General features: G+C 61.2%; 49 protein-coding genes (1 of these 49 running past the window's edge). 26 read left to right on the forward strand and 23 right to left on the reverse strand.

Going from position 1 to position 51470, the window contains the following annotated elements:
* Positions 1 to 1097: the start of a two-component regulator propeller domain-containing protein gene (locus P5540_04425; protein HRT64051.1), read on the reverse strand. 1309 nt of this gene lie to the left of the window's left edge; 1097 of the gene's 2406 nt are visible here — the first part of the coding sequence; it begins with the start codon at positions 1095 to 1097; the stop codon falls past the left edge of the window.
* A 115-nt stretch (positions 1098 to 1212) separates the two neighbouring features.
* Positions 1213 to 2637 carry a hypothetical protein gene (locus P5540_04430; protein HRT64052.1) on the reverse strand — a complete coding sequence of 475 codons (1425 nt, stop codon included), beginning with the start codon at positions 2635 to 2637 and terminating at the stop codon, positions 1213 to 1215.
* 181 nt (positions 2638 to 2818) lie between these two features.
* Here P5540_04430 and P5540_04435 point away from each other — a divergent pair, with 181 nt between their 5' ends.
* From P5540_04435 to P5540_04475, 9 genes are all read left to right on the forward strand, one after another.
* Positions 2819 to 3184 (forward strand): (2Fe-2S) ferredoxin domain-containing protein, encoded by a 366-nt coding sequence (locus P5540_04435; protein ID HRT64053.1) that lies wholly within the window; start codon positions 2819 to 2821, stop codon positions 3182 to 3184.
* Between the two features lie 209 nt (positions 3185 to 3393).
* Positions 3394 to 4044, forward strand: a complete 651-nt coding sequence (gene eda, locus P5540_04440) for a bifunctional 4-hydroxy-2-oxoglutarate aldolase/2-dehydro-3-deoxy-phosphogluconate aldolase (protein HRT64054.1) — start codon at positions 3394 to 3396, stop codon at positions 4042 to 4044.
* Positions 4045 to 4099: 55 nt separating this feature from the next.
* Positions 4100 to 4528 carry a hypothetical protein gene (locus P5540_04445; GenBank protein ID HRT64055.1) on the forward strand — a complete coding sequence of 143 codons (429 nt, stop codon included), beginning with the start codon at positions 4100 to 4102 and terminating at the stop codon, positions 4526 to 4528.
* 87 nt (positions 4529 to 4615) lie between these two features.
* Positions 4616 to 5374 (forward strand): hypothetical protein, encoded by a 759-nt coding sequence (locus P5540_04450; GenBank protein HRT64056.1) that lies wholly within the window; start codon positions 4616 to 4618, stop codon positions 5372 to 5374.
* 45 nt (positions 5375 to 5419) lie between these two features.
* Entirely contained in the window at positions 5420 to 6832 is a 1413-nt protein-coding gene (locus P5540_04455; GenBank protein HRT64057.1) for a hypothetical protein, read from the forward strand.
* A 16-nt stretch (positions 6833 to 6848) separates the two neighbouring features.
* Positions 6849 to 8258 (forward strand): hypothetical protein, encoded by a 1410-nt coding sequence (locus P5540_04460; protein HRT64058.1) that lies wholly within the window; start codon positions 6849 to 6851, stop codon positions 8256 to 8258.
* A gap of 103 nt (positions 8259 to 8361) precedes the next feature.
* Positions 8362 to 9954 (forward strand): DUF4038 domain-containing protein, encoded by a 1593-nt coding sequence (locus P5540_04465; GenBank protein ID HRT64059.1) that lies wholly within the window; start codon positions 8362 to 8364, stop codon positions 9952 to 9954.
* A 260-nt stretch (positions 9955 to 10214) separates the two neighbouring features.
* A complete protein-coding gene (locus P5540_04470) occupies positions 10215 to 10640 on the forward strand; it encodes a hypothetical protein (protein ID HRT64060.1) in 426 nt (141 codons plus the stop codon).
* Between the two features lie 29 nt (positions 10641 to 10669).
* Complete coding sequence (locus P5540_04475) at positions 10670 to 11935, forward strand: sulfatase (protein ID HRT64061.1); 1266 nt, start codon at positions 10670 to 10672, stop codon at positions 11933 to 11935.
* Here P5540_04475 and P5540_04480 read toward each other — a convergent pair.
* The 8 genes from P5540_04480 to fliQ all read right to left on the reverse strand — a co-directional run bounded on the left by P5540_04480 (position 11909) and on the right by fliQ (position 19792).
* Entirely contained in the window at positions 11909 to 12787 is an 879-nt protein-coding gene (locus P5540_04480; GenBank protein HRT64062.1) for a peptidoglycan DD-metalloendopeptidase family protein, read from the reverse strand. The two genes, P5540_04475 and P5540_04480, sit on opposite strands and share 27 nt — an antisense overlap.
* A gap of 278 nt (positions 12788 to 13065) precedes the next feature.
* Positions 13066 to 13230, reverse strand: a complete 165-nt coding sequence (locus P5540_04485) for a hypothetical protein (protein HRT64063.1) — start codon at positions 13228 to 13230, stop codon at positions 13066 to 13068.
* A 98-nt stretch (positions 13231 to 13328) separates the two neighbouring features.
* A complete protein-coding gene (locus P5540_04490; protein HRT64064.1) occupies positions 13329 to 14189 on the reverse strand; it encodes a MinD/ParA family protein in 861 nt (286 codons plus the stop codon).
* Positions 14164 to 15423 (reverse strand): flagellar biosynthesis protein FlhF, encoded by a 1260-nt coding sequence (gene flhF / locus P5540_04495; protein HRT64065.1) that lies wholly within the window; start codon positions 15421 to 15423, stop codon positions 14164 to 14166. The genes P5540_04490 and flhF overlap by 26 nt, the downstream gene beginning before the upstream one ends.
* A 1-nt stretch (position 15424) precedes the next feature.
* Positions 15425 to 17503: a flagellar biosynthesis protein FlhA gene (gene flhA / locus P5540_04500; protein HRT64066.1), complete on the reverse strand. Its 2079-nt coding sequence runs from the start codon at positions 17501 to 17503 to the stop codon at positions 15425 to 15427.
* 56 nt (positions 17504 to 17559) lie between these two features.
* Complete coding sequence (gene flhB / locus P5540_04505; protein ID HRT64067.1) at positions 17560 to 18669, reverse strand: flagellar biosynthesis protein FlhB; 1110 nt, start codon at positions 18667 to 18669, stop codon at positions 17560 to 17562.
* A 3-nt stretch (positions 18670 to 18672) separates the two neighbouring features.
* A complete protein-coding gene (gene fliR, locus P5540_04510) occupies positions 18673 to 19449 on the reverse strand; it encodes a flagellar biosynthetic protein FliR (protein ID HRT64068.1) in 777 nt (258 codons plus the stop codon).
* A 73-nt stretch (positions 19450 to 19522) separates the two neighbouring features.
* Positions 19523 to 19792 carry a flagellar biosynthesis protein FliQ gene (gene fliQ / locus P5540_04515; protein HRT64069.1) on the reverse strand — a complete coding sequence of 90 codons (270 nt, stop codon included), beginning with the start codon at positions 19790 to 19792 and terminating at the stop codon, positions 19523 to 19525.
* A gap of 334 nt (positions 19793 to 20126) precedes the next feature.
* Here fliQ and P5540_04520 point away from each other — a divergent pair, with 334 nt between their 5' ends.
* Complete coding sequence (locus P5540_04520) at positions 20127 to 21455, forward strand: hemolysin family protein (protein ID HRT64070.1); 1329 nt, start codon at positions 20127 to 20129, stop codon at positions 21453 to 21455.
* Here the strand turns inward: P5540_04520 and P5540_04525 are convergent.
* From P5540_04525 to P5540_04535, 3 genes are all read right to left on the reverse strand, one after another.
* Complete coding sequence (locus tag P5540_04525) at positions 21450 to 22715, reverse strand: ribonuclease H-like domain-containing protein (protein ID HRT64071.1); 1266 nt, start codon at positions 22713 to 22715, stop codon at positions 21450 to 21452. The genes P5540_04520 and P5540_04525 overlap by 6 nt on opposite strands.
* Positions 22716 to 22735: 20 nt before the next feature.
* On the reverse strand, positions 22736 to 23491 hold the full coding sequence (locus P5540_04530; protein ID HRT64072.1) for a GntR family transcriptional regulator: 756 nt from the start codon (positions 23489 to 23491) through the stop codon (positions 22736 to 22738).
* Between the two features lie 91 nt (positions 23492 to 23582).
* The gene (locus P5540_04535) at positions 23583 to 24788 is read right to left on the reverse strand and encodes a DEAD/DEAH box helicase (GenBank protein ID HRT64073.1); all 1206 of its coding nucleotides are present in this window, start codon (positions 24786 to 24788) and stop codon (positions 23583 to 23585) included.
* A 340-nt stretch (positions 24789 to 25128) separates the two neighbouring features.
* Between P5540_04535 and P5540_04540 the strand changes: the two genes are divergently transcribed.
* The 3 genes from P5540_04540 (at position 25129) to dapB (ending at position 27937) form a co-directional block, all read left to right on the forward strand.
* The gene (locus P5540_04540; GenBank protein HRT64074.1) at positions 25129 to 26166 is read left to right on the forward strand and encodes an agmatine deiminase family protein; all 1038 of its coding nucleotides are present in this window, start codon (positions 25129 to 25131) and stop codon (positions 26164 to 26166) included.
* Positions 26163 to 27056 (forward strand): carbon-nitrogen hydrolase, encoded by an 894-nt coding sequence (locus P5540_04545; GenBank protein HRT64075.1) that lies wholly within the window; start codon positions 26163 to 26165, stop codon positions 27054 to 27056. The genes P5540_04540 and P5540_04545 overlap by 4 nt, the downstream gene beginning before the upstream one ends.
* An 83-nt stretch (positions 27057 to 27139) precedes the next feature.
* Positions 27140 to 27937 carry a 4-hydroxy-tetrahydrodipicolinate reductase gene (dapB, locus tag P5540_04550; protein ID HRT64076.1) on the forward strand — a complete coding sequence of 266 codons (798 nt, stop codon included), beginning with the start codon at positions 27140 to 27142 and terminating at the stop codon, positions 27935 to 27937.
* A gap of 3 nt (positions 27938 to 27940) precedes the next feature.
* Here dapB and P5540_04555 read toward each other — a convergent pair whose 3' ends face one another.
* Positions 27941 to 29332, reverse strand: coding sequence for a sulfatase-like hydrolase/transferase (locus P5540_04555; protein ID HRT64077.1), 1392 nt, complete (start codon positions 29330 to 29332; stop codon positions 27941 to 27943).
* A 160-nt stretch (positions 29333 to 29492) separates the two neighbouring features.
* Between P5540_04555 and P5540_04560 the strand changes: the two genes are divergently transcribed.
* Complete coding sequence (locus P5540_04560; protein ID HRT64078.1) at positions 29493 to 29678, forward strand: hypothetical protein; 186 nt, start codon at positions 29493 to 29495, stop codon at positions 29676 to 29678.
* A gap of 32 nt (positions 29679 to 29710) precedes the next feature.
* Complete coding sequence (locus P5540_04565) at positions 29711 to 29911, forward strand: hypothetical protein (protein HRT64079.1); 201 nt, start codon at positions 29711 to 29713, stop codon at positions 29909 to 29911.
* Positions 29912 to 29915: 4 nt separating this feature from the next.
* Here the strand turns inward: P5540_04565 and P5540_04570 are convergent, their stop codons facing one another.
* The 5 genes from P5540_04570 to P5540_04590 all read right to left on the reverse strand — a co-directional run bounded on the left by P5540_04570 (position 29916) and on the right by P5540_04590 (position 34434).
* Entirely contained in the window at positions 29916 to 30773 is an 858-nt protein-coding gene (locus tag P5540_04570) for a serine/threonine-protein kinase (protein ID HRT64080.1), read from the reverse strand.
* Positions 30774 to 30821: 48 nt separating this feature from the next.
* Positions 30822 to 31211, reverse strand: coding sequence for a ribosome silencing factor (gene rsfS, locus P5540_04575; protein ID HRT64081.1), 390 nt, complete (start codon positions 31209 to 31211; stop codon positions 30822 to 30824).
* 83 nt (positions 31212 to 31294) lie between these two features.
* A complete protein-coding gene (gatB, locus tag P5540_04580; protein HRT64082.1) occupies positions 31295 to 32743 on the reverse strand; it encodes an Asp-tRNA(Asn)/Glu-tRNA(Gln) amidotransferase subunit GatB in 1449 nt (482 codons plus the stop codon).
* 102 nt (positions 32744 to 32845) lie between these two features.
* The gene (gene gatC, locus P5540_04585) at positions 32846 to 33142 is read right to left on the reverse strand and encodes an Asp-tRNA(Asn)/Glu-tRNA(Gln) amidotransferase subunit GatC (protein HRT64083.1); all 297 of its coding nucleotides are present in this window, start codon (positions 33140 to 33142) and stop codon (positions 32846 to 32848) included.
* Between the two features lie 62 nt (positions 33143 to 33204).
* A complete protein-coding gene (locus P5540_04590) occupies positions 33205 to 34434 on the reverse strand; it encodes a hypothetical protein (protein HRT64084.1) in 1230 nt (409 codons plus the stop codon).
* 142 nt (positions 34435 to 34576) lie between these two features.
* On the opposite strand from P5540_04590, the gene P5540_04595 reads away from it, so the two are divergent.
* From P5540_04595 to P5540_04605, 3 genes are all read left to right on the forward strand, one after another.
* On the forward strand, positions 34577 to 35026 hold the full coding sequence (locus P5540_04595; protein ID HRT64085.1) for a YhcH/YjgK/YiaL family protein: 450 nt from the start codon (positions 34577 to 34579) through the stop codon (positions 35024 to 35026).
* 73 nt (positions 35027 to 35099) lie between these two features.
* Positions 35100 to 35624: an NYN domain-containing protein gene (locus tag P5540_04600; GenBank protein HRT64086.1), complete on the forward strand. Its 525-nt coding sequence runs from the start codon at positions 35100 to 35102 to the stop codon at positions 35622 to 35624.
* A gap of 395 nt (positions 35625 to 36019) precedes the next feature.
* Positions 36020 to 37855, forward strand: a complete 1836-nt coding sequence (locus tag P5540_04605) for a helicase-associated domain-containing protein (GenBank protein HRT64087.1) — start codon at positions 36020 to 36022, stop codon at positions 37853 to 37855.
* Between the two features lie 19 nt (positions 37856 to 37874).
* On the opposite strand, the gene P5540_04610 is transcribed toward P5540_04605, so the two are convergent.
* Entirely contained in the window at positions 37875 to 38762 is an 888-nt protein-coding gene (locus tag P5540_04610) for a polyprenyl synthetase family protein (GenBank protein HRT64088.1), read from the reverse strand.
* A 206-nt stretch (positions 38763 to 38968) separates the two neighbouring features.
* Between P5540_04610 and P5540_04615 the strand changes: the two genes are divergently transcribed.
* Positions 38969 to 40840 carry a glycoside hydrolase family 127 protein gene (locus P5540_04615; protein HRT64089.1) on the forward strand — a complete coding sequence of 624 codons (1872 nt, stop codon included), beginning with the start codon at positions 38969 to 38971 and terminating at the stop codon, positions 40838 to 40840.
* A gap of 11 nt (positions 40841 to 40851) precedes the next feature.
* Here P5540_04615 and P5540_04620 read toward each other — a convergent pair whose 3' ends face one another.
* Genes P5540_04620 through P5540_04630 form a run of 3 tightly spaced genes read right to left on the reverse strand, consistent with a single transcriptional unit; the run spans position 40852 to position 42741 of the window.
* Positions 40852 to 41937: a sialidase family protein gene (locus P5540_04620; GenBank protein ID HRT64090.1), complete on the reverse strand. Its 1086-nt coding sequence runs from the start codon at positions 41935 to 41937 to the stop codon at positions 40852 to 40854.
* Positions 41919 to 42308, reverse strand: a complete 390-nt coding sequence (locus P5540_04625; protein ID HRT64091.1) for an SdpI family protein — start codon at positions 42306 to 42308, stop codon at positions 41919 to 41921. The genes P5540_04620 and P5540_04625 overlap by 19 nt, the downstream gene beginning before the upstream one ends.
* 46 nt (positions 42309 to 42354) lie before the next feature.
* Positions 42355 to 42741, reverse strand: coding sequence for a hypothetical protein (locus P5540_04630; GenBank protein HRT64092.1), 387 nt, complete (start codon positions 42739 to 42741; stop codon positions 42355 to 42357).
* 353 nt (positions 42742 to 43094) lie between these two features.
* On the opposite strand from P5540_04630, the gene P5540_04635 reads away from it, so the two are divergent.
* The 7 genes from P5540_04635 (at position 43095) to nuoH (ending at position 51349) form a co-directional block, all read left to right on the forward strand.
* Complete coding sequence (locus P5540_04635) at positions 43095 to 43469, forward strand: NADH-quinone oxidoreductase subunit A (protein ID HRT64093.1); 375 nt, start codon at positions 43095 to 43097, stop codon at positions 43467 to 43469.
* Positions 43466 to 44083 carry an NADH-quinone oxidoreductase subunit NuoB gene (nuoB, locus tag P5540_04640; protein ID HRT64094.1) on the forward strand — a complete coding sequence of 206 codons (618 nt, stop codon included), beginning with the start codon at positions 43466 to 43468 and terminating at the stop codon, positions 44081 to 44083. Before P5540_04635 ends, nuoB begins: the two co-directional genes overlap by 4 nt.
* 12 nt (positions 44084 to 44095) lie before the next feature.
* On the forward strand, positions 44096 to 45823 hold the full coding sequence (gene nuoC, locus P5540_04645) for an NADH-quinone oxidoreductase subunit C/D (protein ID HRT64095.1): 1728 nt from the start codon (positions 44096 to 44098) through the stop codon (positions 45821 to 45823).
* The gene (gene nuoE, locus P5540_04650; protein HRT64096.1) at positions 45820 to 46272 is read left to right on the forward strand and encodes an NADH-quinone oxidoreductase subunit NuoE; all 453 of its coding nucleotides are present in this window, start codon (positions 45820 to 45822) and stop codon (positions 46270 to 46272) included. The genes nuoC and nuoE overlap by 4 nt, the downstream gene beginning before the upstream one ends.
* Before the next feature lie 12 nt (positions 46273 to 46284).
* The gene (gene nuoF / locus P5540_04655) at positions 46285 to 47580 is read left to right on the forward strand and encodes an NADH-quinone oxidoreductase subunit NuoF (GenBank protein ID HRT64097.1); all 1296 of its coding nucleotides are present in this window, start codon (positions 46285 to 46287) and stop codon (positions 47578 to 47580) included.
* Between the two features lie 137 nt (positions 47581 to 47717).
* Positions 47718 to 50387, forward strand: coding sequence for an NADH-quinone oxidoreductase subunit NuoG (gene nuoG, locus P5540_04660; protein HRT64098.1), 2670 nt, complete (start codon positions 47718 to 47720; stop codon positions 50385 to 50387).
* Positions 50387 to 51349 carry an NADH-quinone oxidoreductase subunit NuoH gene (gene nuoH, locus P5540_04665; GenBank protein ID HRT64099.1) on the forward strand — a complete coding sequence of 321 codons (963 nt, stop codon included), beginning with the start codon at positions 50387 to 50389 and terminating at the stop codon, positions 51347 to 51349. The genes nuoG and nuoH overlap by 1 nt, the downstream gene beginning before the upstream one ends.
* Positions 51350 to 51470 lie beyond the last annotated feature (121 nt).

The raw sequence follows: 51470 nt of genomic DNA on the forward strand, positions 1-51470 counted from the left end.
TATTCGGTGCGTCGGTGGTATTTGTCTATTTCGTCCTCGTAGAACGCGGCTTTTTCGCGGAGGGTCATGGGTTTGCGCTGGATGCGGCCGACGCCGTTGCGCGTGGCGAACCATGCGCCGCCGTCCGGATCGGGGCATATTCCGTACACGTGATCGGCGGGCAGCCACCGCCGGCCTTGCCGGTATTCCCACGATTTCCCGTCGAAACGGATGGCGCCTTTCGTCGTCGCGAACCACACGCTCCGCTCGCCGGTTTGCGCCGAGGCCACGAAGGTAAAATCGTTGTACGGCAAGCCGTCCTCCGGCGTGTACAGGTTCCATTGTCCCTCGCGGGAGAGGCACCCAACCCCGTGCGGACTCGCGAACCAGAGCCCGCCCGCGCTGTCCCACGCGATGCCGCGCACGTCCACCGCCGTCCAACTCCGCGCGCCTTCTTGTGGAAACAGGCGCCTCCATGAACCCATCTCCCGCAAAAACAGTCCGCTCGACGCCGCCACGGCGACACCCTCGCCGGCGTCGGCGTTTTTGCGCGCCTTCACGGCGGCAATGCGGGTTCCCTCGCGTAGCAGCGCGTTCAGTTCTTCAACGGGCGAGAACGAGTCGCCGGACCACACGCACAGTCCCTGTTCCGTTCCGAGCCACACATGATGTTCCGAAGGTTCGATGCACGTGATCTTTGCGTCCGGCGGAAGCGGCATCTGCCGCGTTTCCCCATCCGGGCCAAGGCAATGAACGGCATCGCGATCAACCGCGAACACGTGATTTCCGTGCACGGCGATGTGCGTAATGCCCGTTTCGGGAAGCCCCTCGACTTTTCGCCAGCGCGCACCGTCGAACGACGCCACGCCCCCGGCGGTCAGCGCATGGCGGACGGGGGATGCGCCCCCGCCCGGTTCCGTTGCGTCGAACCCCGCCACGGCGTGAATTTTTTCGTCTGGAAGCCCGCTTGTTTCATCGTAAAAGACCGCGATTTCCTGCGCGAAACTTTTGATGCGCAAAGGCGGTTTCGACGCCTTGGCCGTTTCCTCGGCGAGACCCGGCCACGCCGTCCCCGCCAATGCACACGCCGCCAACGCCGTTGCCACCGTTTGTCGCATGACGAACCTCCAATACATGATATGCGCACTCCAAAATCGGATTGTAAGAGACGCCGGCCGGAAAGCACAAGACCCTGAAGAGGCGCTCAGGAGGCGATCCTGGCGCGCCGGAACGTCAAAGGCCCAGCGCCGCACGCGCCATGGAGGCGAGAAAGGCCGCCAGCGGAGCGGACGCGGAATCCGATGCGCCGTCCTGTTTTTCAGGTTGTCGGATGGCTTTCACATAACCGCGTCCGTGGATCGCGAACGACGAGAGCGCTTCCGCCTGCAATTGTTCGAGCCGGGTTACCGCGTCCGCGCCATGGGCGGATTCGATCAGTTCCACAATCTGATACCGGACGGGCAGATTGCCGAGTTCGATGAGCGGATCGTTCACGAAATGCGCGGGCATGTATTGGACAATGGCCTTGTCCATTTTGAGGTTCATGTCGTGCGAGGCCTTGGCTATCCGCGCGCGGGGAACCGAATCGGCATAGGCCGGGACGGTTCTCGGCTGCAACAGCGCGGCGAGCATGGGCTGCTGCGTGTCGTTCCGCCGCAGGGCGTCTTCCATGACGATCCCCTCGAAGGTCTCCAGCGCCACGTGGCGGTTCGAGGAGAGTTGGACGGCATGGTCCTTGGGCGTGGACCATCCGAGCATGTCCAGCAAATTGATGAACAGCATCCGCAATGTGCTATATCCCGGCAGCGCCGTCGTGTGATACGGCATGGATAAATCGCCTAGGTAATGGAGGCCCCATCCCATGAACCGCCAGCCCCAATAGTCATGGCCGCGATCGAAAGCGAATTTTGACAGCGACTTGAACAGGTGGATTCGGTATTCCGGATAGGATTCTTTCAAAAAAGAAGCGAACAGGAACACAAGGGGCGATTCATGATAGAACCCCATGTGAAAGGGGGCCTGTGAACCGTAATCAAGCCCCGGATTGCCGAACGGCTGCACGCCGAACCCGTAATAGAGGCCGAATTCCGTGCCGTTGTCTTCAAAAAGCCCGATGTCCATGCCATAGTCCGGTTCGTTGCTCGCCGTTGCGACAACGTCCGCCGCGCCGGCCGGTTCGCCCGGATCCAGGGCGACGAAATCGAAAATGGACAAGTTCGAGGTGTCCCGAAGAATGGAAACCTCGCCCGGATCGAGCCGGCGTTTGGAGGCGGTCGAAACGCCCGCCAGCGGACTCAGGTAGAGCGGCGTGCGGATGTTGGGGTTCACGCGGATGGCCTTGAAAAAGCGATCGCGAATGTCGCCGGCATTTCCCGTGGCCGCAAACGCCAGCGCATCCGGACGCGGCTTGTAGGAGGCCAGGTTTGTTCGCGCCCATGTTTCCTCCGCCTCCAACAGTCCGGCCAGATCCGCTTCCACATCCATCAGAAAAGTTTCCAGGGGTGTGGCCGGCGCGGGGGCGGCTTCCGTAACCTCGGACAGGGTTGACAGGATGGGTTTGGTCAACAGGGGGTGATGCTCCCACGCCGTGGCGGCCCACGGCGCGAACAGGATCGTGAATTGAACCCACAACAAACATTGGATGCTTCGATTTCGCATGGCGCTTCGTTCCTTCTCTTGGTCCTTTCCTTGACGGTTGAATGCCGAACCACGGGAATCCCGTAAAAAACGGAACGGGAATCCCCATACAAATCCAAAGCGCGATTTTACCTGTGGGGGTTCGTGTCGTTCAACCGGGATCGTTGAAAAAAATTGGGCGAGAAGGAGTCTTTTTGAGATAATGAGACCTGAACAACCAAAATGCGCGTTGGCCGCCGTGCGGCAAAAGGCCGAACAGATGGGCGACAAAAAGAAAAAAACGAAGTGGGTGATTACTGTTTGCCGGGAATCCAAGTGCAAGGACAAGGGGGCCAAAAAGGTGGCGGAACGCCTCAAGGAACTGGTCGAGGAACAGGGGATCGAGGCGACGGTCAAGATAAAGAAGGCGGATTGCTTCGGCAAATGCAAAGAGGGCCCGATCGTCGAATGCGCCGCGATACCGCTTCGTTTCACGAACGTGTCGCCGGAGGACGCCGAGGTCATCATCGCCCGGTGCTTGGCGGGAAACGCCGAAAAGAAGTCCCGCGGCCCTTCCAAACGGGATTGATCGAAAACGCCGGGTCGAACGCATCTAATTGTGCTGGAAATCCAAATGCCTGTTCTAGCCGTATGTGCGCCACATCGTGCAATGCCCCATTCGGGAAAACGCGATGACGCATACGGCGAGGGCGGGAAATGCCCATTGCACTATGGACGGCGGCCTTGATTCGACGGGCGGCCCTGTGTTGAAATGGGCGTTCGACGGAGGATTCAATCATGGAAAAACACGCGGCGGTCCAATACATTTTGGACCAGTGCATCATTGCGGTGGTGCGGGCGGATTCGGGCGGCGACGATTTGGTGCGGGTGGTCGAGGCGATTGCGGCGGGGGGCGTCCATTGCATCGAAGTCACCATGACGACGCCGGGCGCGTTGAAGTGTATCGAGGCGGCGGCAACCAAACTGGCCGGCGCCGATGTGTTATTGGGGGTGGGCACGGTGCTCGATGCCGAAACCTGCCGGATGGCCATCCTGGCCGGCGCGGAATACGTCGTTTCCCCGACCCTGTCGGCGGAAACGATTCGGATGGCCCGGCGGTACGGTGTTCCGATGATTGCCGGCGCGTACACGCCGACCGAGATCCTCGCGGCGTGGGAACAGGGCGCCGATTTCGTGAAAGTGTTTCCGGCGAGCATCGGCGGCCCGGATTACATCAAGGCCGTCAAGGCGCCGCTGCCGCAGATTCCCTTGGTGCCGACGGGCGGTGTCGAACTCGAAAACATCGGCGCATTCCTCAAGGCAGGCGCGTCGGCCCTTGCGGTCGGCGGCAATCTGGTGACGAAAAAGATGCTGGCCAATCGTGATTTCGCGGGCATGACGGAAAACGCGAAAAAGTTCGCCGGGGCCGTGCTTGCGGCCCGCGGGTGACGCCCCGTGACCTTGCCCGTTTTTTTTGTTCCATAGTGTCGTTGGAGTATCGCGCATGCAGATTGAAACGGTCGAACAACGCTGCCTGACCTACCTTCAGCAGGTATCGAATCCCATCGTTCCGCTTTCACGCCTGCTCGCGTATCTGCGGCAATTTCCCGACTGTCGAGACGTGGATGAGGGCGATTTGACCGATTTTCTGGCCAAACACGAACTTTTTCGCGTGTTCAATCCATTGCCGGTGGACCCCCATCAGGCGCGCGCGCTGGGCATTTCGACGGATCGCCGCGTCATATTGACGACGCGGGTGCCGACGCGCGCCGAAGCCCGCGCATCCATGAACGAAATGCTCGATTCCCTGGGACGGGCGCTCGGAACGGCCCTTCGCGAGGCCAATGAACGAGACGATGACGAACTCCGCCGCAAGGCCGAACACCTGATGCGCCGCATCGAAAAAATCCGGGCGGATCTCGCGGTGCAATAGCAAAGCCCGCACGGCGCGCCGCCGTAGGTATAAACGCCATGACGAAAAACATCGCACGACGGCGTGTGTCTCTGCTACGATATTTTCATGAAACGGATACTGGCATTTTGCGGGCGTGACTGGCGGGATCCGAAAGCCGGCGATCCCGAACGGTATATGCACGAGGTGTTGCGGCGCATCGCCGCGCAGGGGCATTACATCGTGTGGGTTTGCCCCAGTTACCGGACCGGTCTGGGGTGGAGCCGCCGCCCGGCGTCGCTCGAGGTGCTGGACGGCATCCAGGTGGCGCGCTTGGGCGCGCGGTTTCTGTACCGGACGATGGCAGGCATGTTTCTGTCGCGATTGCGCGAGCGATCGCAAACTGCGGCGCCCTTCGACGCCATTCTGGATTGCGTGATCCGGCGTCCGCTCGATTTGACGGACAAGACGGACACGCCGATCATTCCCGTGGTATTCGGCCTGTCGCCGCGCCTGCGCGCGGACACCCAGCCGCCCGGTCCCGTCATTGCGGCGTCGCATGAGGCGCGCGAAGCCTTGCGGCGATCAGGGCTTCCGGAAAAATTCATTGTGACGGCGCCGTTTGGTTCGGAGGCGTGTATGGGCGACCTCAAGGACACCGCTGGTGTGTGGGCCGCGGATCCTTCCCGGCCGACCGCCGGAATGACCGGCGCCATTCGCCGCCTGTTTACGTACGGCCGTTTGCGAAAGAAACAGGCGGTGGATCGCGGCCACACGAGCACGCAGACGTGGGACGCCACGGCCGGTCTTGTGTTGGCCACGATAGAAAACCTGGAGGCGCCGGTTGCGAAAGAGCCGCGCCGCCGGCAATTGATGCCGGTGCCGTAACGAGGAAAGACACGGGCGGGACAATCCGCCGAAAGGGAGCGCATCATGCACTATTGGCTGGCGTTGGGAGTGATGGGCATGGCCGTGTCGGCGGCTTCCGCGGGAGTTGCGGCAGAAATCGCGAAGGATCGCATGCTGGTGGTGGACGGGAAACGGACCTTTGTGCTCGGCATTTACGAAAACCCGGCCGACGACGCGATCATGCGTCAGATTGCCGACGCGGGATTCAACCTGATTCAAACGCCCGCCAAAGCAGAGGCTCTCGATCGGGCCGCGTCCTTTGGCCTGCATGCGTGGATCAACACCGGCGCCAGCATTGATTTCAGCGTGGACCGCAAGGCGCGTGAAAAGGCGCTGGAAGGGCTTGTCGCGGACTACGCGGGACATCCGGCGCTGCTGGCATGGGAAGTCCCCGACGAGGCGCTGTGGAATTGCTGGTACGGCGCGATGCAGTGGCGGCACGATCAGGAACCGGCCCAGCAGCGGGCACGGATTGATGCGCTGCAGGATACCGCTCTAAAGGAACGGCTGCGCGGCATGCAGGCCGATTCGAAACGGCTTTTCTCCAGGGGCGCGATTGCCGCCTCGGAACGGATGGCCGACGAAATCTGGCGCATGCTGGGCGTCGAACCGCCAAATCCCGAACTCAATATTTCCAACGCCCAGGAACGTTCCGAAATGATGTGCAAAGGCATGATCGAAGGCTACCATCGCCTGAAAGGGCTGGACGCGAAACACCCGGTATGGATGAATCATGCGCCGCGCAACAGCATCGAACAACTTGCGGCGTTCAACCGGGGCGCGGATATCGTGGGCTGCGATATCTACCCGGTTCCGGCCTACCGCACCGGCCATTCGGACCTGATGGAACGATCGATCGCGGCCGTCGGCGCCTACACGGATCGCATGCAGGATGCGGCGCCGGGCAAGCCTGTCTGGATGGTGCTGCAGGGGTTTGCGTGGTCCGACCTGGAGAAAAATCCCACGCCGAAATCCATCGAGGAGATGCGCGTTCCGACGTTCGCCGAGTCGCGCTTCATGGCATACGATGCAATCGTCCACGGCGCGCGGGGAATCCTCTATTGGGGCACGGCCTATACGAAACGCGACGGGACGCTCTGGGCGGACCTCTTGAAGCTCGTGCGCGAACTGGCCGATTTGCAGCCCGTGCTTTCGGCGCCGGACGGGCGGATGCGGCTTCGCGTCGAACGGGCGCCCACATGGGGTTCGGGGGACCGCACGGTCCGGGTGCTGCCCAAGGCCGCCGGACGCGAAGTATGGCTGATCGTGGTCAACGAATCGCTGGAACCCATGACCTATACCGTGTCCGGCCTTAGCGGCCTCGACGGCACGCGATACCACGATCCGCAGGACGATCGCGAGGCGGTGGTGAAAAACGGTTCCCTTTCGTTGGACATTTCCCCGCAAAGCGTGCAGGTGCTGCGGCCCGAAGCGTGAACGTTCGGAGGCGCCCATGGAAACGATGAGCGTATTTTGGGATCTTTTGAACAAATGGCTCGAATGGCCGATTCTGTGGGTATGCTATTGGCTTGATTGGCCGATGCCGTCCAAAGAATGGCTTACGGCCTACAAACTGGGACTCGCCGGTCTTTTTGTTCTGATTCTCGCGGCCCTTTTTCTGGAATTGCGCCACCGATGGATTCATCGCACATGGAAGCGTAGTTTTTCGGCCGACGACCGCATCGAAAAACCGGAGAAAATCCCCGCGCATATCGCGGCGCTCGAAGCCGCGCACGATGTCGAACGCGTGGTTGAACCGCTCAAGAAAGCCAAGGCCTACGACCGGGTCGCCGAAGTGTACGCGTCCGTGAACCAGCCGCGCGAGGCGGCGGCATGGTACGAGAAGGCGGGCGACCGGCGTGCGGCCGCGCAACAATGGGCCTTGGCGGGCGAAACGCAAAAGGCGGCCGCGATTTTGCTGAAGGAGGGGGATTACGCGACGGCGGCGCGCTTCTTCGAGGAATTGCGGCAGTATGCCGACGCGGCGTCCGCGTATGAAAAGGCGGGCGACATGGCCCGCGCGGCCGGCGCCCATGCACGCGCGGGCAAGACTGATCGCGCGGCTCAATTGTTCGAGCAATGTTTCAAGTCGTCCACGCCGGACATGCCGACAGTGGAAGCCTGTTATGCATGGCTGCAATCCGAGACGACCCTGAATGCCTTGGATGCGGACCGGCGCAACGGCCTGATGGCGGCGCTGGCGCCGTGTTTCGAATCGGCAGGACGCAACGAAACCGCCGCCCAACTGTACCGGGCCGCGGGACAATCCGCCAAGGCGGGCGAACTTTTCGCGCAAGCCGGCCTTTTCCAGGAAGCGGCGCGCTGCCTTCAGGACGCGGGCTGCCTACCCGAAGCGCGCCGGATGCTTGCGCGACATTACGAAACCATCGGGCGATGGGAAGACGCGGCCAAGGCCTATGCGGCCCTTGGCGAACACCACGCCGCCGCCGCTGCGTTTGCAAAGGCCGGCAACAAGGCGGCCGCCGCCGCTTCCCATGAAAAAGCGGGCGAATTCTATCCGGCCGCCGTCGCGTATGCCGCCGTCGGCGACTGGCCGGCAACCGCGCGCGCGGCCGCCAAGGTCGGCGGCGACGATCCCAAGTCGGATGCGGCGCGGGCGCTGCTCGGACAGGCCTTGTTTGAATTGAAAGATTATGCGCGATCGGCCCAGGTGCTTGAAGAACTGCTGACGGGCAAATGGATTGACGCCGACAACGTGGCGCTGATGTACGCGCTGGGCGTCGCGTGGGAATCCGCCGGCCATCTTGAAAAAGCCCGCGAGGCGTATCGGAAAGTCGGCATGTTCAACCCGATGTACAAGGACATCGCCGAGCGTCTCAAACGAAGCGACAAACCGGAGTAAGGCGGGTTCCGCCTGAACGGCAAGAACCCGGTTCGACAAGATGACTTTACTGGCCTTTTCCATATGGCTCGTTGGCCTTGGATTCAGCGGGGAGGAAGTTTCGATGCAACTGTTCGCAACGGCCAATCAGGTGTGCGAGATAACGTTCACAAGCAGCGCCCGGTACGACGATCCCTACAATGAAATTGAAATGGAGGGCGTGTTCCACCACCCGGACGGGCGGACTTTCAAGATTCCCGCGTTTTGGCGCGGGGGAGGCCGTTGGGCGATTCGTTTCAGTCCGCCGGATGTTGGCGAGTATACATTCGAGACGAAATGCTCACGTGCTGCCGATCGCGGCCTGCACGGCGTTTCGGGGAAATTGGCCGTTGGCGCGTACACCGGCGAAAACCCGTTGTACCGTCACGGGCGGCTGCGCGTCGCCGCCGACAAACGCCATTTCGAACACGCCGACGGTACGCCGTTCTTCTGGATGGGCGACACGTGGTGGATGGGACTGTCGCAACGGCTCGACTGGCCGAACGGATTTCAGATGCTGGCCGCCGACCGCGTCGCAAAAGGTTTCAACGTCGTCCAGATCATCGCGGGACCTTATCCCGACATGGACGCGTGGGACGCGCGCGGGCGAAACGAGGCGGGGTTTCCGTTCGCCGCCGATTTCGCGCGCGTGAATCCGGCCTACTTCGACATGGCCGATCTCAAAATCGCCCATCTGGCCGACACCGGCCTCATGCCGTGCATCGTCGGAATGTGGGGTTACTACATGCCCCGGATCGGCGAGGAACGGATCAAACGCTACTGGCGCTATCTTGTGGCGCGATATGGCGCGTATCCCGTCGCGTGGTGCATCTGCGGCGAAGGGACAATGGCCTACTACCTATCGAAAACGCCCAAGGAAGACGCCGCCGCGCAGAAAACCGGATGGACGCATGTGATGGCCTATGTCCGCGAAATTGACGGCCACCATAATCTCATTTCGATTCATCCGACCCAGTATGGACGCGAACAAGTCGAGGACCCGGCCTTGATGGATTTCGAGATGTTGCAGACCGGCCACGGCGATCTCGACAGCGTCGCCCCGACCGCCGAAACGGTCATTGCCGCCATGGGGCGGACGCCCGCGATGCCCGTGGTCAATTCCGAGGTTAATTACGAAGGCATTCTGGGCCGCTGCTGGCAGAACGTCCAGCGCCTGTGCTTTTACGTGTCCGCGCTCAACGGCGTCGCGGGCTACACCTACGGCGCGAACGGCATCTGGCAGATGAGCACGCGCGAGAACCCGTACGGGCCGTCGCCGCACGGGCGCTGTTGGGGCAACACGCCGTGGCGGGATGCGATGCTCCTTCCCGGCGGGAAACAGGCGGCGTGGGGCGCATCCTTCATGCGCCGTTTTCCGTGGTGGGAAATGGAACGTCGTCCCGAATGGGTCGAGCCGGCATGGAAACGCGAGAACCCCTACACCTGCACCGCCGCCGGCATTCCCGGAAAACTCCGCGTCATCTACACCCCGATGGCATGGGATCCGCCACTCGTCAAGGGGCTTGAACCCGGCGTGGCTTATCGGGCCTACTACGCCGACCCCTGCACCGGCACGGATCATCCCATCGGCGACGTCACACCCGACGCGGAAGGCAACTGGCGCCCGCCCATCCCGCCGGAAGTGCATGATTGGCTATTGGTTCTCACCGCCACGTAAACCGTTGGCGATTAAAACGTCCATGGGAAAAGGACACAAAGAACGTCAAGGACATTTATCCGGCGGGTGAAGTCCTTTTTGGCGTTGAGTGTCTTGTCCCGGATTCAGCCCTTCCGGCAACTCCCGATTCTATCCTCGACGGGGAGTAAATCGGCGTTGCGCTTCTTTGGAAGGCATGGGAAGTTGACAGACACGAGGGGCGTGGGATAGGCTGGCAACCAAGGCGGGCCTGTGGACGTTCCGCCGGGAGAAAACAATACATGGCATCGGCAAAATATTTGTTGGTCGTGGCGCTGGCGGCCTTATGCTGCGGCTGTTCCACGGTCGGCCGTTATCCCCAATTGCTCGAACCGGCGATGACCCCCCCGGAACTCAAGGCGGGCGAGACGGCCGTGATTACCGTGCGCGTTTCGGACCGGCACAACATCATTCACCGCGTCGAAGGCGTGGTACGCGAGGATCCCGCGGTGAAACTGAAACTGCGTGACGACGGCAAGGCGCCCGATGAAAAGGCGGGCGACGGCGTTTGGTCGCTTCAGGTGGATGCGCCGTTTCAGGCGCCTGCGGGCCAGTACCATGTTGATCTGACCGCTTACCGACAGGACGGTTCACCGGTTCCCATGCGCAAGGATGGACAAAAACAGCCGTTGACCGCAACCATCCCGGTCGCCATTCTCAATCCCTGAACCAACGAACGGAGCGCATTGACCCATCCATGAACACGATTGGCTTTCTTGCCGTTCTTGCCGGCGCCTTTGCGGCGCCGAACGTGGTGCTGTTGTCCGTGGACACGTTGCGCGCGGATTACTTGGGTTGCTACGGGTATCCGCATCCCTCGTCGCCAGTCTTGGACGCCTTTGCAACAGAAGGGTTGCTGTTCGAGGACTGCGTGTGCGAGGTGCCGCTGACGCTTCCCTCGTTCGGCTGCATGTTTTCCGGCTTGTATCCCCGGACGACCGGCACAACCAAAAACGGCTTGCGAATGCCCGAAACGAAACCGCTTATCACCGAAGTATTCAAAAAGGCGGGCTATCAGACGTTTTGCGTTCAAAGCAATTGGCCCCTGAAAGGCCGCCTGTCGGGTCTCGATCGCGGTTTCGACGTCTACAACGACGAGTTCGAGCAGAAACGCTGGGGATTCATGCTCGGCGAACGCAACGCCGAACAGGTCACCGCAGCCGGCCTGGAGATACTCGGCCAGCGCGATCCGGCCAAGCCCTTTTTCCTGTGGATCCACTATTCGGATCCGCACGCGCCCTATGAAATGCACAAGAAATTCAACGTGCTGGGCCAATCGCCCGGCAGTCTCGAACCGCGCGAGCGTGTACGCGCGAAGTATGCCTCGGAAGTGGCCTTTACCGATTACCACATCGGACGTTTCCTTGCCGCGCTGCCCGGCGAGAACACCTTCGTCATGTTTGTGGCGGATCACGGCGAGAGCCTATTCGAGCACAACTATCTTGGCCATGGACGGCGCATCTTTCAGACCAACCTGCACGTGCCGTTTATTTTGCGCGGCCCCGGCATCGCGCCGGGCCGGTCGAAATCGCCGGTCTGCGTGCTCGACGTCGCGCCGACGCTGCTGGGTATGGGAGGATTTTCGCCCCTGCCCGGCATGGAAGGCCGGAACGTGCTCCTTGATCCCCCCGGTCCCTCCACGGTTCGCCATGTCGAAACCTACGGCGGCGCGGTACCCCGGCTGCCGTTGCTAAGGGCGTTGTTGCGCAACCGTGGTCCCCAGAAACGCGGCATCATCCACGAAGGCTGGAAGTTGATTATCGGCGGCGGCGCCCATTTGTTCTATCTGCCCGAAGACCCGAAAGAGTCAAGCAACCTGGCCCGCAAACACCCCGAACGTGTGGCCGCCCTTCGCAAAATGATCGATCAATGGGACAAGGCGCATCCCCGCGGCAAAGCCTGCGAATCCAAACTCTCCGCCGAGGACGTGGAAGCCCTACGGGGCCTTGGCTATTTGTATTGACGCGGCGGACAAGTACGTCTCCGGATTCACCGCGACGCCTTCCCGGCGAACCTCGAAGTGGACATGCGGGCCCGTGGCCCGTCCCGTGCTGCCCACCTTCGCAATGCGGGTCGTTTCCGTAACCCGGTCGCCTTTGCGCACGAGATTTTTCTGATTGTGCGCATAAAGCGTCTGCACGCCGTCCGCATGCTGCACGATGACCGTGTTGCCGTACCCGGCCTGCCAACCGCTGAAGACAACCCGGCCCGGTTCAGCCGGATGAATTGCCGTACCCGCCTGGGCCGTCAAATCAATGCCCGCGTGCCATTCGCGTGCGCCCGTGAACGGATCGGAGCGCATTCCGTAACCGGATGAAACCTGCAAAGGCCCGTCCAGAATCGCCTTTACGGATCGGATCGGCGCGGAGGCCGTCCGGCGCTCTACCAGCGATTGGATCAACGCGGTCAATTCGTCGCTCGGCGGCGCTTGTACTTTCGCGGGTGCGGCCCGCACGGCCACCGGCAAAGGCGGCGCCGCATTCAGCGGCGACAGATCGAGTTTCTGGCCGATGGCTATGCGGTTTGCATCGGCAAGGCGATTGGCATGGGCCACTTTACGGACCGCCTCGCCTATGTCCTGTTGGGACGGATTCATGCCTTGTTGCCGCAATGCCCTGCTGCAAATGGCCGACAAGGTGTCGCCCGCCCTGACCGTGTATTCGCCAAGGGGGGGCTTGTTCGAGGAATCCGGCGCCTGCATGCGATCCAAAAGGTCTTGGAATGTCGTCGAGGAGGAACGCAGGGCCGTTGCGGGCGAAAACGCCGTTACCGGACGCCGGTAGTCCGTCCCGATGGCCGACACGTGTGCCGTCATTTGCCCATGGCCCTCCCGATGCAATTGCCCGGAAAGCGCAACCGGCGTGCCACTGGGAAAAGGCAACTCTAACACATTGAAATAAAAAGGCTTGTCTCTCTACCCGTATTCGCGATATCGCGACAAGGTAGGAAGAAACTGCCGCAACGCGGACGATATAGACTTTATGGACGTGGAAAGTTATTCGCCTTTCGGGAGAAGTCCACGGGATCCACAACGCCCACCTTGTCCACAGCGAAAGATACGCGCTCGACCGCCAATGGGCCGGTGCGAAAGGTTTATTCGGTGTCCGGCGCCGCAGTTGCCTTGTTGCGTGGCCAAAGCGCCACAACCGACAGGAATATCATCACGAATCCCCACAGTTCCTGATACAGTTTTTCCGGCGTCTGAGCCGAATACGAAGGAACCGGACGCCCCGGCTTGGTCACCATACCAATATGCATAAGACGTTCCTCCAATTCCGCGATAATTCAACCAAGCGCATTATAGCAGCATCCTGAAAAGTCTACAACACACACACGCGGCGGATGGAGTTTCCGCGTCAGGCGTTGCTGGCGAGACCGAGGGTCTGGGCGAAACGGCGGAAGAAACCGCTGCGGGCGCGGTCGGCTTCGGCGCGTTGGCGGACCATCTTTCCAGCGAGGTCCTGAACGCATTTTGCCGCAGGCGACGCCGGAAACGCGATGGTGAAGGGGGTGCTCTGCATGACGCTCTGGGTGACATGCGGATCGCGCAGGATATGGCCGAGGTACGACAACGTAAGGCCGAGGTATTGCCTTGCGACACGGGTTAGGTTCGTCATGACGGCGAGGGCCTGCTGTGGACTTGCGGCCATGTTGACGATAAGCCGGAACGAAGCATCCTCGCGGATGCCGGCAATCGTTTTGATCGTGGCGTAGGCGTCCACGATGGCGGAAGGTTCCGGCGTTGTCACGAGCAGGATTTCGTCCGCGGCGGCGGCGAACCGCACGGCGTTCTGGCCAATGCCCGCCATCGTGTCAATGATGACGAAATCGGCCATCTCCTGAAGATCATGGAGTCCGTCCAGCACGTTTTGCCGCGCGCGCGCGTTGAGATCGGCCAGTTTGGCGAGGCCGGAAGTGCCGGGGACTATCAGGATGTCCGCCGGGCCTTTCATAAGGATGTCGCGCATGGGTTTCTCGCCGTCAATCACGTGCTGGAGGTTGTGGAACGAATTGAGGCCCATCAACACTTCGACGTTGGCAAGGCCGAGATCGGCGTCGAGCACGATGACCCGTTTGGCTTGCCGGGCGATGGCGATGGCGAGATTGACGCTCACCGTCGTCTTGCCAACGCCGCCCTTGCCGCTGGTCACGGCGAGTACGCGGGCCATGTTCTGGTGTTTTCGGACGAATTCACGCAGATTGTGCGCTTGATCCACGGCAGGAATCTCCTTCTTCGAGCAGCAGCCGCGCCACCTTGCCGGGCGTGGCGATCTCGATGTCGTCGGGCACGTTTTGTCCCGTGCTGAAATAACTCAGGGGCAGGCCGCTTTCGGCCGCCAAGTCGAACAGGGCGCCGAAGCGTCCCGTTTCGTCGAGCTTTGAAAAGAGCAGCGAGGAAGGCCGCAGGCAATTGAACCGCGCGGCGATGGCGCGCAGGTCGTCCGCGCAGGTTCCGGCGCTGAGCACGAGCATGACGTCGTCGGGCGGCGCGGCGTCGAATTCCGATTTCAACTCGCGGATCTGTTCCTCGTTGAACGGGCTGCTGCCGGCCGTGTCCACAAACACGAAATCATAGTCCGCGAAAGCTTCGAGCGCGATCAGGTATTCGCTGGCGTCGTTGGCGATGCGCATGGGCAATCCGGCAATGGTCGCGTACACGCGCAACTGTTCCGGCGCGGCGACGCGGTAGGTGTCGAGCGTGACGATGGCGACGCGCGCGCGGTCGCGGATGGCGAACAGTGCGGCGAGTTTCGCGAGGTTCGTCGTCTTTCCGACGCCTGTGGGGCCGATCAGCGCGACGACGCGCCGGGCCGCCCCCGCGCGCGCCAGGCCGTGTGTCACCAGCACGCGTTTTTGAATTTCCATGCGGAGCCGTTCGGTGAAGACGCGCGGATTGCGCAGGATCGATCGGTCGGCATTGCCCACGACCGCGTCCATCAGGGATGCCGCCAGCGTGCGTCCCATGCCGCTATCCACAAGCCGGCGGTAGTGCGGAATGAAATCGGACGGAAACTCCGTACAGGGTGTCTCGGCGACCAGCACCTGCAGCAGACGGCGCATCTCCTCGACTTCGCGCCGCAGATCCGGCGGGGCTTGCTCCTTTTTGCCCGGCGGCCCGGCCGCGGTTTCCTGACGGGGCGTGGCGGCGGCGGCTCGTTGTTGCGCAAGCCGGCGGAAGAACGCGACGGTTTCGCGCATGGCCTCGTCGGAACCGGCGGCCGTTTGGTGCGCGGAGTACTTTTTTTCGGCCAGACTCTTCGGGCGTGCGAGGGGCTTGGCGGGCGGCGAGGCGGTCAGTTGAATCGCCTTGCGTCCGAACAGGCCGAACAGACCGCCCTCCCTTACTTCGGCCGTGTTCAGGACGATCGCGTCCTCGCCGAGTTGGCGGACCATCTGCCGGTAGGCGTCGTCGAAAGTGCCGGCGGTAAACGTGTGCAGTTTGCGTTCCATGTTATGCACTCACTTGTCCCTCGCTCTGTACCTGCACTTCGGGATCGATTTCATTGTATGAAAGCACGACGATTTTCGGGATGCGCCGTTCGACCATGCGCCGGAAATACCGCCGCACCGGCGCGGATGTCAGCACCACCGGCTCATGTCCCACCAGCGTCAGCGGCTGCACGGCCTGCGCGGCATTGCGCGCTATGAGATCCGCGCGATTCGGCGCGATGGGCACGTATTCCCCGGTTTCGCCCTGCCGCACCGCGTCGAGGATCTCGCGCTCGACGGCGGGATCGAGCGTCACGACGTGCAACACGCGTCCTTCGTCGGCGTACTGTGCGGAAATTTCGCGGGCGAGCCGGTGCCGGCAATACTCGGTCAGGATGTCGAGATCCTTCGTGCGCGGGGCGTAATCGGCCAGCGTTTCCAGGATGGCTTCAAGATTTCGGATGGACACGCGCTCGCGCAGGAGGTTGTGCAGTATTTTCTGCACTTCGCCGAGGGTCAGCAGATTCGGCAGCAATTCCTCGACCACGCTGGGAGACGTTTCCTTGAGATGCTTGATCAGGTTCTGCACATCTTCCCGGGTGAGCAGATCGCTTGCGTGCGCCGTGATGAGTTCCGTGAGATGCGTGGCCAGCACGGCGGTCGGTTCGACGATGGTGTAGCCGAGACGCTCGGCCCGGTCGCGATGGGCACGGGCGACCCACGTGGCCTGCAGGCCGAACGCGGGTTCCTTCGTCGGAACCCCCTCGATCTCCTCTTCGGCAAGGCCGGGATTCATGGCCATGAAATGTTCGGGCAGCAATTCGTATCCGCCAATGATGGCCTCGCGCAGGCGCACGCGATATTCGTTCGGACGTAGACGCATATTGTCCACAATTCGGATGACCGGCACGACGAACCCCAGTTTGGTGGCGATTTGCTGCCGGATGATCTGGATGCGCGTGAGTAGATCGCCGCCCTGTTTCGGATCGGCAAGGGCAATCAGTCCGTAGCCCAGTTCGATCTTCAGCGGATCGATCGTCAACAAATCTTCCGTGCGGGGCTGTGCCTCTGCGCGTGTGGCTTCCTGATCGGCAAGTTCCTTGGAAAGTTGCGCGGCCTCGCGCGCCTTGAACGCCTCGTTCGCGCGATAGGCGCCCATCGCCAGCAAGCCGGCCACAATCATAAACGGCACTGTCGGCATGCCGGGCACAAGCCCGAAAATCGCGAGCATCGCCGCGGACACGCCCAGCGCGCGCGGGTATCGCGTCAATTGGCGCCCGAAGTCCACCCCCATGTTTTCCTCGGTCGCCGTGCGCGTCACGATGAGGCCCGCCGCGGTCGAAACGACCAGCGCGGGCACTTGTGTGACGAGGCCGTCGCCGATGGTCAGTTGCGTGTAGACGCGCAAGGCGTCGGTGACCGGCAGCCCGCGCATCAGCACGCCGATGATCAATCCGCCGATGATGTTGACAATCGTGATGACCAACCCGGCAATGGCGTCGCCGCGGACGAATTTCGTCGCGCCGTCCATCGCCCCGTAAAAGTCCGCCTCGCGCTCGATCCCCTGCCGGCGCGCACGCGCCTGGGCCTCGGTGATGAGGCCCGCGTTCAGATCGGCGTCCACGCCCATCTGTTTGCCGGGCATGGCGTCCAAGGTAAAACGCGCGGCCACTTCCGAAATGCGCTGCGCGCCCCGCGTGATGACCACGAACTGGATCACCACAAGGATAAGGAAAATGACGGCTCCGACCACGAAACTGCCGCTCGTCACAAAACTTCCAAACGCATTGATCACGTTGCCCGCATAGCCGTTCGCGAGGATCAGGCGCGTCGAGGCCACATTCAGACTGAGGCGGAACAGCGTCAGGATCAACAGCATCGAGGGAAACACGGCGAATTCGACGGGGCGTTGCAGGTAGATGGTGGCGAGCAGGGTAACGACCGAAATCGAGATGTTGACGGTCAGCAGGATGTCGAGCGCCCATGTCGGGATGGGAATGACCAGCACGACCAGAATGCCGATCACGCACACGGCCAGCGCGACATCCTGATTGTCCGCCAAATTCCACGGACGCTGCGTCTCGACTTGTCCTATCGCCACTCGCCCACTCCAAACGCCAAATTCCCAACTTCTAACTTCTAACTTCTAACTTCTTATCATGCCGCCGCCTCGTTCCATTGCCGGTTCCGTTCGCGGATTTTCTCCGCCCGCCGGTCAATGCGATACACATAGGCCAGCACCTCGGCCACCGCGCGGAACAGGTTTTCCGGCACGGGATGGCCCACCTCGACCGTTCGGTATATTGTGCGCGCCAATTCGGGTTTTTGCACGATGGGCACATCGTTTGCCATGGCGATTTCGCGGATGCGTTCGGCCAGGATCCGCGCGCCTTTCGCCACGACGACCGGCGCGGCCATCTCCGCCGCGTCGTACCGCAGCGCAACCGCAAACCGCGTCGGATTGGTTACGATCACGTCCGCCTTCGGCACTTCGGCCATCATCCGCTGCATCGCGATGCGTCGCTGGATCTGCCGGATACGCTGTTTGATGCGTGGATCGCCCTCGTATTCCTTCAATTCTTCACGGGCTTCCTGCGTGGTCATCATGAGGTTGCGTTCACGCTGCCAATACTGAAACCCGTAGTCGAGAATGCCAAGGACCAGCAGGGCAAGGGCGATCCGCCACCAGAGCGTGGCGATCATCGCGCCCACCACCGGCAGCAGCGCGAGCGGCGTTAGCCCCATCAGGTTCACATAATCGTCCAGATGTCCCTGCACCGTAATCCAGGTGATGTACAGCGCCAGCCCCACCTTGAGAAGCGACTTGACGAGTTCGGCCAACGATCGCAGTGAAAAATAATTCGACAGGCCCTTGATTGGATTCAGTTTCGACAATTTCGGCGTCATCGGCTTCGTCGTGTACAGAAATCCCACCTGAAGCACACTGGCGGACACGCCGGCCACGAGCATCACCAGCATGAAAGGCAGTACGATCGGCGCGATCCACAGCGTCCCTTGGAGGGCCAGGCTTTGCACGGACTGGACGCCGGGGTCAAGCGACGCCGCGTGGTCGAAATAGTAACGGGTCGCGGCGACGAGCCGCTCGAACATCGGCGCGCCCAGAAAACGCAGCGCCGCCACCGCCGCCAGCAAGGCGACCGCGGCCGACAAATCCTGGCTGCGCGCGATATTGCCTTCCTCGCGTGCGCGCGTCCGTTTTTGCGGGGACGCGGGTAACGTCTTTTCGCCGCCCGATTGCTCCGCCATTGCCTAGGGCCTCATGCCTTGAATTACCGTAGAAACATTGCTGAACATCTCGCCGTACATTCCGTCCAGAAAACCGATGTACAGTTCCAGCGAAACCGCGACGACCACAAGGCTCAGCGCGATCGTCACGGGAAATCCCACCACGAACAACTGGATCTGCGGCACCACGCGGCCGACCAGTCCCATCACGACATAGGCCACCAACATCGCCGCGCCCACCGGCGCCGCGATCATCAGGCCGTCGTAAAACATCGCGCGGCCCCATTGGCTCACTTCCCATATCAGTTTCGGACGCAGCACGAAACCGCCCAGCGGGATTTGATCGTAGGTCGAGGCCAGCGCGCGCAACATCAGGTGATGCCCGTTCGTCGCGAGCAACACCAGCACCGCCACGATGAACAGAAAGAAACCGAAGATCGGAAACTGCGTTTCGAGCGCGGGATTGAACACGTTCATCATGCCGAATCCCGTCTGCATATCCATGATTTGTCCGGCCACTTGGATCGAACCGAACACAATCGTCATCACGAATCCCATCAACAGCCCTATCAGGAACTCGCCCGCCCCAACCAGCGCGAACGCCAGCGGATCGTCCGGGATGGCCATGTGCAGCGGCGCCAACGTCGGGGCGATAAGCGCCGCCGTGAGCCCGACAAGACCGATCTTTCCCATCGCCGGGAAATTCGCCGAACCGAGCACCGGCGCCGACACAATCAATCCGCTCACCCGCGCCATCACCAGGATGAACAGCTTGACGATCTCCACCTCATAAACAATCAAGGGCCTTCCTCGAAACGACGGACTGCGCTCCGCGGGGATGAATCAGGCGCGGACGCACAGGCCTTTCTCTTTGTTACTGAACCAGCTTGTCGAATCCGCCGAACAACGGCTCGACAAAATCCAACAACACCGAAACCATCCAGGGAAGAAACACGACGAAAGCCACCATGACCGCCACGATCTTCGGCACGAACGTCAAGGTGATTTCCTGGATTTGCGTCACCGACTGGAACACGCTGATGATCAACCCGACCAGCATCCCCGACAGCAGCATCGGAGCCGATGCCAGCAAAGTCACCACCATGGCATCGCGACTCAAAAAGAAGATGTCGTCAAGAGTCATAACTCGTTTCCATGAAATGGGATAGACACATTCCTCCAGTCGTTCACGGCCGACCCCATCACCATTCGAGGCAAGAATACCACAATATGTTGCGGTTGTCAATCGAAAAAATAACAATTTGTTGATATTGAAAGCGATGGGCGCCGGAAAATTGTGTCAGTCCCTTGGTTGGCGCAAAACGTGGATGGCGGCTGTCTAAACCCACATTCGGCGAAGGACGCCAAAGGTTTCAGGCTTGTCCAACGCTTGAGCATGAAGCCCGCGTTCTGTCGCCAAAGCGGAGGTTGTCCCTGTACGAGGAATCAGGCGCCGCACATGAGGTAGACTAACGGGCATGGGCTGGATCGAATTATTGATCATACTCGCGATGCTGGCGCTGAACAGTTTGTTTGCCGCCTACGAACTGGCGCTGGCATCGGTAAGCGTGGGACGCCTGAAACTGCTGGCCGAGCGCAAGCGCGCCGGGGCGGCCGCGGCGCTGGCCATGAAAGACCGCATGGAGGCGAGTCTCGCGGTCGTTCAAATCGGCATCACCGTTGTGGGGGCGATTGCCGCGGCCACGGGCGGGTCCGGCGCGGAAGAGGGCATCTCGCCGCATATCGAAGCGGCGCTGGGTCTTTCGGCGGGGATCTCGGACGCCCTTGCCATCGCGATGGTGGTCGTGCCGCTTTCCGCGGCGACCATCATCTTCGGCGAACTGGTTCCGAAAACGGTCGGACTGCGCAACAACGAATGGGTATGCCTGAAACTCAGCCCGATCATGCGGGTGTTCGGAATGATGGTGTATCCGGCCATGGCCTTCTGCGAATGGGCCACGAAAGCGCTGGTGGGCGTTTTCGAGCGCAAAATGCCGCATGAAACGGCGTCACGGCACGAACTCGGTCTTGCGGAACTGCGGGCGCAGGCGCATATGCTGCGCACCGAGCGCGTCATCGGCTCGGAACAGGAACGCATTATTCTGGGCGCGAGCAAACTGACTCAGACGCGTATCGCCGACATCCTCGTCCATGCGCAGGATATCGCCCTACTCGACGCCGACGCGCCTCTCGAAGAACACTTCGTCAAGGTCCATCTCGAGGGCTATACGCGATTTCCCGTCACGGAACGGCCCGGCGATCCGCAGTCCATCATCGGTTATGTCAATCTCAAGGAAATCGTCTTTCTGGCCAAGGCCCATCCGGAAGCGCCGACGCTGCGGAGCATTCTGCGTCCCCTGATTGCCGTCGCCCCGGAAGCCTCCATCGGATATGCCTTCAGCCGGATGATGTCCGAGCATGTTCACTTGGCCGTGGTGCGGGATTCGAAGGGCACTGTGCGTGGAATCGTCACGCTCGAAGACATCCTGGAAGAAATCGTCGGGGATATTCAGGACGAATTCGATCGCTTGCCGCGCCATGTCGTGCCATCGGGCAGTTCTTGGGTCGTGGGCGGCGGCGTGAAGATGGAACGGCTTCGGGAGGTCTTTGCGGACCCGACCCTCGGCGAAGACACGCCGCCGGACACGCAATTTGCCGACTGGATCGCTTCCAGCGTACACGTCCCGCTGCGCGGCGGCGACGCACTGGCCGTCGCGTCCCTCAAAATCCTGGTGCGCAAAACACGGCGCCAGAAGATTTTCGAGGCGCTTGTCACGCCCGAAACAGACGGCCGCGCCGGGTTATAAGTCGAATTCACCGCCTTTGGCCAGTTTGCGGCGAATGCGTTCGAGGCGTTGGCGGATGGCATGGGTTGCGGGATCATCCTCGTCAGCGCCCAAGAGGGCGATGGCTTCCTCGCAGACCCGCCGTGCCTCGGGCAGATTGCGCGCGCGGTGTTCGTAATGCTTGGCAAGTTCAAGCCGCGGGAGCGGATCGAACGGAAATTCGCGCGCCATACGGTCCCACGCGCTTTCCATGCCCTCCCAGTCCTGCCGGCGCTTGCAGGCAAACGCCAGCATGGCCAGGCATTCGCGCCGCAGAACCGGGTCCGGCTCGCCGCACAACAATTGTTCCGCACGCGAAATAACGTTGTCGTAACGCCGCTGGCGAAAATGCAGGCGCACAACGGACAGGCGATCCTCGTCGTGGTCGAATCCTTCCCTGCCGGGCGCGGCCAGCCCCCGCGACAAGCGCGCCGTAAGCGCGGCCAGCGACAGGATGTCCATGCGGTGATGATAGAAGACGCGCTTGAGTTCACGCGCGTCCCGCGTGCGCAGGTAGTCGAACCAGATAAGCGGGATGTCCGCGCCGGGCACGTCGCCGCGGCGTTCGAGACCCAGCACCGCCCGTTCGATATTCCCCAGGCTGCAATCCTTGACGCGCAGTTTCCAGATACGCCGCACGGCATGGAGCAAATCGAAGTGCGGGATCCCGTCCAGCCGAAACGGGAGCCGGTGGGCGATGAACCGCGTGCGCAGCAGCGGCACGTCGAAACTCTTGCCGTTGAAGGTGACAATGGAAGTTCCGCGCGCGAACAGTGCCCCCAGGTAGCGCAACATCGGTTCTTCCTCGTCGAAATCGCGCATGAAGGTCTGTTCGAGACGGAACACGCCGTTGTCGAAGAAACCCGCGCCGACGAGAAACGGCACCGTCCCCGTGCCCCCGGCCAATCCGGTCGTCTCGACATCGAGAAAGAGGGCCGTGGCCGGGTCGAAATCGTCCAAATCGGGATCGCACGCGCACAAGGCAACATGTTCGGGAATCGCTTCCAGCACGTCGCCGAGCGCAAGGCCGCCCTGTTGCGTTTCAGGCGGGAACTCGGTTACGACCCGATAGAAGCGGTCTTCTCCGTCCCCGACAACCTCGCCCGGCACAATGCGATCTATTTCGAAGTCGCCGCGCACGCGGCGTTCCTCGAGTTCGGCGCGCTTGCGTCCCCATTCGGCCCCGGTCATGAGGTCGTGCCTTGCAAGCAGTTCCTTGAGTTTGTCCTTGGTGTCCGGCATGGGCGCGGCGGCTTCGGGCGCTAGGAGGCGGAATGGATGAGGCCGGTCGGCGTCTGCCCGAGGTTCAGCGACGCCTCGACAGCCTCGATGAAGCGAACGACCGCCAGTTCGGCCAGCGTGGCATCTTTCTGTTCGAGGGCGTCAATCAGGCGCAGATACGCCTTCCGGCGTTGCTGGAAATCGGGCACGGACTGCACCACGAGACTGACCAGTTCCGCGCTGACCCGCTCGACCGATTTGAACAGGGCCTGGCATACGCCGTTGCGGGTGGCCTCGACGCAGGCGCGGTAGATTTCCTGCGTGATTTCGGTTTGACGCTCCCGGTTGTCCCGTGACATTTCCCATTCCGCGAAGAGCCGCTTGATTGTGGCCAGTTCTTCATCCGTGCGCCGGACGGCCGCAAGGCGCACCACCAGCCGCATGAAATATCCGCGAAATTCCAGCACTTGCCGCAGGAAATCCACGTTCACCGAGCCGTCTTCGTTGCGCATGAGCGTGTCGAATATGCTGATCCCCCGCAGGAATTCGATGTCCTGGACATACACGCCCGACCCCTGCCAGCTTCGCACGGCGCCCATCGCCTCAAGGCGCTTGATCGCTTCGCGCACGACATTGCGGGCCACGCCGAACTGTACCGCCAATTCACGTTCCGGCGGCAATTTGGATCCCGGTGGAAATTCCTTCTGAAGCAATTTCCGGGAAAGCTGGTTCGCTATTTCCTCCGAACTCGTCCGGACGTTTGGGATTTCCCGGTCGCCTTGAATGTTTCGTGCCATGGGGGAACCCTTTCCGCAATCTATTGTCCTCCAGCAACCCCTCCGTTGTCAACGGAACGGCCGAATCCGAACGAATCGGATATGGCGGAAATCAGCGGCGGCGCAGTAGACTGTGCCGCCGACGCGAACCGCGGGACACTTTTGGGCGTTCCGATTCCGGGGTAAACAGCGAAATGACCGGCACGGCGCCTTCCCATTCCGCGCGCGGCAGATTCTTGCCGAGCGCCTTTTCGAGCGTTTTTAGGTCCATGAACTCTTCCGGACACACGAAGGTAATCGCGTCGCCTTCCGCGCTGGCGCGGGCGGTGCGCCCGATGCGGTGGATGTATTCTTCCGCAGTCTTGGGGATGTCGAAATTGATTACATGGCTGATGCCCTGGATATCGAGTCCGCGCGCGGCCACGTCGGTCGCGACAAGGATCTTGTACCGGCCTTCGCGGAACCCGTCGAGCGCATGCTGGCGCTGGTTTTGGGAACGGTCGCCATGAATCGCCTGCGCCTTGAAACCTTCCCGGTGCAGCGCCTTGGCGACGCGATCGGTGCGATGCTTGGTGCGTATGAAGACCAGCGCCGAGGTCACGGCCGGATCCCGGAGGATTTTGGTGAGCAGGGAGATTTTCGAAGTGGCGCTGACCGTGTAGATTTGCTGGCGGACGCTGTCCACCGGCGTCATGATGGTCCCCACCTCGATGCGTTGGGGCGACTGCTGCATGTCGGCGGCCAACCGTGCGATTTCCTGCGGGAACGTCGCCGAAAAGAACAGCGTTTGGCGGTCTTTCGGGAGTTTGTCGAGGATGCGGCGGATGTCGGGCAGAAAACCCATGTCCAGCATCCGGTCGGCCTCGTCCAGCACGAGAATGGCAAGATGGTCAAAGCGCACGTTGCCGCGCCCGAAATGATCGAGCAGGCGCCCGGGCGTGGCGACAACCACCGTGCGTCCCTGGCGCAGCGCGGTGGCCTGCTTGTCCATGCCGGCGCCGCCGTAGACGCACACGGCGTTGAGACCGGCGCTCTTGGCCAGCGGTTCGATGACCGCATGCACCTGAATGGCCAGCTCGCGCGTCGGCGCGAGGACCAGCATGGCGTTTTTCGTCCGGGGCAATCCGGCGAGACGGGTCAACGACGGCAGCGCGAACGCCAGCGTCTTGCCCGTGCCCGTCTGGGCGATGGCCAGAAGGTCTTTCCCTTCCAGCGCGACCGGTATGGCCTGTTCCTGGACGGGTGTCGGCTCGACGATACCCTGCGCCTTGAGCAGTTTCATAAAGCGCGGATCGATACTGAATTCTTCAAAAGTCATGGTTATTTCCCTTTCGTTTGCCGGAGACTCTCCGGTCAAGGTGGAATCTTGCCTGCTGAACACCGGCAAAGAGGGAAGCATACACGAACATAAGCGCCTTTTGGCGCGGGCGAGTGGCCATTCTTTCTGGTGTACACAGGCCGGCGGGAAAACGCTCCTTGGCGCCGCCGCGCCGCCTGAACAGCAGCCATATTGGGCGCCAGTATGCCACACCACCCGCACAAAACACAAATCTTCAAACGGCGAAAAATCCGATACCGCCTTCTTCGCGCTTGGCCCTGGATGTTTGGTATTCTTCTTCCGAATGGTCCGGTGGATTGTGCGGAGGAATCAAATAACGATGGCGAAGAAAGCATCCGTCCGGCTGCCGGCGGAATGGGAACCGCAGGCGGGCGTACAGTTGACATGGCCGAACGCGGGAGGCGATTGGCGCGGACGCTTGGATTGGATTGAAGCGTCGCTCGCGGGCATCGCGCGCGAAGTCAGCCTCCGTGAAATTTGCCTGATTGCAACCGACAATGTTCAACGAACCGCCGACATCGTCCGGCGCGCCGGCGCGCGAATGGACTCGGTGCGCCTGTATCCAATCGAGTCGAACGACATCTGGGCGCGTGACCACGGACCCATAACCGTCTTGAAAAACGGCCGTCCGGTCATTCTGGATTTTGCATTCAACGCATGGGGACTCAAGTATCCGGGAAACTTGGACAACCTGCTCACGCGGCGGCTCGCGGAAGCGGGCGCCTTCGGAAAAACGCGCGTGCGGACGCTGCCGCTGGTCCTCGAAGGCGGATCGATCGAGTCGGACGGCGCGGGGACGTTGATGACGACAGCGGAATGCCTGCTCTGGCCCAACCGGAATCCGGCCTACAACCAGCGGCAGATTGACGCCCAACTGCGCCGGTATCTGGGCGCGGAGCGCATCCTCTGGATTCGAAACGGCCACATTCCCGGCGACGACACGAATTCGCACATAGACACGCTGGCGCGGTTCTGTTCGACGGACACGATTGCGTATTGCGGCTGCGACGATCCGACCGATGAAAGTTACCTGAGCCTCAGGGCGCTCGAGGAGGAATTGCGATCCCTTCGCACGCTCGACGGAAAACCGTACCGGCTTGAACGGCTGCCCATGCCCGCGCCAATTTTCGACGCACAAGGCGATCGCCTGCCGGCCAATTACGCCAATTTCCTGATCATCAACGGCGCGGTTCTTGTGCCGTCCTACGGAGTTCCCCAGGATGAACAGGCCCGGCAAATCCTCGCCGGTTGTTTCCCCGAGCGCGCAATCGTCGGCGTGGACAGCCGCGGGCCGGTCGTCATTTATGGCGCGTTGCATTGCGTGACGATGCAAATCCCGGAAGGAGCCCTGCCATGAGCCGGACGATCAAGGCGGGCCTTGTTCAACAGGCATGCTCCGACGACAAAGAGGCCACAATCGCCAAAACGATCGCGGGCATCCGCGAGGCGGCAGAGGGCGGAGCGGAGTTGGTCGTCCTTCAGGAACTGCACACGGGACCGTATTTCTGCCAGACGGAAGATCCGTCCCATTTCGCGCGCGCCGAGAGCATTCCCGGCCCCACGTCGGACCGGCTGGGCGGATTGGCGGGCGAACTGGGCATCGTGCTGGTTGCGTCCCTGTTTGAAAAGCGCGCGCCGGGCCTGTATCACAACACGGCGGTCGTGCTTGATCGCGACGGAAGCATCGCCGGCCTGTATCGCAAGATGCACATTCCGGAAGATCCTGGCTTCAATGAAAAATTCTATTTTGCGCCGGGTGATTTGGGTTTCAAGCCGATCCAAACTTCCGCGGGGGTGTTGGGCGTGCTCGTGTGCTGGGACCAATGGTATCCCGAAGCGGCGCGGCTCATGGCGCTGGCCGGCGCGGAAATGTTGATATACCCCACCGCCATCGGATGGGTTCCGGAGGATTCGGACGAGGAACGCGCGCGCCAGCGCGAGGCGTGGCTGATCATACAGCGCGGGCACGCCATCGCGAACCATTTGCCCGTCGTCGCAGCCAACCGGGTCGGGTTCGAGGCGCACCCCAGCCGGCCCGGGGAAGGCATTTTGTTCTTCGGCAGCAGTTTCATCGCCGGTCCGCAGGGCGAACTGCTCGCCTCGGCATCGCCGGATCGGGAAGAGGTGCTGACGGCCGAAATCGATCTCGACCGCACGGAGGAGGTGCGCCGCCTTTGGCCTTTCTTCCGGGACCGCCGCGTGGACGCCTACAACGGCCTGCTCGAACGGTATCTCGACTCCGGCTGACCGATCGGCTCTCGCGTTATTTTCCCAAAGGGTATATACTGTTCATGGTGAACGGTGAACCATTTGAACAGGGAGGGCAAACCATGAAGATCTGTATGGCAGGCGCATGTGGACGGATGGGGCGGCGCATCCTGGATCTGGCTGCGGCCGAACCCGACATCGAAATCGGCGGCGCTTTCGATCAGATGTCCCTGGCGGGTTCAGAGATTTTCATTGGGGCCGAGACGAGCCGGCCCCGCCGGCTTAAAATATCGGCGGACGGCGCGGCGGAAATCGCGAAGTCGGACGTGCTGATTGACTTCACGGTGGCGCATGCCTGTGTAGGCAACGCACAACTCGCGGCCAAGGCCGGCAAGCCGTGCGTCATCGGCACCACGGGACTGTCCGTCGAATACAAAGCCGAGCTTATTGAACTGGCCCGCAAGGTGGCGATCGTCTACGCGCCGAACATGAGCGTGGGCGTCAATGTGCTCTTCAAGATTGCCCGGGAAGTGGCAATGACGCTCGGCCTCGATTACAACGTCGAAATCACGGAAATCCATCACAACCTCAAGAAGGACAGTCCCAGCGGCACGGCGCTCCGGCTCGCCGAGGGCATCGCGGACGTGCTGGGTCTCGACTGTCCGGGCGACGTGGCCCACGGCCGGCAAGGCATGGTGGGCGAACGTCCCGCGCGGCAGATCGGCATCCATGCGATTCGCGGCGGGGATGTGGTGGGCGAACACACGGTTTGTTTCATCGGCCAGGGCGAACGCGTCGAACTGACGCATCGCGCGCATAACCGCGACAATTTCGCGCGCGGCGCGTTGCGCGCGGCCCGGTTCGTCATAAGCGCGCCGCCGGGTCTGTACGACATGCAGGACGTGCTCGGCCTGAAGTGACGTTTACCAACGACCCGCAAGGGGATCGTCGGTTTCGCGCTGCATCGCACGAAGTCGTTCCCGCAGGCGTTTGAGCGTCCGGGCATGGCGTGCTTCGCCGGACAGATCCCTCGTCTCAAAAGGATCGCGCGCAAGGTCAAACAACTGGGTGCGCCGTTCGCCCTTGACTTGGTATTCGATCAGTTTGTAATCGCCGACACGAATCGCGCGCTGCACGTCGCGGTAGGCAAAAAAGATTGCGTCGCGGACCGGTTCGCCGCGCAAGGCCGGAAGCAGGCTCCTGCCGTCCACGCCTTTGGGAAGCGGCGCGCCAATCAGGTCGAACAGCGTCGGAAAAGTATCCGTCAGGTAGCAAAACGCATCGCATCGCATCCCGCGAGGGAAGCCGGGGCCGGCCATCAACAACGGTACATGGATGCTGTGCTCATAGGCGTTTTGCTTGCCGAAAAGACCGTGCTGCCCGACGGCGAGTCCATTGTCGCCCGCGAAGACGATCAGCGTTTCCTCCGCAAGGCCGGTTTCGTCGAGTACGGCGAGGATGCGCCCGATCTGTTCGTCGAGATGCGAAATCATCGCGTAATACTCGGCCAATTGAAACCGCGTGTTTTCGGGTGTGCGCGGCCACGGCGCGAGTTTTTCGTCGCGGGTTTCGAGATCGCCGTTGTCGAACGGATGACGCGGCAGACAATTCGGCGGCAGGGAAAGCCGCTTCGGATCGTACAACGCGCGATACGCCTCCGGCGCCGTGCGGGGATCATGCGGCGCCGTAAACGCCACATAGAGCAGAAACGGATTGGATCCGTCGTGCGCCTGCAGAAACCGGATGGCGTCGTCGGCGAACAGTTCGCTCGAAAACCGATCGCCGACATGCGCGGACTCCACCGGATACCGGCCGGTCGGATCGTAGGCATGCACCGGCACGGCTCGTTGGTTGCTCATTCCACCGAAGAAAATGCTGCTGCCCGACGCAAACGCCCGGTTGAACGACCCGCGCCCGTTGTGCCATTTGCCGATGCCGTGCGTGGCATAGCCGCGTTCGTGCAGCACCCCCGGAAGCAAAGGCACGCTTTCGGGCAGCGTGTCGGGGTGTTCAATATGAAACAGATGCCGTCCCGACATGATCATCGCGCGGCTCGGCGCGCACAGCGCGCCGTGATGCGAGCCGAAGATGTATGCATTGGTGAAGGCCACCCCCCGCCCCGCAAGCGCATCCAAATGCGGCGTGTGGATTTCCGGATTTCCCAGCGCGTGAATTGTATCGAACCGCTGGTCGTCCGAAAGCAGGTAAAGGATGTTTTTTGGTTTTTTATCCTTCGCGGCGACCGGCCATTGCGCTCCAAGCGCTGCGGCGGCCGCGCCCGCCGTCGCCGCGCCCAAAAAAGTGCGTCTGTTCATGAAGCCCTCCTCTCGACGCCATGATAGCGCAGAATTGAGTCGCCATCAATTGAAAAAAAAGACTTGAAACGGACAGGGGGGTGTGGAGTATATTATTGACAGGAGCGGTATGATTACCGTTGCGATACAAAGCCGGGAGGCGTGTCATAAGGAGAGCGCCATGAAACACTATCGGGTGGTAACGCGTATGCCGCGTGTGGCGACTACAACCGATACGGGTACGGACACGGGCATCACCATCGGCGGCCTGACCGGTTCGACGCCGCTGGAAATCAAGGTAAATTTCAGTGTTATGATGGTTGACCGGGTCATCACCTACGTCTTCCAGAAAAGCAGCCAACTGTAGTCGCGCTGGAAGCCAACGGAGGAGGTATGATAATGAGGCATGTGCATGCGGTAACTAAAACACCCGCCCCGGCGACGACCACAGACATTACCGGCGGCCTTCCGCTGCTGATCAAACTCAACGGGGTCGTTTCGATCGTGGATCAACTGCTGCTGGCCCAGCGCCAAAGTCCCTGGAAAGTCCACTTCGGGCCCGATACCGATACCGGAACCGACACGACCACCACCCTTTGACGGATCAAATCCGGCTCTGGCCGACGGCGGCCAGCGCGATGCGGAGGTGATCGCAGTCCAAAAAGCGGTTTTCGGGTTTCTTGTCAATCATGCGCATGATGATGTCCCCCAGTTGCGGGGGACATTTTTTATTGATCCGCGATGGATGCTCCGGGATCACGCGCAAGTGACATTGATACAAGTGCTGGAGATTGTCCACGGGAAACGGCACGCGCTCGGCAAACATGAGATAGAAGGTGATGCCCAGCGAATAGATGTCGCTTTGCGGGGTGGCTTTTCCGGCGGGCCGGGACGGCAGCGGGATCAGTTCCGGCGCCACGTACATCGGCGTGACCTGCTCGTGCAGGCCGGAATCAAACAAACTCAACAGATAACTGTTTCCGGTCAACGAATAATCCACGAGTTTCGCGATGCCCTTGCGGGTGAACAGGATATTCGTCGGCTTCAGGTCATGGTGCGTGAAGCCTTGCTCGTGCACGTACTGCAACCCGTTGCAAATCTGGGCGGCAATGACTAGGCGCTCCTGCAGGTTCCAGGGGCGATTGTCAAGGTACCACTTCAGATCCGGCCCATCCACGTATTCGAGCACCAGGCATTCGCCTTCATCGCCCTGTAGAAACTCGTAAATCTGGGCCACATTGGGGTGGGAAAACGCGCGGAATTTCGCCACGCTTCGCGCAAAATCGCGCAGGTGAAGGCGGTTTCGGAAAAAAGCGGGATAAAAAAGTTTAAGTGCGGCCACGCGGTTGTTTTCGGTGTCAATTCCGCGATAAACCTGCCCGGTGCCGCCTTTTCCCAATAGCCGGTCGAGCCGGTAATGATACAATGTCTGCCTGTCGGGAGGTCTGAATTCCTGCGTCATGCCTGTCCAAATCCTTTACGGATCCTCAAAAATAACCGGCCGAACGATTCAGATCAATAAATCCAGATCGATCTGAGGGGCATCCGCCCATAATCCGTCCAAATCGTAGAATTCGCGAGCTTCCTCGCGAAAGATATGCACGATCACGTCCCCATAATCCACCACAAGCCAGCCGCCCTTAAAACCGCCTTCGGCGTGATGCGGCAAAACGCCCGCCGCTTTCATTCCATCCCGAACCGCATTGAACACGGCCCGCAACTGCGGTTCGCTTGCCGCGCTGCAGAGCAGAAACGCATCCGCAATCACCGTCAGCCCGCGCACATCGTACGCGCGTATGTCAATCGCCTTGTGATCCGCCGCCAGTTCGCCAATTCTCTTTGCCTTGGTCAGAAATTCGGGCGGCTCCGTTACTTTTTTTTTCCGCACCAGTCGCGCCAAACGATTCTCCTTAGAGGTTATAAAGACGGGTTGCGTGATCGGGCCGATCCGTCGGATTCGTCGGATCCGCAATCGTCAATTCTTCAGCCGTTATTCAATTCACGCATCAGAATTTCGTTCACCAATTTGGGATTGGCCTTTCCCTGGGTCGCCTTCATGACTTGGCCCACCAGGAATCCCATCGCCTGTTTTTTGCCGGCCCGGTAATCCGCCACGGGACCGGGATGGGCCGCCACAACACTGTGCACGGCCTTTTCAATGGCGTCCGTATCGCTGATTTGCACTAGCCCCTTTTCCTCGACAAGCGTTTTGGGCGCCTTGCCCGTATCGAACATGGCCGGCAAGAGTTCTTTCGCGATTTTTCCGCTGATCGTTCCCTGTTCGATCAAGGCGATCATCGCGGCCAGATTCACGGCGGACACCGGGCACGCGGCGATATCCGTCTTGTTTTCGACCAGCAACGCCTGCAAATCGCCCATAATCCAATTTGCGGCCTGCTTGGCCGGCGCACCCGAACGCACCACTTCCTCGAAATAGTCCGCCATGGACTTGTTGGCCGTCAATACGCCGGCGTCGTAGGCATTCAATCCGTACTCGGCCTGGAAACGCCCGAACCGCGCTTTCGGCAATTCCGGCATGGCGGAACGTATCCGTTCGACAAAGGCCTCGTCAATCGCGATGGGAACCAAGTCCGGCTCCGGAAAATAGCGGTAGTCGTGCGCCGATTCCTTCGAACGCTGCGACACGGTGATCCCGCGGTCCGCATCCCATCCGCGCGTTTCCTGGACCACCGTTCCTCCACTTTCGATTACCTCGCGCTGACGCGCCACTTCAAATTCGATGGCCTTCTGCGTGCCGCTGAACGAGGCCACGTTTTTGACTTCGGTCTTGACGCCGAATTGTGTCGCTCCGACGGGCCGGATGCTGATGTTGGCCTCAGCCCGCAGCGATCCTTCCTCCATGTTGCAGTCGCTGACGCCCAGATACTGCAGGATCTGCTTGAGCGCCGTCAGGTACGCGTAGGCTTCCTGCGCGCTGCGGATATCCGGTTCCGACACGATTTCCAGCAGGGGCACGCCGCTCCGGTTGAAATCCACCCCGCTCTGTGCGGGGCCGCCGCCTTCGCCGCCAATCGTGTGGACATTGCGCGCCGTGTCCTCTTCGATATGGACCCGCGTAATGCCGATGCGCTTCCGGGAGCCATCCACCTCAATCTCGATGGATCCGTCGTGGCACAACGGCAAGTCGTATTGGCTGATCTGGTAATTCTTGGCGAGGTCCGGGTAGAAATAGTTCTTGCGGTCCATCTTCGACCACTTCGAGATGGTACAGTCGAGCGCCAGCCCGACCGCGACCGCGGATTCGACCACCGCACGATTCATGACCGGCAACACGCCCGGCATGCCCAGGCAGACCGGACAGACATTCGTGTTGGCCGGCGCGTTGAAATGCGTGCTGCAGCCGCAGAACACCTTTGATTTCGTGCTCAGTTCCACGTGCACTTCAAGACCGATTACCGCTTCATAAGCCATGAGTTCTTACCTTGAATGCAAAATGCGGGGAGGGAAACGGGCCCGATCCCGCCGCCGTTCCCTCCTCGCCACCCGGTTTGACCGCTGTCCGTAATCCTTCTTTCATTCCACGTCCAGAATCCGCGGCACCAGAAAATATTCGCCGTCCGTTTTCGGGGCGTTCTTCAACGCCTGCTCGCGATCGAGCGACGGACAAACCGTATCGTCTCGAAACACGTTTGTCATCGGCATCGCGTGCATCGTCGGTTCAACGCCGGACGTGTCCAGTTCGTTCAGTTTGTCCATGTAGGACAGAATGTCGTTCATCTGTTGGATCAGGCGATCCTTCGTGGCCTCATCCGGCGAAAGTTGCGCCAGCGCCGCCACGTGTTCGACATCGTCTCGCGTAATCTTCGGCATTCGTTTCCGATCCTCCCCTGCTTTTTTTCACTCAGGATCGTAACATATACGAAAAAGACTTTCTAATTTTGTTGCCGATCCTTCTCGGCGTTTTTGATGTAACCGATCAACCGCGCGAGTTCGTATGCGTTGGGCGTCGCTTTGTAAACGAGATAGAAGGCTACAATGGGTTCTCGCACCCGTGGCTCGGCATCCGCGAAGGCCAGCCAATTGACGGCGTGGCCGACGTAACCGGGGTCGAGTTTCGGGCTGCCGGTGGTGCTGCCCATGAGAATACCGCCGCCAAGCCGCGCTATGCCGTGGATCACCATCGCGCCCACGCGCCGCAAGTCGTCCGCCGTAAAGATTTGCCCGTCGTGCGCCAGCGCCACCGGCAACGCCATGGTCAGGCCCGCGTGCGAGGCGTCCTCCCCGTTCACGTCTTCGCGGGCGCGCTCCTCCTTCACCGGATCGAGGGGCAACCAGTAACTCCAGTAATAGGCGCCGTCGGGGCTCGCGTACAACCGGTTCTTGATGTAGCGCCCAAGGGCCAGCGCGCGATCGCGGTGGGTGGTATTTCCCGACAATTGCCACGAACGCCACAAGGCCCAGCCCATCGCGCTGAGCCGGTTGCCCGGCAACGGTTTGTTTTCGAGGACGTTTTCCTGGTCCATGCCGATGTAATGGCCCGCGCCCTCCTCGGGCCCGTCGCGCCATTGCCGGTCATGCACGGCCAGCGCGTCTGTAGCGCCTTTCGCGATGGACTGAAATGCCGTGCCGAGTTCCTCCAGAAACGCCGCATGATCCCGCGCAAGCAAGAGAAACTCGAACATGGGCGCGGTGATGATGCCCGTGTGAACCGCGTGGACGGCCCGCCCGCGCTCGGCGAACTTGTCACAACCCCACGCCGCCACGACACGCCCCGTGAACAAGGACTTGCCAATCTTGTCGTCCGTAACCGCCAGCGCAGCCTCGATGCACCGGCGGTTGGCGCGCAGATATTTGGCGTCGCCCGTAGCGCGGTACATGTCGTTCAACGACATCATGCGGTACGACAACCCCCACGCGATGCCGCCGGAATCGTTCGAGATCTTCTGAATGGCCTTGTCGAGATTGCCGCCCATGTAGAGTTCGTCGTACCGGGCCGCCGTCGCGTATTCCCCGAGCGACGACGGCTGAGCCGCCTTCGGAAATTCCTTTTCAAACCGGGCGATATAGTCCTTGTCCGCGGCATCGTCGGCCCATGTAAATCCGGCCCATGCAAATCCGGCCCATGCGAATACCGGAAGCGCAAACCAGAGAAATGATTTCATTGATAATCTCCATTGAGCGATTGCCGCAAATGCCATGGAAGGACTATATCCCGCATGGGGCAAACAGCGCAATGCCCGGAATGCGTTCGCTTGAGCCGACCTTGCGCGTTGCGGTATGGTCTTGCCGAAGGAGAACCGACGCATGATTATGGATGTCTTGTCCCGGTGGAACCATTACTACTGGCTGAACGAGCGGTTCGAGGAGTCGTTTCGTTTTCTCGAAATGCTGGCGCCCGGGACGCCCGACGGCCGGCACGACATTGACGGCGACAATGTTTATTGCATGATTCAATCCTATGAAACCAAATCGCGCGAGGGGCAACAGTTCGAGGCGCACCGCCAGTACGCGGACATCCAGATGGTCCTGGAAGGGGAGGAATCCATTCTATGGGCGCCGGCCGACGGGCTGGAGACCGTCCGTCCGTACGAGCCCGATATCGCGTTTTTCGCGCTGACGCCCACACCCGCCGAACTCGTGCTGACGCCGTCCGTCTTTTGTGTGTTCTTTCCCCAGGACGCGCACGCGCCCTGCCTCCGGCATGGCGGCATAACCCGCGTACGCAAAGCGGTTGTGAAAGTACGTATCTCCTGACCGGCATGTTATCGAGGAGCGCCGATTCGCCATGCGCGGGAAATGGAGATATAAAAACAGGGGGGACAAATAAATGGCACCCGTTTATTTTGTGGACGGATACAACGTGATCCATCACTCGACGCGGTTGCGCCCGCTGGCAATCGAAAGTTTCGAGCAGGCCCGCGACGCCCTCATTGAACACGTGGGGCGGTTTTGCGTGGCCACCGGCCACACGGTCAAGATCATCTTCGACGGGTGCGGCCGCCGCGCCGAACCGGCGCCGCCCCTAAAAGGCATCAAAGGGCTTGAGGTATTGTATTCCCCGGGCCATCAAAGCGCCGACGCGTTGATCGAACGGACCGTCTACCAAACGCCGAACCGGCGCAACGTTATCGTGGTCAGCAGCGACCGGGGCATTCGCGACCTGTGTCGCGGCCTTGGCGCGATGGTCATGGATGCGGACATCTTTCTCGACACCATCGGCGAGTCCGAGTCCGAAACCCGCGCCGCAATGGTTCATCTTCAGCGGGCCGACACGCTGAACCGCATCGAAAACCGCCTCGGCGAAGCCAACGTCTCCCTTCTCGAACAACTGAAGCGGAAGCTCAAAACATAGCGTCTACATGCCCCGATAGCGGCTTGGCGTGGCGATCCACACGGTTCCCGTCCCGGAGGAAAAGAAATACAGCCGCCGCCGTCACGGGAGAAGCGGCACGCGCAATGACGGAAAATATACACGGTCTGCACCCCAATCGCCTGAATTGTTGTTTGCATTTTATGCTTGCCAGAACGGGATTTTCCGGCTATAATAACTATTTGCGCGAAAACGCCGTTTCGGGATCATGGGCGCATATGGACGGTTATCCTGCGCGGTTCCGATGCGTGTTTTGGTGTGAATCACTCGGAAAAGGCGGGAGTTTTCGGGCGTTTTTCGGTGGTTTGGCATCGCGGGAATCCCGCATCGTGATTTCCCGCGGCGGTGAATAGTTTCAGGGGACAAGGAATTTTGGTATGCGGCATACGGCAAGTATGGTCGCGGCGATGGAGGGCATCAGTCGTCCGGCTTTTTTGATCGCCCGCGAACTAGCCAACAACAGCCGTTCAGGATTGACGGTCCGATTCTTGTCGAAGAAACTCGACTTGCCGGAAGAGGAAGTCGAGTATCTGGTGGACATCAATCACAAGTTTCTTTTTACGGACCTGACGAAGATCAAGATCGTTTCCGAGGGTCTGAACGCCGTCGGACGCATTACCGTTGGCCTCGAAAACCACGGCGACATTCCGTCGTTGTTCCGTTACGTCAAACTGCTCGGCCCGCAGGAATTCCGCCATCTCGAAGAATTCCTTGATCTTGAAAGCCCCTGCACGAAAAAGGAACTGGTCGAGTCGCTGGTCGCTCGCGCGTACCAGCACCCGGATTCGGTCATCACCTATGTGGCAACGGGCGGTTTCTCGCATACGGCGCGGGAAGTGTTCGATATCGTCTGGAACTCGAAGGAGGGCGTCATGCCCGTGTCAAAGATACGCGCGGCGCACGGCGGTTCGGAATACGAGGTCGAGCAGGCGCTGTGGGAACTGTTCCGCGGGATGGCCCTGTTCGAGATGTTCCGGTTCGACGCCGAGGACCGTCTGGTGCGCGTGGCGGGGCTGCTCTCGGAAATCCGGCAGTATCGCGAATCACTCGGACACATCGCCGGACAGAAGGCTCGGCCGAAAGCGCATCGCGGCACGCCGGCGTTTGTCGAGTCAAACGGCCTGCGTTTCACCGACATGATTTGCCGGCTTGTGGCGGCGTTGGCGGCGCGGCCCGCGCGGTTGCGCAGCGATGGCGAGTTGTTCCGCGAGGACCGGCGGCGGCTGGCGGACATCTGCCCGGAAGAAACGGAGCCTTCGCTGAACACATGCCTGTGGGCGGCCCAAGGCGTGGGCTGGCTCGCGCGCGTGGACAACGAGCTTCGCGCGGGCGAACTCGAGCCGTTGCTCTCGCTGGGTCCCATCGAGCGCCATCGAATTCTGTGCGACTGGCTGCTTTCGTCGGACACGGAGTCGTGCCCGCGGCGGCTCATTGCCCGTATCATGGAAGAACTCAGGCCCGGCACGTGGTACTCGGTGATCGAGGTGGCGCGGTTTGGGCTGGCCATCCAGTCCGAAGACGATCAGCCGTTGCTGAAATGCGCCGGCGCGCATTGGCATTACGCGAGTCCGGGCGCCTTGTCGCATTCCGAGCGGAGTCTGGTTCATGCGCTCGAAACGGCGCTTGTCTGGCTCGGATTGGTGGACCGCGCCGAAGAGGATGCGGAAAGCGTGTTCATGCTGACGGCGCTGGGCGAGCACATACTGCTCGAACGCCCGCCGGATGGACTCGAGGGCCTGTTTTCACAGCACGACGCGACGATCGTCGTGCAGCCCAATTTCGACGTCGTCGTGCCGACGCAGGACATGGATCCCTTGTTGACCGTGCCGCTTGACCAGTTCGCGGTGCGATCGAGCGTCGGCCAGGCGACCGTCTACCATCTCGAAAAAAACCAATTCACGCGGGCCATCCAGGAAGGACATGACGCGAACGCCTTTGTCGAGTTTTTGATCGCGCACAATCGGGGCGGCGCGCTGCCGTCGAATGTGATGACCACGCTCGAGGATTGGCGCGGCGGCATGAAACGCGTCCGCCTTCGCACGCTGCACGTCGTCGAATCCGACGACGCCCTCGTGCTGGCCGACTTGCTCCATCGCCGGCGTTTCAGGAAATTTCTCTCGCCCGTCGAGTCGCATCGTGTCGCCGTCTATGCGAAGATTGACAAGGCCGAACTCGAAAAACTGCTCGAAAAAGACGGGTTTATCGTTGAATAGGCAGACAACCGGGCTCCGGCTACCGGTCGCGATGGACGATAAATGCCGCCAGGGCACGGAAGGAATCCGCCTCGGATCCAAACGTCCGTAGCGCGTCCAAGGCCTGTTGCACAGCCTCCTCGGCCCGTTGCCGTGCCCGATCCAGGCCCAGAATCGAGGGATAGGTCGCCTTTTCATTGGCGGCGTCGCTGCCGACGGGCTTTCCCATGGCCGCCTCGGAACCGGCGACATCGAGGATGTCATCGGCGATTTGGAAAGCAAGACCGGCGGCCTCGCCATACCGTGTCAAGGCGTCAAGCGTCGGGGCGTTCGATCCGGCGAGCAAGGCGCCGGCCCGCACGGATGCCCGGATGAGCGCGCCGGTTTTCAGCGTATGCGTTTCCCGCAATGCCTCGAAGCCGATGCGATCGCCTTCATGCGCCATATCGAGCATCTGTCCGCCGACCATGCCCCATGCGCCGGCGGCGCAGGCAATCTCCTCGATGACTTGAAGCGCGGCGGCATTTGACGCGGTGTCGTGCGCCAAAACGTGGAAGGCCATCGTAAGCAGGGCGTCCCCCGCCAGGATCGCCGTGGCTTCGCCGGCCACTTTGTGGAGGGTCGGCTTGCCGCGGCGGAAATCATCGTTGTCCATCGCGGGGAGATCGTCGTGAATCAGCGAGTACGTGTGAATCATTTCAAGGGCGCACGCTGCGGGCAGGGCAGGCGCATCGTCGCCGCAAACCATTTCACATGCCCCCAGCGCCAGCGCGGGGCGCAGCCGTTTTCCACCCGCGAACAGGCTATACCGCACGGCTTCGCGCAACGGATCCGGCGCGGCCGTCCACGTGGAAAGATACAATTCGAGCGCCCGATCGGTCCTCTGCGCCTTTTCCGCCAGGAATGCGTTTGCGTCTTCGCCGTTCATTGCACGTTCTCCCTTTCGCTGCCCCATATTACCACCGTGATGCCGCGCGTTGCAGAATCTTGCTTCATGTGCAGGGCGCGCATAGACTGAAAGCGGGAGGATACGTGAAAATGTCTCTCTTGCGAAGGGTGTGTGCATTGCTGTTGGCCGTCTGTTGCGCGTGTTTTCCGTCGGCCGCGGCGAACCAATCAACCAGCGAGGTTCCCATGACGACGAAATCGAAGTTGCTGCCCCTTGCCTTTCATCCATTGCCGTTGGGCGCGGTGCGTCCGCAGGGCTGGCTTCTGAATCAATTGCGGATTCAGGCCGGAGGCCTCTCCGGGCATTTGGACGAGTTCTGGCCGGATATCAAGGACAGCGGATGGATCGGCGGCGGCGCGGAAGGATGGGAACGCGGTCCCTATTGGCTCGACGGGGTTGTGCCGCTGGCGTACCTGCTCGATGACGAATCGCTGAAAGCCAAAGTCGCGCGGTGGATGGATTACATCCTGTCGCACCAAATGGACGATGGATGGCTCGGTCCGTTGACCAGCAAGGGATATCAACCAAAGGATCCGTGGCCGACTTTCGTCGTATTGAAGGCGATGACGCAATATTTCGAGGCCACGAACGACCCGCGCGTCATTCCGGCCATGCGGAAGAATGCGGCGTGCCTCGCGGATCTCTTGAAGAAACAACCGTTGTTCGTCTGGGGACAGAGCCGTTGGATGGACCTTGTGCTGAGTTTGCATTGGCTTTACGATCGGACCGGAGACGACAAACTCCTCAAGCTGGCCGCCTTGGCCAGGGAACAGGGCTATGACTGGCGGACCCATTTCGAAGACTTCAAATTTCCGGAGCGCGTCCCGACGGAAAAGTGCACGTTGATCACGCACGTGGTCAACAACGCCATGGCGGTGAAGGCGGGCGTCGTGTGGTATCGCCAGTCGCGCGATGCCGCCGACCGCGATTCGGCATATCGCGCGATGGAGATGCTCGATCAATATCACGGGCAGGTGACCGGCATCTTTTCGGGCGACGAACATTACGCGGGCAAGAATCCCTCGCAAGGTTCGGAGTTGTGCAGCGTGGTCGAGTACATGTTCTCGCTGGAGAATCTGCTGGCAATTCTGGGCGATCCGGCGTTCGGCGATCGTCTGGAACGCATCGCGTTCAACGCGTTGCCGGGAACGTTTTCGGGCGACATGTGGACCCATCAATACGATCAGCAGGCGAACCAGGTCGTGTGCCGTGTCTCCGAGGATCGCGTGTTCGCGACGAACGGCGCGCACGCCAACACCTTCGGCCTCGAGCCGAATTACGGTTGCTGCACGGCGAACCTGAGCCAGGGCTGGCCGAAATTCGCGGCGCATCTCTGGATGCGATCGCCGGACGGTGGTCTTGCCGCCATGGCCTACGCGCCCTGCACCGTGAGGACGGAACAGGCGGAAATCGGGGTCCGCACGGAATACCCGTTTCGCGACACGGTCGCCATTGCTGTACGGGCGGAAGGGCGTTTTCCTCTCCATTTGCGCATCCCCGCATGGGCCGAAGGCGCGACGGTTGTCGTCGGAAACGATGCGCCCGCGCCCGCGCAACCCGGCACATTCCACGTCGTTGAGCGGACATGGAGCGGCGAGACCATCCTCTCATTGCATTTCCCGATGAAGGCGCGCGTCGAACGGCGCTTCAACGACAGTGTCTCGATTCTGCGCGGACCGATCGTGTATTCATTGAAGATTGGCGAGTACTGGAAGAAGATCGCGGGCGAAGAGCCGCACGCGGACTACGAGGCTTATCCGACAACGACGTGGAACTACGGACTTATCCTCGACACGTCGAATCCGGACGCCTCGATCCAATTCGAAGATGCGCCCGTCGGCGAATGCCCGTTTTCGCCCGAAGGCGCGCCCGTCCGGGCCACCGTAAAAGGCCGCATGATTCCGGAATGGATCATCGAACACAGCGCGGCCGGCCCCGTGCCGAAAAGTCCCGTTGCAAGCAACCAACCCGTGGTTGACCTCACGCTAATTCCCTACGGCAGCGCGAAATTGCGCGTAAGCGAATTCCCCCTGTTGATCGAAGAGGCGGAGCAGTAAACGCCGGGCGCCTATTTTCCGTAGAACCAGTCAATGCCGATGCGCGCTACGTGCAGCCCGTCGCGTTGATGGTAGCTGATGAGCGCGAGATCTTCGACGAACATCAGGCTCGGATAGCCGTAATCGTCTTCGGGATCGCCCGCGATCACGCGCTCGTCCGTCCACGTCGCGCCGTCGTCCTTCGACAACACGCTCACGAAGGGCGTGCGGCGGTGCGGCGGTTCCTTCGGTCCGTCGCTGCTGCGCACGAGCAACAAGTCGCCCGTCGCCGGAATACGCTGGACGTTGAGCGCCGAACTGTTCGGCGGGAGACGGAGTTCCTTGACGGCCTCGCCTTTCGACCACGTCTTGCCGTAATCGGCCGAATAGGCGCGGGCCACGTAGCCGCTGTATGTCCGCATGAGCATCATGACGCGCCCATCCTTCAATTCGACCCCATGGGCCTCCTGCGCTTCGACGGGCAGCATGTCCACCACGTTGTCGCTGGAATGCCAGCTATAGCCGTCGTCGTCCGAATAGAACGTGTAGGCGACATAACCGGCGTGATCGTCGCTCGATGTGCCTTGGCGGTATTCCAGCGGGGCCAGAATCCGGCCCGTGGACAACTGCACGAGTTTGTCGTTGTGCATGATGTGATAGCCGGGCTTCGGCGTGACAATCAGTTGATCGCCCCACGTCTGCCCGTCGTCGTCGCTCCGGCGATAGTAGTTGTGGCCGAACAAGGGATCCGAACCGGATGCGTAGATGTACGACAGCAACAAGTCGCCGTTTTTCAGCCGTAACAGGCTCGGATGGCAATAGCGCCCGCGCGTACCCGGTTTCGGACGCTCGACAAGAACGAATTCGTCGCCCCACGTTGCGCCCTTGTCGGGCGAGGTTCGCGCGGCAATCGAACCGTCCGCGTGGCCGTCCGGCAGGATACGCGTGTAACACAGCAGGATGCGCCCGTCCTTGAGCGCAATCATCGAACCCGGCATCCCGCGATAGCCGTAGACGCCCTTGGGCAAGGGCACGACATGCACGTCCTCGAACGTCGCCGCCGCGGCGCAGGCGGCAGTGTAAAACGCAGCCATTGAAATTACGCACTTTTTCCACATGATCGTTCGATCCTTCCCGAAACAACCTGTAACTTTTTGGCAAAAATCAACGTGCGAACGATGGCGATGCCCATACAGACGACAAGCGGCCCGGCGCCCAGGATCGCCGCCACGGAATCTTCCAGTCCGTCCATGGGCAGAAAAATCTTGATCGCACCCGTGACGATGAGGGGCAGCGACCACAGGATAAGCTGCCGTCCCCCGTATTCGTTGATGGAAAACCAGCATTCGTCGGATTGAAATGATTTGCGAAGACGAAATCCGTACCAGCGATTCATGGGAATCTTGCGGTAGACCAGCGGCACGGACAACAGGATAAACAGCAACGCGCAGCCGATATCCGTGAATCCGTGGACCCAGTGTGGTGTCATGGCCAATTGTCCCGATTATCCGCGACGAAAACGGAAACGCCCGGTTTCATCGCGCGAGCAAAATCAGCCCCAGGACGACGAGCCCGGTGCCCGCAATCTTCTGCCATGCCAGCGTTTCTCCCAGCAACAGCGCCGAAGCGATCATCACGATGACGAATGCAAGACTCATAAACGGATACGAATAACTGATTTCGAAGCGGCTCATGGAAGCCGTCCAACAAACGCCGCCGACAAAAACGACGGCCACCCCCAGCCATGGCCACGGACTGAAAAAGACCTTGAAAACGAACAAGACCTTGCCGAACAGTTCTTCCGGCGGAATGCCCGCGCGGTTTACCGCCCATTTGACGATCAACTGCGCCGCGGCGGCGGAACATACGCCCGCCAGAATCAATACATGTCCAAACCAGTCGAATCCCGCCACTGCCGGCATGCCGTTTCTCCTTGTCGCGCGGCCGGGGCGTCCGGCCGCATATGAATCCTCATTATGCTCAGCGGGACATTCCCCCTGTCAAGCCCCGTGTGTAATCGGGAGGGCCGGCGTTCCTGCCGACCGGCATGTATACAAATATCCGCACCGGTCAACACGAAACGGCGCGCGGGGACACGCACCCTCCCAAACATCCAGCGCCTCGTGATACGGCATGAAACGCACCCGGCCGCATCCTGCGAACGGTGCACGGTCAAGCGTGTGGGCAAATTGACATCGGCGCACCCAATCCATAGAATCTCGCCCATTGTGGCATTGAATTGCGGCGCAGGGTAGAAGAGGGCGTGATCGTGAATATGGCGGATTCGCCGGTGTTGTGGCCGGCCGTCTTGTATTTTGCGGCGGTTTTGTCCGTTGCGGCGGGCATGCTGGGCATCTCCTTCGTGCTTGGGCAGCGGCACAACGAACGCGCGACAGGCCTTCCATACGAATCCGGCGTCAACACGACGGGATCGGCGCGCGCGCGGGTCGCCTCGGATTTCTTCCGCGTCGCGATTTTCTTCGTCGTGTTCGATCTGGAAGCCGTTTTCATCTACGCGTGGGCGACGTCGGTCAAGGCGCTGGGCTGGGTGGGTTACATTGAAATCCTCGTTTTTACCTCCGTTTTGTTGGCGGCGCTGGTTTATCTCTGGCGCGAGAAGGCATTGGAACTCGGAGCGCCCCGCGAATGAAACTTCTGGCAAACGGATTTGCGGATAATCCCCTGCTGAAGACGCTTCACGACAACATCGTGTTCGCTCGATTGCAGGACTTGCTCGCGTGGGGCCGAAAGAATTCGCTGTGGCCCTTCGGCTTCGGCCTCTCCTGTTGTTTCGTCGAGATGGCCACGAGCCTGACCAGCCGGTTCGACATTGCGCGGTTCGGCGCGGAAGTCCTGCGCGGCACGCCGCGCGAGGCGGACGTCATGGTCGTGGCCGGCACGCCGTTTATCAAGATGGCGCCCATCATCAAGCGGCTTTACGAGCAGATGATGGAGCCGCGCTGGGTGATTTCAATGGGTTCATGCGCCAATTCCGGCGGCATGTTCGATATCTACAGCGTCGTGCAGGGCGTGGACAAGATTTTGCCGGTTGACGTGTACATTCCGGGATGTCCGCCGCGCCCCGAAGCTTTCATGCAGGGACTATTGCTGCTGCGGGACGCGGTTGGACGCGAGAAACGTCCGCTGAGCTGGGTCGTGGGCCCGCAGGAGGTCATCCGCGGCGAGCGTCCCTGCCAGCGCGATTTGAAACAGGCGGAACGCAGCAAGGCGACAACGCTGCGGCCCATGGATGAGATACGGTAAAACAGGCCAAGTATCGTGACGGTTATTTCGGAGTTGAGAGCGCGTCTGGGCGACGCCGTCGGCGTGGAGGAATCCACGCGCGACGGCATACCCACCGTATGGGTGGAGCCCGGGCGTATCGCCGAGGTCATGCGCCACCTCAAGCCGGCCTACCCTATGCTGTTCGACCTGTATGGCGTGGACGAGCGGACGCGCGTTCATCGCGACGGTCTCCCGCCCGCCGATTTCACGGTGGTTTACCAGTTGAGCTCGTTCGGTCAAGACGGGGATTTGCGCGTAAAGGCGGCCCTGCAGGGCGAATCCCCGTCCCTGCCGACCATTTCCGGCGTCTGGCCGTGCGCCAACTGGTATGAGCGCGAGGCATGGGACTTGTGCGGCATCCGTTTCGACGGACACCCGAACCTCCGCCGCATCCTGATGCCGCCGACGTGGCAGGGGCATCCTTTGCGCAAGGATCATCCCGCCCGCGCCACGGAAATCGAACCGTATCAGTTGAGCATGGCCAAGGAAGACGCCGAGCACGACGCGCTCACCTTCCGCCCCGAAGAATACGGCATGGCATCGGGCCGCAACGACACCGATTTTCTTTTCCTGAACCTCGGACCGCAGCATCCCGGCACGCACGGCCTTTTGCGCGTGATCCTGCAACTTGACGGCGAAAACATCGTGGACGCCGTGCCCGACATCGGCTACCATCATCGCGGCGCGGAAAAGATGGGCGAGCGCCAGTCCTGGCATTCGTATATTCCGTACACGGACCGCATTGACTATCTCGGCGGCGTGATGAACAATCTGCCGTACGTGATGGCGGTCGAGAAACTGGCCGGCATCGAGGTTCCCGATCGCGCAAAGGTCATTCGGATCATGATGGCCGAGTTGTTCCGCGTAATCAGCCATCTCGTCTGGTACGGCACCTTCGCGCAGGACCTCGGCGCAATGTCGCCCGTGTTTTACATGTTCAACGACCGTGAACGCGCGTTCGGCATCGTCGAGGCCATCTGCGGCGGCCGCATGCACCCCAGTTGGTTCCGCATCGGCGGCACGGCGCACGACCTGCCGCACGGCTGGGACGGCCTAATCCGCGATTTCCTGCACTATCTGCCGAAACGCATTGACGATTACGACAAGGCGCTGATGAAGAATCACATTTTCCGCGGGCGAACCGTCGGCGTCGGCGTATTCACGAAGGAGCAAGCCATCGAATGGGGCGTGACCGGCCCCGGATTGCGCGCCACAGGTTTCGCGTGGGACTTGCGCAAGGCGCGGCCCTACGCGGGCTACGACCAGTTCGAGTTCGAGGTGCCCACGGGCCATCGCGGCGACTGCTTCGACCGCGCCGCGGTCCATGTCGAGGAAATCCGGCAGAGCCTGCGCATCATCGAGCAATGCATGAACAACATGCCCGAGGGACCGTACAAGTCCGATCACCCGCTGGCCACGCCGCCGCGCAAGGAACGGACGATGCGCGACATCGAAACGCTGATTACCCATTTCCTCGGTGTAAGCTGGGGTCCGGTGATTCCGCCGGGCGAGGCTTCGGCGACCGTCGAGGCAAGCAAGGGACAAAATGCCTATTCGCTGATCAGCGATGGCAATACGGTTTCCTACCGAACCCGAATACGGACGCCGTCATTCCCCCACATGCAGATGCTGCCCGTGATTTGCCGGAACCACAAGGTCTCGGACCTGCTGGCGATCCTGGGCGCGATGGATTATGTATTGGCCGATTTGGACAGATGATGGACGAAGCACTCAAGGCACATATCGAAGCCGAGGCGCGGTTGTATGAACGGCGCAGCGCGGCCTGCATCGAGGCGCTGAAACTCGTTCAGCGGCGGAACGGATGGGTTGACGATGAAAACATCCGCGAAATCGCGGCGTTGCTCGACATGACGCCCGACGAAGTGGACAGCGTCGCGACGTTCTACAACCTCGTGTGCCGGCGACCGACCGGACGGCATCTTATCCGAATCTGCACCAGTGTGTCGTGTTGGACGCTCGGTTGCGAATCGCTAATCGCGCAACTCGGAATAAAACCGGGCGAGACGACCGCCGACGGACGCTTCACGCTGCTGGCGAATCAGTGCCTCGGCGCGTGCGATCATGGGCCCGTGCTGATGATTGACGACGATCTGCACCGCGATGTTACCCCGGAAAGACTGGGTGAGATTCTGGCAAAATATGAATAGGATGAGGACGTGATTGACCGCCCGTTGACAAAGAACATTCGGCCCGACGGACCGCTGGGCCTTGCGGCCTATGAGCGCGCCGGCGGGTACGAAGCCGTGCGGCTGGCGCTGAAGACGCTGACGCCGCAGGAGGTCACCCAGCGCGTCAAGGACGCCAATCTGCGCGGTCGCGGCGGGGCGGGCTTTCCCACGGGCGTCAAATGGAGCCTTGTTCCGATGGGGCCGGATGCGCCGCGCCCGAAATATCTCGTCGTGAACGGCGATGAAATGGAACCGGGCACGTTCAAGGATCGTCTCCTGTTGGAGGGCGATCCGCATTTGCTTGTCGAGGGAGTCATCCTGGCCGCATACGCGATACAGGCGGAAGTGGCGTACGTGTTCTTGCGGGGCGAGTATCTCGTGGCGCAGGAACGCGTCCAGCGCGCAATCGAAGAGGCCCGCGCGGCAGGCTACATCGGCGAAAACATTCTGGGCACGGGCTATGATCTCGACGTGCATGTTCACATGAGCGCGGGGCGCTATATTTGCGGCGAGGAAACGGCCCTGATCAACGCGCTCGAAGGCAAACGCGGCAATCCGCGGGCGAAACCGCCGTTCCCGCAGATCAGCGGCCTTTGGGGCAAACCGACCATCGTCAACAACGTCGAAACGCTTTGCAATCTGCCGAACATCATCGTACACGGCGCGGACTGGTTCAAGGGCCTCAGCCGCACGGACAACGGCGGCACGAAATTGTACGGCGTCAGCGGAAAGGCGAAACGCCCGGGCGTGTGGGAACTGCCCATGGGCACAACCGTCCGCGAAATCATCGAGGATCACGCGGGCGGCATGCGCGACGGTTGCGCCCTGCGCGGGATCATTCCAGGCGGCGCCTCGACGGATTTCCTCCTGCCGGAGCATCTCGATTTACAGATGGATTTCGACACGGTCCAGCAGGCCGGTTCGCGTCTCGGCACGGGCACGATGATCCTGCTCGACGATCAGACGTGTCCGGTCGGGTTCATTCTGAGCCTGATCCGTTTCTTTGCGCACGAGTCCTGCGGTTGGTGCACCCCGTGCCGCGAAGGGCTGCCGTGGGTCGAAAAGACCCTGCAGGCCATCGAGGACGGCCAAGGGAACGTGGACGATTTGGCCATCCTGGACCATCACGTGAAATATCTTGGGCCGGGTCTGACGTTTTGCGCATTGGCACCCGGTGCGGTAGCGCCTTTGGGCAGCGGTCTGCGATACTTCCGCGAAGATTTCGAAAAACATATTGCCGACAAGGAATGTCCCTGGAAACGAACGAACCGAACGGAAAAGGGATGAAGGATGAACGACGCGCCTATCGCCTTCAACCTTCAACCTAACGCGGCTCAGCCGCAATGCCTCAATCAAGGATATGATTTCTTTGTCCGCAACTTCTGTGTGCCATGCACAGAAGTTGCGGACAAAGGTACTAACACATGGCCACAATTTATATAGAAAATAAAGCGCATGAAGTGAAGGATGGGCAGAACCTGCTCCAGGCATGCCTGTCGCTGGGGTATGATATCCCGTATTTCTGCTGGCATCCCGCCCTGCACTCGGTCGGGGCGTGCCGGCAGTGCGCCGTCAAACAGTTCCTCAACGAAAAAGACACCCACGGCAAGATCGTCATGGCCTGCATGACGCCCGTGACCGACGGCATGCGCATTTCAATCAACGATCCCGAAGCCCGCGCCTTCCGCAAGAACGTCGTCGAATGGCTCATGACGAATCATCCGCACGACTGTCCCGTATGCGACGAGGGCGGCGAGTGTCATTTGCAGGACATGACGGTCATGGCGGGGCATGACTACCGCCGGTTCCGTTTCGCCAAGCGCACGCACAACAACCAGGATCTCGGCCCGTTCATCCATCACGAGATGAACCGGTGCATCCAATGTTACCGCTGCGTGCGGTTTTATCGGGACTATGCCGGCGGGCGCGACTTCAACGTGTTCGGATCGCACGACCGCGTTTATTTCGGCCGTTACGAGGAAGGCGCGCTCGAAAACGAGTTCAGCGGCAATCTCGTGGAGGTCTGCCCGACGGGCGTGTTCACGGACAAGGTGTTCAAGCAGCATCACACGCGTCCGTGGGATCTCCAATGCGCCCCGTCGGTCTGCGTGCATTGCGCGGTCGGCTGCAACACGACGCCCGGCGAGCGCTACGGCACGCTGCGGCGCATTCGAAATCGCTACCACGGCCACATCAACGGCTACTTTCTTTGTGATCGCGGGCGTTACGGTTTCGATTTTGTGAATGCCGAAAGCCGAATCCGCAAACCACGCATCGGCGGGACCGAAGTGAGCGCCCGTCAGGCGCTCGATCGCCTCCGTGAAATCATGGCCGATCCGGAGACGCGCGCCGTCGGCATCGGATCCCCGCGCGCGTCCGTCGAGTCGAATGCGGCATTGCGGGTGCTTGTCGGTCCGGAAAATTTCTATTCGGGCATGGGAAGCCGCGAACTCGGACTCGTGCGCGAAATCGTGAACATTCTGCGGGGCGGCCATGGCCGCATTGCCTCGTTGCGCGACATCGAGGAAAGCGACGCGGCGTTCGTGCTGGGTGAAGACGTGACGCAGACCGCGCCACGGGCTGCGCTGGCCCTGCGGCAGTTGTCGCGCAGGCAGCCGATGCGCGCCTCGGACAAACTGGGCATCCCGCGCTGGAACGACGCCGCCGTGCGGGAAGTCGTGCAGGACGCCAAGGGCCCCCTGTTCATCGCCACGCCGTTCAAGACGAAACTGGACGACGCGGCGCGCGAGGCGCATCGCACCGCGCCCGAAGACATCGCGCGCCTGGGCTTCGACGTCGCGCGGGCCATCGCATCGGGCGGCGCGGACGAATCGCCGGCCGGGCGGATCGCCCATGCGATGTTGCACGCCGAACATCCGGTCGTCTGTTCGGGCAGCGGCTGTGGAAGCATGGAAATATTGCATGCGTCGGCGAACATCGCGCGGGCGTTGCGGCAAGCGGGCAAGGATGTTTCGCTTGCCTTGTTCCCGCTTGAATGCAACGACATGGGCGCGGCCATGATGGACGGCGGCGCGATCGAAACAGCCGCCGAACGCATCCGCGACGGCAGCGCGAACACCGTCGTCATTCTGGAGAACGATCCATATCGCCGCGCAACGCGGGACGTCGTTGACGGCATGCTGGGCGGCGCGAAACACGTGATCGTTCTTGATCACACGACGCATGAAGCCGCGGCCCGCGCGGAACTCGTGCTGCCGGCGGCGGCCTTTGCGGAATCGCACGGGATTTTCGTCAATCACGAGGGCCGCGCACAGCGTTTCATGCGCGTCTTCGCGCCCGGCGAAGATATTCGCGACAGTTGGCGGTGGCTGTGCGACGCCGCCTCGGCGTTGGGCCGGATCGCCCCGGAAGATGCCGCATGCCTGGACGCGTTCCATGCCCACATCGAAAAGAGCATGTCCGCATTCGTGGGTATTTTGGACACGGCCCCGCTGGCGGGCGCAAGATTCAAGGGCATGCGCATTCCGCGCGAATCGCACCGTTACAGCGGCCGCACCTCGATGAACGCGCATCTGGCCGTGAGCGAGAAGCAACCGCCGGATGATCCCGACAGTCCGCTGTCGCATTCGATGGAAGGCTACACCGGACCTGTTCCGCCGTCCGCCTTCGCATTGCCGTGGGCGCCCGGATGGAATTCGGCACAGTCGTACAACAAGTTCCAGGATGAAGTGGGCGGCGAGATGCACGGCGGCGATCCGGGCGTCCGGTTGATAAAGCCGGCGGATTCGGCGCCGGAAGCGTTCGCGGACACGGTCGCGCCGTTCAAGCCCGAAAAAGGCCGCTGGCGGATCATACCGGTCCGTCGCCTATTCGGTTCAGACGAACTCGGCGCCTTGTCGCCGGCGATCGCGTCGCGCACCCACGCGCCGTGCCTTATGTTGAATGAAAAGGATGCCGCGGCGATCGGCGGCAGGGCTTCCGTGCGCATCGGCGGCATATCCGGCGCATACGATGTCGCCGTGGACGCTTCCCTTCCGGACGGCGTCGCGGGCCTGTGCGTTGGATGGCCGGGGCAGAACGTCCTGCCGTTGCCGGCATGGGCCGAAATCGAGGCCGGAGGGGACCTGTCATGATGCAGACGATTGCCCCGCTCATTTGGCCCCTGACCGTCGTCGTGGGTGTCCTGTTCGTCGTGTTGAATTCAGCGGCGCTCCTCATTTGGCTCGAACGCCGGTTGCTGGCCTTGTGGCAGGACCGCTACGGCCCGAACCGTGTCGGTCCGTTCGGCCTGCTCCAGCCCGTCGCCGACATGGTCAAGATTTTCACGAAGGAAGACTGGGTGCCGCCCTTCGCGGACAAGGCCACCTTCGTAATCGCCCCCGCGATTATCGTCGTCACGGTCCTGATGTCTTTCATCGTGATCCCGTTCGCGCCCGGCGTATGGGTGGCCGATCTGAACATCGGCATCCTGTTCGTGCTGGCCATGTCGTCGCTCGGCGCGTACAGCATCGCCCTCGCGGGCTGGGCCTCGAACAACAAGTACGCGTTGCTGGGCGGCCTTCGCGCGGTGGCGCAGATGCTGAGTTACGAAGTCTTCATGGGCCTTTCCATCATGGGCGTGGTCGCCCTGACCGGCTCGTTCAGCCTGCGCGCGATTGTCGAGGCCCAGCAGGGCCTGTGGTTTGTCGTTCCGCAATTCCTTGGATTCGTCGTGTTCGCCATCGCGGGCCTTGCCGAAACCCACCGGATTCCCTTCGATCTGCCCGAAGCCGAAAGCGAACTGATCGCCGGCTTCCATTCCGAGTATTCCGGCATGAAATTCGGCATGTTCTTCGTCGGCGAGTACCTCGGCATCACGCTGATTTCCGCGTTGATCGTGGCATTGTTTTTCGGCGGATGGCACGGACCGGTTCTGCCGCCCGTGGTATGGTTCGCGGGCAAGACCTTCCTCTTCATTTGCGGATTCATCTTGTTGCGCGCGGCCTTGCCGCGTTTTCGATACGACCAGTTGATGGCGCTGGGCTGGAAAGTTATGCTTCCGCTCTCGCTCGTGAACCTGATGGCGACCGGCGCATGGATACTGATACGCGGCTGAGTACCTTTAATGATGACGGGTTTGATTTCTGACAAGTCCCGAAGGGACGGCATGAGAGTAGCCCAGTAATGATGACGGGTTTGATTTCTGACAAGTCCCGAAGGGACGGCATGAGAGTAGC

Source organism: Candidatus Hydrogenedentota bacterium (assembly GCA_035450225.1).
In the GTDB taxonomy this organism is placed as follows: Bacteria; Hydrogenedentota; Hydrogenedentia; order Hydrogenedentales; family SLHB01; genus DSVR01.

Coding starts and splice junctions, on each gene's coding strand:
- P5540_04595 (HRT64085.1), top strand. CDS start 34,577: ATGATTATGGATGTCTTGTCCCGGTGGAACCATTACTACTGGCTGAAC.
- P5540_04560 (HRT64078.1), top strand. CDS start 29,493: ATGAAACACTATCGGGTGGTAACGCGTATGCCGCGTGTGGCGACTACA.
- P5540_04445 (HRT64055.1), top strand. CDS start 4,100: ATGCAGATTGAAACGGTCGAACAACGCTGCCTGACCTACCTTCAGCAG.
- P5540_04435 (HRT64053.1), top strand. CDS start 2,819: ATGAGACCTGAACAACCAAAATGCGCGTTGGCCGCCGTGCGGCAAAAG.
- P5540_04615 (HRT64089.1), top strand. CDS start 38,969: ATGACGACGAAATCGAAGTTGCTGCCCCTTGCCTTTCATCCATTGCCG.
- P5540_04625 (HRT64091.1), bottom strand. CDS start 42,308: ATGACACCACACTGGGTCCACGGATTCACGGATATCGGCTGCGCGTTG.
- P5540_04535 (HRT64073.1), bottom strand. CDS start 24,788: ATGACTTTTGAAGAATTCAGTATCGATCCGCGCTTTATGAAACTGCTC.
- eda (HRT64054.1), top strand. CDS start 3,394: ATGGAAAAACACGCGGCGGTCCAATACATTTTGGACCAGTGCATCATT.
- flhB (HRT64067.1), bottom strand. CDS start 18,669: ATGGCGGAGCAATCGGGCGGCGAAAAGACGTTACCCGCGTCCCCGCAA.
- nuoG (HRT64098.1), top strand. CDS start 47,718: ATGGCCACAATTTATATAGAAAATAAAGCGCATGAAGTGAAGGATGGG.
- nuoH (HRT64099.1), top strand. CDS start 50,387: ATGCAGACGATTGCCCCGCTCATTTGGCCCCTGACCGTCGTCGTGGGT.
- P5540_04530 (HRT64072.1), bottom strand. CDS start 23,491: ATGGCACGAAACATTCAAGGCGACCGGGAAATCCCAAACGTCCGGACG.
- gatC (HRT64083.1), bottom strand. CDS start 33,142: ATGCCGAAGATTACGCGAGACGATGTCGAACACGTGGCGGCGCTGGCG.
- nuoB (HRT64094.1), top strand. CDS start 43,466: ATGAAACTTCTGGCAAACGGATTTGCGGATAATCCCCTGCTGAAGACG.
- dapB (HRT64076.1), top strand. CDS start 27,140: ATGAAGATCTGTATGGCAGGCGCATGTGGACGGATGGGGCGGCGCATC.
- P5540_04430 (HRT64052.1), bottom strand. CDS start 2,637: ATGCGAAATCGAAGCATCCAATGTTTGTTGTGGGTTCAATTCACGATC.
- P5540_04620 (HRT64090.1), bottom strand. CDS start 41,937: ATGTGGAAAAAGTGCGTAATTTCAATGGCTGCGTTTTACACTGCCGCC.
- gatB (HRT64082.1), bottom strand. CDS start 32,743: ATGGCTTATGAAGCGGTAATCGGTCTTGAAGTGCACGTGGAACTGAGC.
- nuoE (HRT64096.1), top strand. CDS start 45,820: ATGATGGACGAAGCACTCAAGGCACATATCGAAGCCGAGGCGCGGTTG.
- P5540_04545 (HRT64075.1), top strand. CDS start 26,163: ATGAGCCGGACGATCAAGGCGGGCCTTGTTCAACAGGCATGCTCCGAC.
- P5540_04610 (HRT64088.1), bottom strand. CDS start 38,762: ATGAACGGCGAAGACGCAAACGCATTCCTGGCGGAAAAGGCGCAGAGG.
- P5540_04450 (HRT64056.1), top strand. CDS start 4,616: ATGAAACGGATACTGGCATTTTGCGGGCGTGACTGGCGGGATCCGAAA.
- P5540_04470 (HRT64060.1), top strand. CDS start 10,215: ATGGCATCGGCAAAATATTTGTTGGTCGTGGCGCTGGCGGCCTTATGC.
- P5540_04525 (HRT64071.1), bottom strand. CDS start 22,715: ATGCCGGACACCAAGGACAAACTCAAGGAACTGCTTGCAAGGCACGAC.
- P5540_04475 (HRT64061.1), top strand. CDS start 10,670: ATGAACACGATTGGCTTTCTTGCCGTTCTTGCCGGCGCCTTTGCGGCG.
- P5540_04480 (HRT64062.1), bottom strand. CDS start 12,787: ATGACGGCACACGTGTCGGCCATCGGGACGGACTACCGGCGTCCGGTA.
- P5540_04555 (HRT64077.1), bottom strand. CDS start 29,332: ATGAACAGACGCACTTTTTTGGGCGCGGCGACGGCGGGCGCGGCCGCC.
- P5540_04520 (HRT64070.1), top strand. CDS start 20,127: ATGGGCTGGATCGAATTATTGATCATACTCGCGATGCTGGCGCTGAAC.
- P5540_04455 (HRT64057.1), top strand. CDS start 5,420: ATGCACTATTGGCTGGCGTTGGGAGTGATGGGCATGGCCGTGTCGGCG.
- P5540_04600 (HRT64086.1), top strand. CDS start 35,100: ATGGCACCCGTTTATTTTGTGGACGGATACAACGTGATCCATCACTCG.
- P5540_04570 (HRT64080.1), bottom strand. CDS start 30,773: ATGACGCAGGAATTCAGACCTCCCGACAGGCAGACATTGTATCATTAC.
- P5540_04485 (HRT64063.1), bottom strand. CDS start 13,230: ATGCATATTGGTATGGTGACCAAGCCGGGGCGTCCGGTTCCTTCGTAT.
- P5540_04605 (HRT64087.1), top strand. CDS start 36,020: ATGCGGCATACGGCAAGTATGGTCGCGGCGATGGAGGGCATCAGTCGT.
- P5540_04465 (HRT64059.1), top strand. CDS start 8,362: ATGCAACTGTTCGCAACGGCCAATCAGGTGTGCGAGATAACGTTCACA.
- flhF (HRT64065.1), bottom strand. CDS start 15,423: ATGGAACGCAAACTGCACACGTTTACCGCCGGCACTTTCGACGACGCC.
- fliQ (HRT64069.1), bottom strand. CDS start 19,792: ATGACTCTTGACGACATCTTCTTTTTGAGTCGCGATGCCATGGTGGTG.
- P5540_04635 (HRT64093.1), top strand. CDS start 43,095: ATGGCGGATTCGCCGGTGTTGTGGCCGGCCGTCTTGTATTTTGCGGCG.
- P5540_04460 (HRT64058.1), top strand. CDS start 6,849: ATGGAAACGATGAGCGTATTTTGGGATCTTTTGAACAAATGGCTCGAA.
- P5540_04630 (HRT64092.1), bottom strand. CDS start 42,741: ATGCCGGCAGTGGCGGGATTCGACTGGTTTGGACATGTATTGATTCTG.
- P5540_04540 (HRT64074.1), top strand. CDS start 25,129: ATGGCGAAGAAAGCATCCGTCCGGCTGCCGGCGGAATGGGAACCGCAG.
- P5540_04590 (HRT64084.1), bottom strand. CDS start 34,434: ATGAAATCATTTCTCTGGTTTGCGCTTCCGGTATTCGCATGGGCCGGA.
- P5540_04565 (HRT64079.1), top strand. CDS start 29,711: ATGAGGCATGTGCATGCGGTAACTAAAACACCCGCCCCGGCGACGACC.